The sequence below is a fragment of the Streptomyces sp. NPDC041191 genome (assembly GCF_055591945.1).
Genome location: NZ_JBVIZC010000003.1, coordinates 1 through 57,671, shown reverse-complemented (window position 1 = coordinate 57,671; position 57,671 = coordinate 1). Strand labels below are relative to the sequence as shown.

Sequence of the window (57,671 nt, the reverse complement as noted above, 5' to 3'; positions counted from 1 at the left end):
GACGGGACCGACGAGTTCGTCCAGACCGTGCAGACGGGTGAGGAGGTTGGCCTTGCTCCGCAGGGTCTCGGCCTCCAGGAGCCGGTGCGGAAGGGGCGAGCCCAGGTGGGTGGCGGAGGTGAGGAAACTGCGGAAGGCGGCGAGCAGGACGCGTTCGTCGGCGAGGTGCTGGGAACCGAACGCACCGATCAGGCCGAGGACGTTGTTGATCCCGAGGTAGTAGGCGAAGCGCTCGTCGGTGACCTGGTCGGAGACGAAGGTGTCACTCTCGGCCCCGATGCCGGGAAGGCGGCTCTCCAGTTCACTCCGGTGGGACTCGCGGAAGTAGTAACCCTGGTTGTCGCGGTAGCGGCCGCCGATCGGCCAGCCCTCCGGGTCCAGGAGCACCAGGGTGTTCTGCTGGTGGGCCTCCAGGGCGACGCCGGCATGTCCGTCGAGCCAGAGGACGGGGCGGACGACCTGGTCGAGGTAGCGGAGGAACCACTCGGTGGCCACGGCGGTGGCGGGACGGCCGGTACGGGCGGCGAGCCGGCCGATGAGGTCGGCGAGCCGGGAGCGCACGGCGGTGGCCCCGGGCCAGGGGCGGGGGGCGGTGAGGGAGGCGATGCAGACGGCGTCGTCGCCGGGCCCGAAGGGGTTGTGGCGGATCATGACGTCCAGGCCGGTGACGGGGGCGCCGTCCGGGGTGTCGACGGCCAGCCAGGCGGGGTCGCGGACGATGTCGAAGCCCGGGTGGGCGGCCTGCCATTCGTCGGCGAGGCCGGTGCGGAGCAGCCGGTGGACTTCGACGCCGCGGTGGAGTTCCTTGCGGAGGTTCTCGCGGCGGGAGTTGGTGATGCGCAGGCCGAGGGAGAGTTTGAGCATGGCCCGGGCGCCGGGGCGGTGCACGGTACGGATGGAGGAGGTGGGGTGCCAGGGGTTGCCGTGGGGACCGAGGTCGTGGAGGAGGCCGGCGGCGAGGAGGGCGTGGACGTCGGGGCGGTGCCGGAGGTCGCGGGCCTGCCAGGGATGCAGGGGCAGGGGCACGGTCCCGGCGGGGAGGACGAGCCCCTCGGCGAGGTCCAGGGCGAGCCGTTCGGCGGTGACGGGCCGACCCTGTTCCGTCCAGGCCGAGTCTGCCGCCAGAACGGAGGGGTCGACGGCGAACCAGTGGAGGGAGAAGGCGCCCCGCAGCTCGGGAGAGTAGAGACGGCTCTCGGCCTCGGTGAGGCCTTCGCGGCTCTTGGGGGTGGGGTGGAGCGGGTGGCCGAGCAGGAGGGACTGCTCGGCGGCGAGGAAGAAATCGGCCTCCGGGTGTGGTTGAGGCCGTCGGCGGCGTTCGGTGAGGAAGTCGGCGGTGCGACGGGCGGAGTCGGCGACCCGGCCGACGAGGTCGGTGCCCGCGGGGCGGCCGGTCTCCCGGGCGATGAGGGCGGCGACGGTGACGGCGTCGACGGACGGTGTCGAGGCGGGGAGCCCTTCGAGGGAGGGGGCGCCGAAGCGGTGCCAGCCGGTGGGCGACCAGTAACGGACCGGGACGAGGAGGGCGGTGCCGCTGGCGTCGAGGGGAATGCGCAGAGTGGTGGACTCGGGAGCGGGGAGGTTCTTCTCCCGGACCCAGCAGCGGAGGAGGTTCTCGACCGTGGCCGTGTCGGCGGCGCGTTGCGGGTCGGGATCGTCCAGGGGGTCGGCGGTGTCGGGCCGGGGCGGCTGAGGGGCGCGGGTGCCGGCGCGCCGGCACGGGACGTCGGGCTCCGCGAGGAGGCCGCGTCCGGCTCCGGGTGTCGCGGTCCCGGACGCGGGCGCTCTGGACGCAAGGGTCTCGGACGTGAGTGATGCGGACGTGAGTGATGCGGAGCCGGACGTTTCGGAGGGGCGGGTTCCGGGGTGGAGCGTCTCGGAAACGAGCGTCTCGGGCCCGTGCCCGCCGGAGCCGAACGCCTCCTGGGCGGCCCTCCCCCGGCCGGTCCTTCCGGCGGTGCGGGACGCGGAGCCGGGGAGCTCGAGCGTGAGGGGGGAATCAGCGGCGGAGTACTCGGTGACGAGAGCGGCCTCGGTGGCGGGTGCCGGGGAGGCGGGGGTGGCGTTCACGGGCTTCCTTGGGGGGTGGGGCCGGTCGGTCCGGGATCAGTCGGACGGCTCGGGGGCGATCGTGGGAGCCGGAGCCCCGTGGGGGACGGGCGGGCGGGGGGTGTGGGCCCGTTCGGCCGCGGCGAGGGCGTCGGCGAAGCGGTCCAGGACGGCGGTGGCCTGCTCGTCGGTGAGGGTGAGCGGCGGCAGGAGCCGGACCACCGCGGAGTGCCGGCCGCCGAGTTCGACGATGAGTCCGCGGGCCAGACACTCCTGCTGGACGGCGCGGGCCAGGGCGGGGGCGGCGGGCGGTACGGGGTCGCCCGGTTCCGCCGCCTCGGGGTCGACGAGTTCGATCCCGATCATCAGGCCCCGGCCCCGGACGTCACCGACGCACGGGTGGAAGGCGGCGAGGCCCCGGAGTTGTCCGAGGATGCGGTCGCCGAGGACACCGGCCCGTTGGGCGAGCCCGTTCTCGCGGACGTACGCGAGGGTGGCCGTACCGGCGGCCATGGCGAGTTGGTTGCCGCGGAAGGTGCCCGCGTGGGCACCGGGTTCCCAGGCGTCGAGCGCGGAGCGGTAGACGATGACGGCCAGCGGGAGGGAGCCGCCGATGGCTTTGGAGAGGACCATCACGTCGGGCACGACGCCACTGTGCTCGACGGCCCAGAAGGCGCCGGTGCGACCGACCCCGGTCTGGACCTCGTCGACGACGAGCGGGATGGAGCGGTCGGTGGTGACGCGGCGCATCCGGCGCATCCAGTCGTCGGGGGCCGGGATGACCCCGCCCTCGCCCTGGACGGCCTCGACGATCATTCCGGCGGGAGCGGTGACGCCGCTCTTGGGGTCGTCCAGGAGGCTCTCGGTCCAGCGTGCGGAGAGTTCCGCGCCGTACGCTCCGCCGACGCCGAAGGGGCAGCGGTAGTCCTGTGGATAGGGGAGGCGGGTGACACGGACGTCGTTCGCTCCGCCGGAGGCGGCGAGGGCTCCCGCGGTCATGCCGTGGTAGGCGCCGGTGAAGGCGAGGAGCCCGCTGCGGCCGGTGGCGGTGCGGACGAGTGTGAGGGCGGCCTCGACGGCGTCCGTACCGGCCGGCCCGCAGAACTGGATGCGGGCGTCGTCGGCGAGTTCGCCGGGGAGGGTGGCGAACAGTTCGGAGGTGAAGGCGTCCTTGATGGGGGTGGCGAGGTCGAGGACGTGGAGCGGGGCGCCCGAGTCGAGGACCTTCTTGACGGCTTCGAGGACCACGGGGTGGTTGTGGCCGAGCGCGAGCGTCCCGGCGCCGGAGAGGCAGTCCAGGTAGCGGCGGCCGTCGGCACCCTCGATGGTCAGTCCCCGGGCCCGGACGGGCACGATCGGGAGGGACCGGGCATAGGTGCGGGCGGCGGATTCACGCAGGGCCTGGCGGCGCAGGATGCCCTCGTATCCGGTCCCCCGTACCGTCCGGCCCGCGGGGGACGCCTGTTCCCCCTCGCACCCCGGGTCCGCTCTGCCCGTTCCGTCCGCCGGGGTCGGCGGGGTGCCCGGCCCCGGGCCGGCGCCCCGGGCCGGAGCGCCGGCGGCGGGGTGCGGCCCGTCGGCGGTCCGGCCGGCCGGTCCGGTCTGCGCACGCGCGGCCGGTGGGACGGCTGGAGCTGGTTCGGTCACGGCCACGGCTCGGTGTCCTCCCGCGGTAACAGTTGCGTTGCACATCGGGACGTCGCGGAACGGCCGCGAGGGCCGGCCCGAGCGCCTCCGTCGTGTCCCCCGTACGTACCAACGACGGGAACTGCCGGGGATCACGGGCCGGGGGCGAGATCTTGGCGTGTCCCGGATCACGGCACGACAACGGCCGAACGGTTCCCGGAACCGCCGGCGGGGCGCGTACCGTCCCCTCCGGCACCGGCATAGTGGGGGCCGCCGGCCGTGGCCCGCGAGGACTCGGCCGCTGTTCGCCCACGAACAAGCCGTACAAGTTGACGTAGTCCCAGGGGGATCACGAGATGCGATCGATTCGTCCGCTGCTGACGGCGGTCTCCGCCGTCGCGGTGCTGACGCTCACCGTTACGTCCTGCGGGCCGAGCGAGGAGAACGCGGGAGACAAGCCCAGCGCGCCCGCGAGCCCGAGTCCGGACGCCAGGATCAAGATTCCGGAGGACCTGAAGGACCGCCTGAAGGCGCACGGGATCGACCTCGACAAGTGGCGCGACGGCGAGTGGAAGAACTGGGACCGCGACAAGTGGCTGCGTGAGGCCAAGGACTTCGTCAACCCGATCATCGAGGACCTCTGGAACCCGGACCGGATGCGGGAGGCCGAGCGCCCCGACCGGCCGGTCGAGGAGGAGGACATCTCCGGCGACAAGGGCGTCACCGACCCGGCGCCGGACCCGGTGCGGGCGAAGGCCGTGGGCGCCAAGTACCACGACAGGGTCCCGGAGTCCGGCAAGGTCTTCTTCGACGGCCCCGAGGGTTCCATGGTCTGCTCGGCCACCGTCGTGCGGGACCCGGCGCACCCGGGCAGGTCGAACATGGTCTGGACGGCCGGTCACTGCGTGCACAAGGGGAAGAAGGGCGGCTGGTACCGCAACATCGCCTTCGTGCCCTCGTACAACGACTCCGCGCTGGCGACCTCCGAGCTGGAGAAGGCGTCGCGGGAGAAGATCGCCCCGTACGGCGTGTGGTGGGCGGAGTGGGTCAAGACCTCCGACCAGTGGATCGCCGAGGGCGCGAACACGGGCGGCGCGGGCGCTCCCTACGACTTCGCGGTCATCCAGGTGACCCCGGAGAAGGGTTCGTCGGGCAAGTCCCTGGAGGAGACGGTCGGATCGGCGCTTCCGGTGGAGTTCAACGCCCCCGCCGTGCCGAAGGTCGCGAGCCTGACGGCGACCGGTTACCCGGCGGCGCCGCCGTTCGACGGCCAGAAGATGTTCCAGTGCCAGGACAAGCCGGGTCGGCTGTCCCTGAAGGCGAACCAGCCGACGATGTACCGGATCGGCTGCACGATGACCGGCGGTTCGTCCGGCGGCGGGTGGGTGGCCAAGGGCCGCGACGGCAAGCCCGCACTGGTGTCGAACACCTCGATCGGCCCCTCGTCGGCGGGCTGGCTCGCGGGACCGCGGCTGGGTCCGGAGGCCAAGGCCGTCTTCGACTCGGTCAGCAAGAAGTACGCCGGCCGTTAGGGCGTACCGGGGAGGCGGGGCCCGGTGGGTCCCGCCTCCCTCCGTGCCGGAGCCGTGCCGGCCCGGTCCCGGACACGGGAACACGCCCCGGCCGCCCCGCGCACCGGCGAGAACGGGCGGGGACCGACGGGAGCACGCTTGTCAGGAGCACGTCCTTGAGGGACGTGCCCCTGCGGAAACACTTTTCAGGGGGAGACCACCACATGCGTTCCGTACGACTCATACCGGCCGTCCTCGGTCTGGCCTCGGCGCTCGCGCTGACCGCCACCGCCTGCGGTCCCACCGAGACCCCGGCCGCCGGTGAACCGGCCGGGACGACCGCCTCCACGCCCGCCACCGACGGCGGTTACGGCGGCCCCGCTCTTCCCGGGGACCTCGCGGGCAAGCTCAAGGAGCACGGCGTCGACCTGGAGAAGTGGAAGAACGGCGAGTGGAGGAACTGGGACCGGGGGACCTGGCTCCGTGAGGCCGAGGACTTCGTCAATCCGGTGATCGAGGGCCTCTGGGACCCCGCGCGCATGCAGTCGGCGAAGAGCCCGGACCAGGCGATCACCGCGCAGGCCGGCACCGGCGGCACCGATCCGGTGCCCCGGCCCGTCGGGGCGCAGCGCGAGAAGACGCCGTACCACCGCAACGCGGCCCCGGTCGGCAAGATCTTCTTCGACGCGCCGCAGGGCCACATGGTCTGCTCCGGGACCATCGTGAAGGACCCCCGGCACCCCGGGAGGTCCAACCTCGTCTGGACGGCCGGTCACTGCGTCCACGCGGGCGGGAAGGGCGGCTGGTACCGCAACATCACCTTCGTTCCGGCCTTCAACGACCTGGGGAAGCCGCCCGCCGCGCTCCGGAACGCGAAGCCGCACGAGGTGTACCCGTACGGCCAGTACTGGGCCGACTGGGCCGTGACCTCCGGCGAGTGGATCAGGTCCGGCGGCACCAACCGGGCATGGCCGTACGACTACGCCGTGCTGCACGTGAAGCCGCAGCGGGGCACCAAGTCCCTGGAGGAGACCGTCGGCGCCGCCCTGCCGGTCGACTTCTCCGCCCCGGCGCCCGCACGGGCCGGGACGGTCGGGGCCTGGGGCTACCCCCAGGCCGCCCCGTACAACGGCGTGATCATGCACAAGTGCCTGGACCGGGCGACCCGGCTGACCACGGCGCCCGCCACCCCGGTGATGTACCGGATCGGCTGCACGATGACGGCGGGATCGTCCGGCGGCGGCTGGTTCCGGGTGCTGCCGAACGGGAAGACGGCACTCGTGTCGAACACCTCGATCGGCCCGGCCGGCGGCAACGGATGGCTCGCCGGACCGCAGCTGGGCCAGGGGGCCAGGGCGGCCCACGAGGCGGTCAGCAAGAAGTTCGCCCGCTGACGCCGTCCCGCGGAACGGCCGGAGGCGCCGGTCCCCTCCCTCGCGGGAGGAGGCCGGCGCCTCCGTATCGGGCCGTCAGTGCGCGGCGGGGACGAACGGCGCGAGCAGCGCCGCCAGCTCCTCGTGCACCCGGGCCCTGACCAGGGTGCCCTCGGGGGTGTGCTCCTCGGACTCCAGCTCGCCCTCGGCGTGCACCCGCGAGACCAGACCGCCCTGCGTGTACGGCACGAGGGCCTCGATCTCGACCTGCGGCCGCGGCAGCTCGGCGTCGATGAGCGCGAGCAGCTCCGCGATGCCACGGCCCGAACGGGCCGAGACCGCGATGGAGTGCTTCTCCGTCCGCAGCAGGCGCTGGAGGACCAGCGGGTCCGCCGCGTCGGCCTTGTTGATGACGACGATCTCCCGCACGTTCACCGCGCCGACGTCCCGGAAGACCTCGCGGACGGCGGCCAGCTGTTCCTCCGGGGCGGGGTGCGAGCCGTCCACCACGTGCAGGATGAGGTCGGAGTCGCCGACCTCCTCCATGGTGGAGCGGAACGCCTCGACCAGGTGGTGCGGGAGGTGCCGCACGAAGCCGACGGTGTCGGCCAGGGTGTAGACCCGGCCGGTGGGCGTCTCGGCCCGGCGGACGGTCGGGTCGAGGGTGGCGAACAGGGCATTCTCCACGAGGACGCCCGCGCCGGTGAGCCGGTTGAGCAGGGAGGACTTGCCGGCGTTGGTGTAGCCCGCGATGGCGACCGACGGCACGTTGTGGCGGCGCCGTTCCTGCCGCTTGACGTCGCGGCCGGTCTTCATCTCGGCGATCTCCCGGCGCATCTTCGCCATCTTCTCGCGGATGCGGCGCCGGTCGGTCTCGATCTTGGTCTCACCGGGACCGCGGGTGGCCATGCCGCCACCGCCGCCGCCGCCCATCTGCCGGGAGAGCGACTGGCCCCATCCGCGCAGGCGCGGCAGCATGTACTGCATCTGCGCGAGCGCGACCTGGGCCTTGCCCTCCCGGGACTTGGCGTGCTGGGCGAAGATGTCGAGGATGAGTGCGGTCCGGTCGACCACCTTCACCTTGACGACGTCTTCGAGGGCGATGAGCTGGCCGGGGCTGAGCTCGCCGTCGCAGACGACGGTGTCGGCGCCGGTCTCGACCACGATGTCCCGCAGCTCGCGCGCCTTGCCGGAGCCGATGAAGGTCGCCGGGTCCGGCTTGTCGCGGCGCTGGATCACACCGTCGAGCACGAGGGCGCCCGCCGTCTCGGCGAGGGCCGCGAGTTCCGCGAGGGAGTTCTCGGCGTCCCGCACGGTCCCCGAGGTCCAGACGCCGACCAGCACGACGCGCTCCAGGCGCAGCTGGCGGTACTCGACCTCGGTGACGTCCTCGAGTTCGGTGGAGAGGCCCGCGACACGGCGCAGGGCCGCGCGCTCGGAGCGGTCGAACTGGTCGCCGTCCCGCTCTCCGTCGATCTCGTGGCTCCAGGCGACGTCCTCTTCCATCAGGGCATCGGCCCGAAGGCTCTCGGTACGGCTCGTCTCCGCGAAGCGCTGCTCGTCCTGGGAAGGGGATGAAGAGGAGGTCATTGGATCCTTACGTCGATCGATGAGAGGAAAGAGGTGTCCACCGGTGACAACGTCCGCGGGCACCGGAAGATTCCCGGCCCGGCCGCGCCGCCGACCCGACGATGGTGACACGGCCCGCCACGGCCCGTCATCCGGGTTTCGCGGTGCCCGCCGTCCCCGGTCCCCGGGCCCCCGGCGGACGCCGGCCCCTGCCCCCGGGCCCGCCCGTCCGGGGCTCCGCCGGGCCCGTCACCCGCGTTTCGGCGTGCTCCCCTGCGTCCTGACCGGGTCGCTGCGCCAGTCCGGGTGTCCGGGCATGGGCGGGGTCTTCGTTCCGTACAGCCAGCCCCGGAGGAAGCCGGTGAGGTCGCGCCCGGCGGTCCGGCCGGCCAGGGCGACGAAATCGGCGGTGGCGGCGTTCCCGTCCCGGTGCCGGGCGACCCAGAGGCGTTCCAGGCGCCGGAACGCCTCGGTGCCGATCTCCTGGCGGAGGGCGTAGAGGACCAGGGCGCTGCCGTCGTAGACGACCGGCCGGAAGAGGCTGATCTTGTGGCCCGGCGAGGGGGGCTCGGGGGCGGCGGGCGGGCCGCCGGCCGCGCGCCACCCGTCGGAGGCGGCGTAGGCGGCCTTCATGCGCCGTTCCAGGGACGGACCGGCGTGCTCCTCGGCGTACAGCGCCTCGTACCAGCTGGCGTGTCCCTCGTTGAGCCACAGGTCGGACCAGGTGCGGGGCGAGACGCTGTCGCCGAACCACTGGTGGGCCAGCTCGTGGACCATGACGGAGTCGACGTACCACTCCGGGTAGGCGGGCTCGGTGAAGAGGGAGCGTTCGAAGAGCGAGAGGGTCTGGGTCTCCAGCTCGAACCCCGTGGCGGCGTCCGCGACGAGCACGCCGTACGTCTCGAAGGGGTACCGGCCGACCTGCCGCTCCATCCACTCCAGGTGGCCCGGGGTCCTGCGGAGCCAGGGCTCCAGGCGCTCCCGGTCGGCGGCGGGCACCACGTCCCTCAGGGGCAGGCCGTGCGGGCCCTCGCGGCGCACGACGGCGGAGCGACCGACGGAGATCTGGGCCAGCTCGGTGGCCATGGGGTGGCGGGTGCGGTAGGTCCAGGTGGTGGTGGAGCCGTGGCGGACGCGTCCGGCGGGCAGGCCGTTGGCGACGGCGGTGAAGCCGCTGGGGGCGGTGATCCGGAAGGTGAAGTACGCCTTGTCCGCCGGGTGGTCGTTGGACGGGAAGACCCGGTGGGCGGCGTCGGCCTGGTTGGCCATGGCGAGGCCGTCGCCGGTGCGGACCCAGCCCCCGGTGGCGGCGGGCCCCGTGGGGTCGCTGGTGTGGGTGACGGTGATGCGGACCGGCTCGCCCGCGCCGACCGGCTCGGCGGGGGTGACGACCAGGTCCTCACCGCGGCTCGTGTACGCGGCGGGCCGTCCGTCGACGGTGACGGCGGAGACCTCGCCCCGGGCGAAGTCGAGGTTGATCCGTTCCAGGTCGTCGGTGGCGAGCGCGTCGATCCGGGTCACGGCGGAGAGGGGCTTCGTGTTCACCCCGGGGTACGCCACGTCGATGGCGTACGCCAGGACGTCGTAGCCCGGGTTGCCGAGGTGCGGGAAGAGCGGGTCTCCGATGCCGAGCGGCGCGGGGGCGGGCGGTGCGGCGGCGACGAGCGCGGCCGCCGCGGCGACCGCGGCGGCGGAACGGAGCCGCCGCGCACGGGACAGGGGGGATCGGACGAGCGGCATGGGCCAGGGCCTTTCCGGAGGACTGGACCTACGGCTACCAGGGGTTTCCCCGATCGCGGGGGCGGCGCGCACGCCCGCCACCCGAAGGGCGTCACGGCCACGGCCACGGGCGGTGTCGCCCTCGCACCCGGTCGTACCGGTGTCCCGCCGCCCGCGCGCCACGGAATGCCCGCGTCCGGCCGCGGCGGTGGGCCACCTCTTCCCCGTCCCGGGGCGCCCGTGTCCGGTCACGCCCGGCGCGGTCTCGATGACGCCCGGTGGCGGGCGCGGCGCACGTCGTACACCCCGGGCACGTCCCGCATGGCCCGCATGAGGGCGGGGAGCTCCGCCACGTCGGGGAGGTGGAGGGTGTACGTGTGGCGGACCCGCTGTTCGCTGGGCGGTTCGACGGTCGCGGAGACGACGGCGGCGCCGGCGGTGGCGATGGCGTCGGTGAGATCGGCGAGGAGGCCGGGCCGCCCGAAGGACTCGGCGACGAGGGTGACCCTGCCCTGGGCGGTGTCGCCCCAGCGGACGGTGACGGGCGCGCGGCCCACCCGGCGCATGGCGGCGGCGGACGCGCAGCCGGAGCGGTGGACGGTGACCGATCCGCCGTGCACCCGGAAGCCGGTGATCTCGTCGGGCGGCACGGGGGTGCAGCACCCGGCGGGCCGGACGGCCGCGGGCCGCTCCCCGTCCAGGTCGGCGTGGAGTTCGGTGCCCGTGCGGCGGTCGGCGGCCGGGCCCGCCGGGGGCCGGGGGTCGGCGGGCGCGGCGGCGGGCGCGGTGCTCTCGGGGTGGGCCCGCAGCCAGCCGGTGATGGCGATCCGGGCGGCGGGGGTCCGGGCGTGGTCCAGCCATTCGGGGGACGGGCCGGACACGGCGTCCCGGGCGAGCAGGAGCTGGACGGTGTCGCCGTCGCCGAGGACGGTGCTCATCGGCGCGAGGCGTCCGTTGACGCGGGCGCCGAGGCAGCCGTGGGCGGCCTCGCCGTGCTGGGCGTAGGCGGCGTCGACACAGCTGGCGCCGGCGGGGAGGCTGAGCGGACCGGGAGCGGCGCCGTCCGTGGGGAAGACGGTGATCTCCTCGTCCTCGGCGAGGTCGGCGCGGAGGGAGGACCAGAAGGTGTCGGGGTCCGGGGCGGCCTGCTGCCAGTCGAGGAGGCGGGAGAGCCAGCCGGGCCGGGTGGGGTCGACGCGCTCGCCGTCCTCGGCCGGGGACGCGGCGGCGTCCGGGTGCGCGGCGCCGTCCGGCGGTCCGGCCGCCTCCTGGCCCCCGTGGGGGTTGCCGAGGGCGACGACCCCGGCCTCCGCGACCCTGTGCATCCGGTGGGTCCGGATGAGGACCTCGGCCACGGCCCCGTCGGGAGCGGCGATCGCGGTGTGCAGGGACTGGTACAGGTTGAACTTGGGCGCCGCGATGAAGTCCTTGAACTCGGAGACCACCGGGGTGAAGCACGTGTGCAGTTCGCCGAGGACCGCGTAGCAGTCGGCGTCCTCCGCGACGAGCACGAGGAGCCGTCCGAAGTCGCAGCCGCGCAGCTCGCCCCGTTTGAGGCGGACGCGGTGGACGGAGACGAAGTGCCGGGGGCGGACGAGGACTTCGGCGCCGATGCCCGCCTCGCGCAGGACCGTTTCGGCCTGCTCCGCGACGGCGCCGAGTTCGCCGGCGGCGTGCGGGGCGCCGGCGACGAGGGCGCGCGTGGTCTCGTACTCCTCGGGGTGGAGGATGGCGAAGACGAGGTCCTCCAGTTCGGTCTTGAGGGCCTGGACGCCGAGCCGTTCCGCGAGCGGGATGAGGACGTCCCGGGTCACCCGGGCGATCCGGGCCTGTTTCTCGGGGCGCATCACGCCGAGGGTGCGCATGTTGTGGAGGCGGTCCGCGAGCTTGATCGACATGACCCGGACGTCGTTGCCGGTGGCGACGAGCATCTTGCGGAAGGTCTCGGGTTCGGCGGCGGCGCCGTAGTCGATCTTCTCCACCTTGGTGACGCCGTCGACGAGGTAGGCGACCTCCTCGCCGAACTCCCGGCGCACCTGATCGAGCGTCACCTCGGTGTCCTCGACGGTGTCGTGGAGGAGGGAGGCGGTCAGGGTGGTGGTCTCCGCGCCGAGTTCGGCGAGGATGAGGGTGACCGCGAGCGGATGGGTGATGTACGGCTCGCCGCTCTTGCGGAACTGACCGCGGTGCGAGGACTCGGCGAGGACGTACGCCCGGCGCAGCACGCCCAGGTCGGCCTCGGGGTGGTGGGCGCGGTGGGCCTCCGCGACGTGACCGATGGCGTCGGGCAGCCGGTCGCGGGGGGACGGTCCGGCGGTGGCGCCGAGGAGGGCGGCGCGGCCGAGCCGGCGCAGATCGATACGGGCGCGCCCGCGTCTGCGGACGGTCACGTCGGTGGCGGCGTCCTCGGCCGCGCTCACGGGGTTGGTGGCCTCTGGGCTCATGGGGCACCTCCGGCGACATCGACCGGCGGTGGGCGGGCCAGGCGTGCCCGGGGCCGGTGCTTGATGCTACCGACCCCACCACGCGGCGCAGTCACGCTCTCGCTCAGCGTGAAACGGATCACCCATTCGAGCGATAAATCAGCCGTTGACAGTTTCGATTCCGGGGATGTCTCGTTTCCCGGCCCCGTTCCCTCGCGGGGTCCGGCCGCCCCGGGGCCCCTCAGGCGCCCGCGGCGAGCCAGGCCGGGTCGACGGTGCCCTCGGCGACGATGACGGCCGGGCCGGTCATGTCGATCCGCCCGTCGGGGTGCTCGGTGATGATCAGGGTCCCCCCGAGGACGTCGACGGTGTACGTGACGGGGGCGCCGCTCCCGGCGGGATCGACGCCGTCCCGGCGGGCGGCGGCGACGGCGACGGCGCACGCGCCCGTGCCGCAGGAGCGGGTCTCGGCGGCGCCGCGCTCGTGGACCCGCATGGCGACGTGGCGGGGGCCCCGGTCGGCGACGAACTCGATGTTCACCCCGTCCGGGTAGACCGAGGCGGGCGCGTAGGACGGCTCGGTGAACAGGCTCCCGGCGTGGTCGAGGTCCTCGACGAAGGCGACCGCGTGCGGGTTGCCCATGTTCACGTTGCGGGCGGGCCAACTGCGCCCGTCGACGGTGACGGTGACGCCGGCCCCGGGGAGGACCGCGCGCCCCATGGCCACGGTGACGGAGCCGTCCTCGCCGAGGCGGACGTGCTTGGTGCCCCCCCGGGTGGCGACGGCCACCTCGCCCGTGGTGACGTGTCCGGCGTGCTCCAGGTAGCGGGCGAAGACCCGGACCCCGTTCCCGCACATCTCGGCGACCGAGCCGTCGGCGTTGCGGTAGTCCATGAACCACTCGGCCTCGTCGGCCAGGTGCCGGGCCTCGGGGTGGGCGGCGCTGCGCACGACGTGCAGCAGCCCGTCGCCCCCGATACCGGCCCGCCGGTCGCACAGCCGGGCGACGACCGCGGGGGGCAGGTCGAGGGCGTTCTCCGCGTCGGGGACGATCACGAAGTCGTTCTCGGTGCCGTGGCCCTTGAGGAAACGGAAGGGGGAGGTCTGCGCGCTGGTCACGGGATCAACTGTACGGGGCGGGTCAGCGGAGGCGGGCCACGCGCCAGACCGCGAGGGCGACCAGGACCGCGATGGTCGCCGCGTACAGGGCGAGGACGCGCCAGTCCGGGCGCTCGCCGGAGCCGCGCGCCGGAAGGCCGGGCCAGGTGTGGCCGACCTTGCGGGCCGCCATCACCCCCCAGCCCGCCGCACAGGAACTGATGAGCAGTCCGAGCATGGCGAGGACGGCGCCGCCGTCGCCGGAACCGAAGGCGAGCGGGAACGCGAACATCAGCGAGCCGACGGCGGCCAGACCGACGATCGGCGCCAGTTGCCAGATCCGCAGGCGCCGCTGGGGACGCAGTTCGACCTCGACCTCGTCGGCGTCCACCTCGACGGCGGTGCCGACCGCGTCGTCGGGGCCGTCCGGGGTCAGTCCGGGGACCACCGCCGGGACACCGCCGGCCGGCCGCCCGGGCACCTCGCCCGACGGATCCTCCGTCGGGTCGCCCAGGGCCGCTCCGTGCTGTTCTCTGTCGCGAGGGCCGGCCTCCATCGCCACGCGCCCTCCCCACTCGGACTCGACTCGGTCGATCGATGCTCGATGATGGCACGCTCCCGCCCGCCGGAATGACGGGCAGGGCGTCCCGATGCCATCACGTGATCAGGCTGTAACCGCTCGTTCGACCAACGCGAGCGCCTGTCCCGGGAGTTCCCCCCGGTGGTCGGCGGCCCCGCTGAGCCAGTGCACGCGCGGGTCGCGGCGGAACCACGAGTCCTGGCGGCGGGCGAAACGCTTGGTGGCGCGCACGGTCTCGGCGCGCGCCTCGTCCTCGGTGCACTCCCCCGCGAGCGCGGCGAGGATCTGCTGGTAGCCGAGCGCGCGGGCCGCGGTGCGCCCCTCGCGCAGGCCCCGCGCCTCCAGGGCGCGCACCTCGTCCACCAGACCGGCCTCCCACATCCGGTCCACGCGCGTGGCGATCCGCTCGTCCAGTTCGGGGCGGGCGACGTCGACGCCGATCTGGACGGTGTCGTAGACGGAGTCGGGTCCGGGGAGGTTGGCGGTGAAGGGCTTGCCGGTGATCTCGATCACCTCCAGGGCCCGGACGATGCGGCGCCCGTTGCCGGGCAGGATCGCGCGGGCCGCGTCGGGGTCGGCCGCCGCGAGCCGGGCGTGCAGGGCGCCGGGACCGTGCGCGTCGAGCTCTGCCTCCAGACGGGCCCGGACGGCGGGGTCGGTGCCGGGGAACTCCAGCGCGTCGACGGCTCCCCGCACGTACAGTCCGGAGCCGCCCACGAGGACGGGGGTGCGGCCGACGGCGAGCAGCCGGTCGATCTCGGCGCGGGCGAGACGCTGGTACTCGGCGACGCTGGCGGTCTCCGTGACGTCCCAGACGTCGAGGAGGTGGTGCGGGACGCCGCCGCGCTCCTCGGGTGTCAGTTTGGCGGTCCCGATGTCCATCCCCCGGTACAGCTGCATCGAGTCGGCGTTGACGACCTCGCCGCCGAGCTGCTGGGCCAGGAACACACCCAGATCGGACTTTCCGGCCGCCGTGGGGCCGACGACGGCGATGACCCGCGGGGCGGGAGCTGCGCTTCTCACCGCCACAGTCTCGCAAACCTCCCGGCCCCTCCCCGAACGAGCCGTGCGACGGACCCCGTCCGGCTCCGCCGTCCGGTGCGGGGTCACGACCGTCGGTCACCGTCCGGACCCCCTCCGCCGAGTAGGCTGAGGAGTGGATATGGGCGTTTTGGCAATTTTCCTTCCCGGGAAGCGGAACGAACGGACGCGATCGGGAGTTCTCCGGGCAGGAGCGGGAACGCGGACGGTACGGCGGCCGCCGGCACGGCCTCGGCGCCGGCCGGAGCGGACCGCGGGTCGGCGAGGACGCGTGCGGTCGGTGCCCCGGGACACCGGGGACAGGACACGAGGACGGGCCCGCGAGGGCTCGTGGAGGGAAGGTGCCCCATGGGTCTCATGGACTCGCTGAAGGCGAAGCTCGGCCCGGCCAAGGAGAAGGTGGCCGACCTGGCGCAGCAGCACGGAGACAAGATCGACCAGGGCCTGGACAAGGCCGCGAAGGCGGTCGACGAGCGGACCAAGGGCAAGTACAGCGACAAGATCCGGTCCGGCACGGGCAAGGCGAAGGAAGCCATCGACCGGATGGGCCACAAGGACGGGGGCGCGCCCGGTGGCGGCACCCCCGGGACCGCGAGCACACCCGGCGGCGCCACGCCCGGGACCCGGGGCACGCCGGGCGGTAGCGCCACGCCCGGCACCGGTGGCGGCTTCCCGGGAAGCGGCGGTACGCCGCCGCCGGCGGCCTGACGGCTCCGGAGACACCCGGCGGGCCGTTCCCCGTCGTCGCGGACGGCCGCGGAGCGAAGCGCTCCGCGGCCGTCCGCCGTCGTACCGGCGATCGTCCGCCCCTGTAGGTTCCTGCCGGTTCCTGTCGGCCCCTAGGACCAGACGGCGACGACGTACTCCACCCCGTAAGGGGCGTCCTCGTGGAGGATCCGGCCGCCGAGACCGGCTCCCTCGGCGGCGCCGGCGAGGACCTGCCAGGGCGCCCGGCCCGCCGCTTTCAGCTCGCGGGCGAGCCGGGCGTCGAGGGCGAGCAGCGCGGGTCCGTCGGCGCCGCCCAGCGCCCGGACGGCCTCCGCGTCGAAGTCCGCGGCCCGCTCGTCCAGGTAGCCGGGGGCCTTCACGGTCCGGCAGGCGCTGCCGTCGCCCATCACGAGGAGGGCGACGCGCTCGGCGGAGGCGGCGAGGGCGCGCCCGGCCCCGGCGCAGAGGTCGGCGTCGGCCGACGCGGCCACGCCCAGGCCGTCCACGGGCACGCCGGCCCAGTCGGCCCGGCCGAGGAGCCAGGCCCCGACGGCGAGGGAGGCGGGCAGGGGCCGGTCGGCGTCGACAGCCAGGGGGGTGTCGCCGAGCCGTACGGAGAGCTCGACGCCGAAGCCCGCGAAGGAGCCCGTGGTGCCGGACGGGAAGACGCCCTCCGTGCCCTCGGCGGCGGGACCGACCACGTACAGCCGGTCCGGACGCGCGGCGGCGAGCGCCCCCACGGCGTCCGCGCAGGCCGCTCGCGCGGCGTCCAGTTCGGGAGCGGCGCCGGTCGCGACCTCGGGCACGAGAAGCGGCGGACAGGGACAGACGGCTGCGGCGACAAGCATGATCCGCACCTTACTGCTCCCGGTCCGCGCCGTCCGGGGACGGCCGGGTTCACGGAGGGACGGCGCCTCGCGACGGCCGCCGGGGCGGTTCGCCGGGGTCAGTGGGTCCCGCAGGCCGGAACCCCGGCCGCCGGGAGGGGCGCCGGGACGCCGATCTTCGGGAGGCCGAGGAGGACGCCCTTCGGCTTCTCGGCGGTGCGCTTCTCCCAGGCGTCGCCCGCGCGGGTGCGGCGCACCGACACGGCCGGCCCCTCGGCCAGGAGGTGGTGCGGGGCGGCGTAGGTGATCCCGACGGTCACGACGTCACCGGGGCGCACGTCCTCGTCCGGCTTGGTGAAGTGGACGAGCCGGTTGTCGGGGGCGCGGCCCGAGAGGCGGTCGGTGGCGCCGTCCTTGCGGCCCTCGCCCTCGGCGACCATGACCTCCAGGACGCGGCCGACCTGCTTCTTGTTCTCCTCCCAGGAGATCTCCTCCTGGAGCGCGACGAGCCGCATGTAGCGCTCCTGCACGACCTCCTTGGGGATCTGCCCCTCCATCTCGGCCGCCGGGGTCCCGGGGCGCTTGGAGTACTGGAAGGTGAAGGCGTTCGCGAAGCGGGCCTCGCGGACGGTGTGCATCGTCTGCTCGAAGTCCTCCTCGGTCTCGCCGGGGAAGCCCACGATGATGTCGGTGGAGATGGCCGCGTGCGGGATCGCCGCCCGGACCTTCTCCAGGATGCCGAGGAAGCGCTCCTGCCGGTAGGACCGGCGCATCGCCCGGAGGATCGCGTCCGAGCCGGACTGCAGCGGCATGTGCAGCTGCGGCATGACGTTCGGGGTCTCGGCCATCGCGGCGATCACGTCGTCGGTGAAGTCGCGGGGGTGCGGGGAGGTGAAGCGGACCCGCTCCAGGCCCTCGATCCCCCCGCAGGCGCGCAGCAGCTTGGAGAACGCCTCGCGGTCGCCCAGGTCGGAGCCGTACGCGTTGACGTTCTGGCCGAGCAGGGTGATCTCGGAGACGCCCTCGGCGACCAGCGCCTCGATCTCGGCGAGGATGTCGCCGGGCCGGCGGTCCTCCTCCTTGCCGCGCAGGGCCGGGACGATGCAGAAGGTGCAGGTGTTGTTGCAGCCGACGGAGATCGAGACCCAGGCGGCGTACGCGGACTCGCGGCGGGTCGGCAGCGTGGAGGGGAACGCCTCCAGGGACTCGGCGATCTCGATCTGCGCCTCCTCCTGGACGCGGGCGCGCTCCAGGAGGACCGGCAGTTTGCCGATGTTGTGCGTGCCGAAGACCACGTCGACCCACGGGGCCTTCTTGACGATGGTGTCGCGGTCCTTCTGGGCGAGGCAGCCGCCGACGGCGATCTGCATGCCCGGACGGGCGGTCTTCATGGGGGCGAGCCGGCCGAGGTTGCCGTACAGCTTGTTGTCGGCGTTCTCACGGACCGCGCACGTGTTGAAGACGACGACGTCGGCGTCGCCGTCGGCGCCCTTGGGCGCCCGTACGTAACCCGCCTCCTCCAGCAGACCGGAGAGCCGCTCGGAGTCGTGGACGTTCATCTGGCACCCGTAGGTGCGGATCTCGTAGGTCTTGGTGCCGTCAACGCTCACTGCGGTGCTCCGGTCGCTGCTGCTCGTCATGCGTCCAGGGTAGGCGGTCCGGAAGGGGTCCCCTTCCGGGTTCCGTGCCCGGTGCACCGGGGGCCGGGCGGTCACCGGGTCCGGAGCACCGGGAGGGGCCGGGCGGTCACCGGGTCCGGGACGCCGGGGCGCCGAACGGAACCGTCGGGATCCGTCGCGGGCCCGGCCGGACCTCCGCCGTCCCTGGCCAGGGACGGCGGCCGGCTGGCAGGATCGCTTCCATGTTCGCCTCGCTCTCCCGCGCAGCCCGCCGCCGTGCCCTGGCGGCCTCGGGCGCGCTGCTCGCGGTGTGCGGGGTCCTCGTGTGGTGGCTGGTTCCTTTCGGCTCCCCCGCCCCGAGGGGCTCGGTCACCTTCAGCACGGGCGTCCCCACCGGCGTCTACCAGCGGTACGGGGAACTCCTCAAGCACTCCCTGGCCAAGGACCTGCCCGAGGTCTCGGTCACCCTCGAGGACAGCGAGGGCTCCCAGCAGAACCTGGCCCGGGTGGCCACGGGCGAGGCGGACTTCACCGTCGCCACGGCCGACGCGGTGGCCCAGTACCAGCGGGAGCGCAGGCCCGGGTTCGAACGGCTGCGGGGCTGCGCCCGGCTGTACGACGACTACGTGCAGCTCGTGGTGCGCAAGGGGGCGCCGTGGCAGGGGGTGCGGGACCTGAAGGGCCTCCGGGTGGGGGTGGGCCAGGACGGGTCCGGTGTACGGCTGATAGCCGACCGGGTCCTCGCGGCGGCGGGGCTCGCGCCCTCCCGGGACGTGAAGGCGGTCCCGGCCGGCATCGACACGATGCCCGGACTCCTGGAGCGCGGCGAACTGGACGCCTTCTTCTGGTCGGGCGGGCTGCCCACGCAGGCGGTGCAGACGCTGTCCGAACGCTTCCCCGTCCGGCTGCTCCCGCTGGACGCGGACCTGATCGACCGGCTGCACGACGTCGGCGCCTCGACCCGCCACTACCGCTCGGCGGTGATACCGGCCGAGGCGTACGCCAAGGCGCAGGACGGCCGGCCGACGGAGACGCTGGCCGTCGCGAACCTCCTGGTCACCACGGAGGAGGCCGACCCGGGCCTGGTGGAGGGCTTCACCCGTACGGTGATCGGGAGCAGGGACGGGATCGGCCGCCAGGTCCATCCGGCCCAGCTGGTGGACCTGCGCACCGCCGTCTACACGGAACCCCTGAAACTTCACGACGGCGCCCGCCGCTACTACCGCTCGGTGAAACCCTGACCCGGGTGCGCCGGTCCGGCGGGACGACGGCCCTGTGAAGGCCCTCGGTCCGGGGACGCGGGCCCGGCGGGACGGCGGCCCCGTGAAGGCCCCGGTCCGGGGGCGCGGGCCCGGCGGTGCCCCTACGCCCTCTCCGCCGGTGCGTTCCGGGGGACGGTGACCGTCACCCGGAGCCCGTGCGGCTCGTTCGGAGAGAAGGCCACCCCGCCCCCGCCGGCCGTCAGCAGGACGCGCGCGATGGAGAGGCCCAGGCCGGAGCCCTTGACGTTCTGGTGCCGGCCCGAGCGCCAGAAGCGGTCGCCGACACGGCCCAGTTCCTCCTCCGTGAGGCCGGGGCCGTGGTCGGCCACGACGACGGTGACGTTCTCCCCGTCCGGCGCCGCGCCGACCGTGACCCGCTCCCCGGCCGGAGTGAACTTCAGCGCGTTGTCGATCACCGCGTCGAGGGCGCTGGAGAGGGCCACCGGGTCCGCCCAGGCCGTGACCGCGCCGCACTCCCCCGCCAGGACGACGCCCTTGTCCTCGGCGACCGGCCGCCAGGACGCGACCCGCTCGGCGGTGAGCGCGCCGACGTCGGTGAGCCGCGGTTCGGCCGCCGCGTGCTCGGCCAGCGCCAGGTCGAGGAGGTCGTCGAGGACCCGGGCGAGGCGCTTGCCCTCGGTCCGTACGGAGGCGATCTCCTCGTTGCCCTCGGGCAGCTCCAGGGCGAGCAGCTCGATGCGCAGGAGCAGGGCCGCGAGCGGATTGCGCAGCTGGTGGGAGGCGTCGGCGACGAAGGCCCGCTGCTGTTCGAGCGCCTCCTCCACGTTGTCGGCCATCTCGTTGAACGAGCGTGCCAGGCGCCGCAGTTCGGGCGGGCCCCCGGCGGCGGCGACCCGGGAGTTCATCCGCCCGGTGGCGATGTCGTGGGTGACGGCGTCGAGGATCCGGACCGGCCGCAGCACCCAGCCGGTGAGCCGGAAGGCCGCGCCGACGGCGAGCAGCATCGCGGCGGCCTCGCCCGCGAAGATCAGCAGCCAGCCGTGCAGGATGCGGGAGCGGAGCTGCCGGGTGGGCGAGTCGGTGACGACGACGGCGACGACGTCGCCGTCCCGGACGACCGGGGAGGCGACGATGAGCCGCGCACCGTCCTGCCAGGGCCAGACCTGGGGAGGATCGTGGCTGCGGCGGCCGAGCAGCGCCTCGTTGAAGGCGCGCCTGCCCTCCCCGTCGTACGGAACGACCCAGTCCCCGGGGGCGGCGGCCATGGCACGGTTGCCCCGGTAGAAGACCCCGGCCCGGATGTCGTACACGTCGTGGTAGCTGGCGAGTTCACCGCCGAGCGTGACGCGCCGCTCGTCCACGCCGGGGCCGCTCTCGCTGACGAACTGGGCGAGGGCGGCGAAGCGCGCGGCGTCGTCGAGCCGGTCGACGACGACCCGCTGCTGTTCGGAGGCGGCGAGGGCGGCGGCGAGCGGGAAGCCGAGGGCGAGCAGGACGCCCGCCATCAGGACGATGAGCAGAGGAAGGAGTCGGGTGCGCACGGAGGGACCGCCGGAGGGTTACGCGGAGGGGGCGACCAGGCGGTAGCCGACGCCCCGCACGGTCTCGATCAGGGCGGGCATCCGCAGCTTGGAGCGCAGGGAGGCGACGTGCACCTCCAGGGTGCGGCCGGTCCCCTCCCAACTGGTGTGCCAGACCTCGCTGATGATCTGCTCCCGGCGGAAGACGACCCCGGGCCGCTGGGCGAGGAGGGCGAGCAGGTCGAACTCCTTGCGGGTGAGCTGGACGCCCTCGCCGCCGACGCTGACCCTGCGGGTGGGCAGCTCGACGGTGACGGAGCCGAGCCGCAGCAAAGTGCCGTCGGTGGTTCCCGCGCCGCCGGACGCCTCCTCGGGCCCGGTGCTGCGCCGGCTGACGGCGTGGATGCGGGCGAGGAGCTCGCCGGGGTCGTAGGGCTTGACGACGTAGTCGTCGGCGCCGAGGTTGAGCCCGTGGATGCGGGAGCGCACGTCCCCGCGCGCGGTCACCATGATCACCGGGGTGGTGGTGAGCTTCCGGATGCGGCCGCAGACCTGGTAGCCGTCCTGGTCGGGCAGACCGAGGTCGAGCAGGATCACGCCGTAGGAGGGGCGCTCCCCCCGCGCGGTGGGCAGGACGGCCTGGAGCGCCTCCTCGCCGTTGCGCGCGTGGGTGACGCTGAAGCCGTGCCGGGCGAGGATCGCGGAGAGGGCGGCGGCGACGTGGTCGTCGTCCTCCACGAGCAGCAGTCGCATGCGTACCTCCTCCGTCCTCTCCGGGTTCCGCGGCCTCTACGGGTTCTGCGGGTTCTGCGGCTTCTTCTTCGTTTCCTGCGCGCCCCCGGACGTTCGCGCCGGGTGACGGCTCTCTGTGTATCAGGTGGTACCGGGGCATGAACACCGTTCATCGGCGCCGTGGCCGAGTCTCCCTCCGTGACGGAGGCGCCCGCGCGGCGCGTCCGGGGCGGCCGGCGGCACTGTCTTCACACGCCGTGCCCGCTCGCGGCCGGATCGTTATCCTCAATTTCCGCTCAGATGTGATGACGCTCGTCACACCCGGTCTCTAGTGTCCTCCCCAACCGAGGAGGACGGAGCAAGAGGCCGATGAGCGGAGAGTCAGTGTCCAAGGGTCCGGAGAACGCCCCGCGTGCCGCGGACGACCTGGTCGTACTGTCCGACGTGAACAAGCACTTCGGCGCACTGCATGTCCTCCAGGACATCGATCTGACGATCACCCGCGGCGAGGTCGTGGTCGTCATCGGGCCCTCGGGGTCCGGCAAGTCGACGCTGTGCCGCACGATCAACCGGCTGGAGAGCATCGACTCCGGCACCATCACCATCGACGGCAAGCCGCTGCCGCAGGAGGGCAAGGAGCTCGCCCGGCTGCGGTCCGACGTCGGCATGGTCTTCCAGTCGTTCAACCTGTTCTCGCACAAGACCGTGCTCGAGAACGTGATGCTGGGGCAGATCAAGGTCCGCGGTACGGAGAAGACGGCCGCCGCGGCCAAGGCCCGCGCCCTGCTCGACCGGGTGGGCGTCGGCACCCAGGCGGACAAGTACCCCGCCCAGCTCTCCGGCGGTCAGCAGCAGCGCGTGGCGATCGCCCGCGCGCTGGCGATGGACCCGAAGGTCATGCTCTTCGACGAGCCGACCTCGGCGCTGGACCCGGAGATGATCAACGAGGTCCTGGAGGTCATGCAGCAGCTGGCCCAGGAGGGCATGACGATGGTGGTCGTGACGCACGAGATGGGCTTCGCGCGCTCCGCCGCCAACCGGGTCGTCTTCATGGCGGACGGGAAGATCGTCGAGCAGGCGTCGCCCGAGGAGTTCTTCAGCAACCCGCGCAGCGATCGCGCCAAGGACTTCCTCTCCAAGATCCTTCACCACTGAGCGAGTTCGGGCCTATTCTTCCCCACTCACGCCTAGCCAAGGGACTTTCCTCGATGAAGCTTCGCAACACCTCCGCCGCCGCCGCGGCCGTCGTCCTGCTCGCGCTGACCGCGACGGCCTGTGGTGGCGGGTCCGACTCCGGGAGCAACGGCGACAAGATCACCGTTGGCATCAAGTTCGACCAGCCGGGCCTGGGCCTGAAGACCCCGGACGGCAAGTACGCCGGTTTCGACGTCGACGTGGCCCGGTACGTGGCCAAGGAGCTCGGCTACGCCGAGGACAAGATCAACTTCAAGCAGGCGCCGAGCGCCGAGCGCGAGAACCTGATCAAGAACGGCGACGTGAAGTTCATCGTCGCCAGCTACTCGATCAACGAGAAGCGCAAGAAGGAAGTCGACTTCGCCGGCCCGTACTTCCTGGCCCACCAGGACCTGCTCGTGCGCGCCGACGACACCTCGATCACCAAGGTCGAGGACCTCAACTCCAAGAAGCTCTGCTCGGTCACCGGCTCGACCTCCGCGCAGAACGTCCGCGACAAGCTGGCCCCCAAGGCCGACCTGCGCCAGCTGGGCGGCTACTCCGAGTGCCTGACCGGCCTGGAGAACAAGCGTGTCGACGCCCTCACCACCGACGACTCCATCCTGGCGGGCTACGCCTCCCAGAAGGAGAACCAGGGCAAGTTCAAGCTCGCCGGCCTGCGGATGAGCGACGAGAAGTACGGCATCGGCCTCAAGAAGGGCGACGCCGAGCTGCGCGGCAAGATCAACAAGGCGCTGGAGAAGATGGTCTCCGACGGCACCTGGGAGAAGCTCGTCAAGGAGCACTTCGGCCCCTCCGGCTACAAGTCCGAGCCCGCGCCGAAGGTCGAGAGCTGACCCACCCCGCCCCCATCGTGACGGCCTCCCCCATGCGGGACGGCCGTCGCGCGGGCACCGGCCGCCGCCCCCGCGGCGGCCTCCACACCGACCGACCACCAGGGGAGAGCGCGGGGCATCGTGTTCGACTTTCTTGATTCCGGGCAGTACGACCTGCTCGGCGCCTTCTGGGTGACGGCGCAACTCACCTTCTACTCGGCGATAGGTTCCCTGATCTGGGGCACCGCCCTGGTCGCCATGCGGGTCAGCCCGGTCCCGCTCATGCGGGCCTTCGGCACCGCGTACGTCAACTTCGTCCGGAACACCCCGCTGACCGTGGTCATCGTGGCCTGTTCGCTGGGACTCGACCAGACCCTCGGCATTACGCTCGGCGCCGACGACTCCGAGACGATCGGCTTCCGGCTCGCGATCCTCGGGCTGGTCGCCTACACGGGCACCTTCGTCTGCGAGGCGCTGCGCTCCGGCATCAACACCGTCCCGCCCGGCCAGGCCGAGGCCGCCCGTGCGCTGGGCCTGAGCTTCTTCCAGGTCCTCACCCTGGTGGTGCTCCCGCAGGCCTTCCGCACCGTGGTGACCCCGCTCGCCAACGTCCTCATCGCCCTCACCAAGAACACCACCGTGGCGGCGGCCATCAGCGCCGCGGAGGCGGCGTTCCTGATGAAGGAGATGATCGAGAACGAGGCCGACGCGCTCTTCGCGGTCTTCGCCGTGTTCGCGTTCGGTTTCATCGTCCTCACCCTCCCCACCGGCCTGGTCCTGGGCTGGGCGGCCAAGCGACTGGCGGTGAAGCGATGACTTCCGTCCTGTACGACACCCCCGGCCCGCGCGCCAAGCGGCGCAACGTCCTCTACACGGTCGGCTTCGTCGCCGTCCTCGCCCTGCTGGCCTGGTGGGTGCTCTCCGCCCTGGCCGAGAAGGGCCAGCTGTCGGCCGACAAGTGGAGCCCGTTCGTCACCGACTCCCGGGTCTGGACGACGTACCTGCTGCCGGGTCTGGTCGAGACCCTCAAGGCCGCCGCGCTCTCCATCCTGATCGCGCTGCCGCTCGGCGCGCTCCTCGGCATCGGCCGGCTCTCGGACCACCGCTGGGTGCGGACGCCCGTGGGTGTGGTCGTGGAGTTCTTCCGCGCCATCCCGGTCCTGCTCCTGATGATGTTCGCGAGCGCCGTGTACGCGCAGTTCACGCCCGTGAGCTCCGACTTCCGTCCGCTGTACGCGGTCGTCACCGGCCTGGTGCTCTACAACTCCTCGGTCATCGCCGAGGTCGTCCGGGCCGGTGTCCTCTCGCTGCCCCGGGGCCAGGGCGACGCGGCCGTGGCCCTCGGCATGCGCAAGGGCCAGACCATGGTGTACGTCCTGCTGCCGCAGGCCGTGACCGTCATGCTGCCGGCCCTGGTCAGCCAGCTCGTCGTGATCGTCAAGGACACCGCGCTCGGCGGCGCCCTGCTCGGTTTCCCGGAACTGCTCAGCCAGAACCGGCAGATCACCGCCAACTACGGCGCCAACACGATCGCCACCTTCGCGGTCATCGCGCTGATCTTCATCGGCCTCAACTTCGCCCTCACCACCTTCGCGAGCCGGCTCGAACAGCGGCTGCGACAGGGGCGGAAGACGTCCGGCGTGGCCAAGAGCGCCGTCGTGAAGACCGGCGAGACCCCGGCGGAGGCCACGAGCGGCGCCTGATCCCGGAGGGGACCGGCGGATTCCGCGGGGATCCACCGGTTCCACGGCGGAGTCGTGGGACGGCAGGGGCGGGCCGGAGCGGTACGACGTCGAGTCGGCCGCGCCGGACCCGCCCCTCCGCGCGTGGCGCCCCTCCCCTCCGGTGAGGGCTCACCACGCTCCCTCCCCCGGCGCAAGCACCCCGACGCCTGACGCGGACACCCGTCGCTTGACGCGGGCACTCTCAGTGGGTTGCATACGTTCTGTGATCAAGCACCGGGTTCGTGCCACACTCAGGTGTGCTGCCCTCATGACCGTCCGGCCTTCAGGAGCCGCGCCGTGGACCCGGTGATCATCGTGGGCGCGGGGCCGGTCGGTCTCGCGCTCTCCCTCGCGCTCGCCGCCCAGGGCGTGCCCAGCGTCGTCCTCGACGAGGGCTCCGGCAAGGAGGAACCCCGCCCGGCGCGGAGCGTCGTCCTCCGCGCCGACATGGCCGCCATGGTCGAACGCCTCGGCTGCACGACCCTCCGTGACGAGGGCGTCCGCTGGATCGGCTGGCGCGGCATGCGCCGCCGCCAGGTGGTGCGCCGGCTGGACCTCGACCTGGGGCTCGGCGGTACGGAGGAGTGGTCCGAGGACCCCGCCGCGCCCGCCGCCCCGGCCGCCCCGCTGCACATCCCCCAGCACGCCCTGGCGCGGGGACTGCGCGCCGCCGTCGCCGGACAGGAACTGGTCCGGCTCGTCACCGGGGCCCGGCTCGACTCCGTCGAGCAGGACCGGGACGGGGTCGTCGCCCACACCCGGGGCCCGGCGGGCACCTGGTGGCGCGGCAGTCACCTCGTCGGCTGCGACGGCGCCCGCTCGACCGTGCGCAAGCTGCTCGGCATCCGTTTCCCGGGCCGCACGGCGGTGGAACGGCACGCCGTCGCCGCCCTGCGCACCGAACTCCCCTGGCCCGGCGAGGCCCTGTTGCACCGTCAGCCCGCGTGGCGCGGCGCCGCCGAGGAGATCGGCGCGCGTCCGCTGCCCGACGGGGTGTGGCGGATCGACTGGCTGCTGCCGCCCCGCGGCGACCTGGTCACCCCGGACGCGCTGATCGCCCGCGTCCGCGAGACCCTGGCCGGCTGGTGCGACGGGGTGACGCCGCCGTACGAACTCATCGACACCGGGGTGTACACGCTGCACCACCGGCTCGCCCGCCGCTGGCGGGTCGACCGGGTGCTCCTCGCCGGGGATGCGGCGCACCTGCTCGGCGCGGTCGGCACCCAGGGGCTCGACGAGGGGTTCCGGGACGTGGACAACCTCGCCTGGAAACTCGCCCTGACCTGGCACCACGGCGGCTCGGACCGGCTGCTCGACAGCTACCAGAGCGAACGGCGGGCGGCCGTCGCCACCCGGCTGCGGGCGGCGGACCAGTCCCTGCCGGTGCTGCGCGGCGGCGGGGGGTTGCGGACCTATCTCCCGGGAGCCGCGCGCGGTCACGACGCCCTGCTGACCGACGGCCACGTGGGGCGCGGGCCGCTCGGCGCGCCCCCCGCGTACCCGCACTCCCCCCTCGCGCCCCCGTACACCGAGGGCTGGGCCCCGGTCGGCACCCCGCCGGGCGCCCCGGTCGAGGACGTCCACGTGACCGCCCCCGACGGCACGACCGTACGGCTCCGGGACCGTCTCGGACGGGGCCTTCTCCTGGTCGTCCTGGTCGCCCCCGGCACCGGCGTGTGGGACCGGCGCCACTGGCGGACCGCCGGGGTGATGCCCCGTCTCGAAGAGGCCGTCCGCGCCCTCCCGGTGAAGGCCGAGGTCCTGGTGACGGAGGCGTACCCGGGCGCCCCCGCCCACGCCGTCCTGCTGGTGCGGCCCGACGGGCACCTCGTGGCCTCCTTCTCCGGGGTCCGCCCCGAGGGGCTGTACGCGGCGGCGGACGCGGTGCGCGGCGGCTCGGTCGCCGACGGGGAGAGCGCCGGTGGAGGAAGTGACGCCGGGGAGGGTGACGGCGGAGGAAACGGCGGCGGAGAGGGTTCCGGCGTGTCCCCCGAAGCGGTCGTGGGGAGCGACCGCACGGCGGACACGCATTGATTCCGACGGGGCCGCGTGGTGTACTCCGGAACGTGACCGACACCGATGCGCGCCTGTGGCGGAGGGTCCATGTGGACCTCCTCCGCTATGCGGGCTGCGTGTGTCGCCCGTCCCGCTGATCTCGCTCCTCTTCCCCGCGCGCCCCGCCGCCCGTCCGTGTCCCGTCGCCCTCCGCGCACCGACACGGGTCCGCGTGCGCCGTGTGCCGCCGCGCGCCCTTCGCGAACTCCAGGACGGTCACCCGTGTACCAGCACGTCGCCTTCCCCCCGCCCGTACGCGGCGTCCCCGCCGCCACCTCCCCTTCTTCCCCTGCCTCCCCTTCTTCCCGTGCCTCCGCGCCGACAGCACCGACAGCACCGACAGCACCGACAGCACCGACAGCGGACGAACTCCTGGAGTTCGTCCGGCGCACGGCCGTCGACCAGGAGCTGGTCTCCGCCCTGCCGCTCGACCCCGAGGGCCGCACCTGGGTACGGCTCGACGGCCCCGGCGGCAGCGAGGCATGGCTCATCGGCTGGCCCCCCGGCACCGGTACCGGCTGGCACGACCACGCCGAGTCGCGGGGCGCCTTCGCCACCGCGCGCGGCACGCTGACCGAGAACGCGCTCGCGGTCCGGTTGCCGGCGAGCGGCTGGAAGACCCTGGAACTGACCGGCGGGGTCGACCGCTCCCGCCGGCTCGGGGCGGGCGTGGGGCGGGCCTTCGGTCGCCACCACGTGCACGAGGTGTTCAACGAGTCACAGGACACCCATGCGGTGTCGGTGCACGTCTACCATCCCCCGCTCCCGCTGATCCGGCGTTTCAGCCGGACGGGCGCGGTGCTCCGTCTGGAGCAGGTCGAGCGTCCGGAGGACTGGCGGTGAGCGGCGAGCACGTGGGCATCGACGTCCTTCTGGAACGGGTCAGGTCGGGCCTCGACCGGATCGGCCCCCGGGCCGCGTACGAGGCGTACGGGGCGGGTGACGCCCTCCTGGTGGACACGCGCTACGCGGCCCTGCGGGAACGGGACGGACTGGTCCCGGGCGCGCTGGTCGTGGAGCGCAACGAGCTGGAGTGGCGGCTCGACCCGCTGGGCAGTCACCGTGCGGCGGAGGCCGACAGCCACGACCTGCGGGTGGTCGTCTTCTGCAATGAGGGCTACGCCTCCTCCCTCGCGGTCGAGTCCCTGCGCCGCCTGGGTCTCCACCGGGCGACCGATCTCATCGGCGGCTTCCAGGCATGGAAGGCCGCGGGCCTCCCGGTCCTGCTCCCGCCCTCCCGCCGCTGACGGCAACGGAACGGGAACGGAAACCGCAACGGGAAGGAAAGCGGACCGAGCGCGGCGGCGGGGACGGGGGACGGCGAGAACGCCGCCGGACCTCACGAGATCCGGCCGCCGGTCGACGGCCGCCGCGCCATGCCACCGCATCCGGACCGTCGTGTCCTGACCGCTGCGTCCCGGGCCGTCGAACCTGCCGTCGGTTCCTGTCCCCGGGCCCTGCCGTCGACCCACGCTGCCGTACTGTCCCGGGCAGACCCTCGCCCCGGACAGTACGGCGGAGAGGGCGGCAGGGCAGCAGACGGCAGGCAGCAGGCGGCGGAACGCTCCCCCGGCCGGGGCCTCCCGCCCCTCTCCCGTCTCAGGTCGACATCAAAAGGGCTCGTCCAGCCCGTCCGTGTCCTCGCCCTCCGCTTCCAGGGCCTGGCGGACGACGCGCAGGGCCATGCCTTCGGGATACCCCTTGCGGGCGAGCATGCCGGCGAGCCGCCGCAGCCGCCGGTCGCGGTCCAGACCGCGGGTGGCACGCAGCTTGCGGGCCACGAGTTCGCGCGCCGTGACCTCCTCCTGCTCGGAGTCGAGCCGGTCCACCGCTTCCTGGACGAGGGCGGGCTCGACGCCCTTGGTGCGCAGCTCCCGGGCGAGGGCCCGCCGGGCGAGGCCCCGGCCGTGGTGACGGGACTCCACCCAGGCGCCCGCGAAGGCCGCGTCGTCGATGAGGCCGACGTCCTCGAAGCGCGAGAGCACTTCCTCCGCCACCTCGTCGGGGATCTCCCGCTTGCGCAACGCGTCGGCCAGTTGCTTGCGCGTGCGGGGGGTCCCGGTGAGCAGGCGCAGGCAGATCGCGCGCGCCCGCTCAGCCGGTTCCTGGGGTGACGGCTCCTTCTCGGCCCTCGACGAGTCGGGGCCGTCACCCGGCCATTCGGTGCGACCGGTCACCGGTTCAGCTCTTGACCGCGGTGGCCTTGGTCGCCTTCACGGTCTTCGCGGCGGCTGCCGGGACGCTCTTGGCGGCGTCGTCCGCACCGGCCGCGTCCGTGCCCGCAGCGTCCGCGCCCGGCTCGGCCGGCAGGGTCTCGGGCCGGACACCGACGCCCAGCTTCTCCTTGATCTTCTTCTCGATCTCGTTGGCGAGGTCGGGGTTGTCCTTCAGGAAGTTGCGGGCGTTCTCCTTGCCCTGGCCGAGCTGGTCGCCCTCGTAGGTGTACCAGGCACCCGCCTTGCGGACGAAGCCGTGCTCCACGCCCATGTCGATCAGGCCGCCCTCGCGGCTGATGCCCTGGCCGTAGAGGATGTCGAACTCCGCCTGCTTGAAGGGCGGCGCGACCTTGTTCTTGACGACCTTGACGCGGGTGCGGTTGCCGACCGCGTCCGTGCCGTCCTTGAGGGTCTCGATGCGGCGGATGTCGAGGCGCACCGAGGCGTAGAACTTCAGGGCGCGGCCACCGGTCGTGGTCTCCGGCGAGCCGAACATCACGCCGATCTTCTCGCGGAGCTGGTTGATGAAGATCGCGGTGGTCTTGGACTGGTTGAGCGCGCTGGTGATCTTGCGGAGGGCCTGGCTCATCAGTCGGGCCTGGAGGCCGACGTGCGAGTCGCCCATCTCGCCCTCGATCTCCGCGCGCGGGACGAGCGCGGCGACGGAGTCGATGACGATCAGGTCGAGGGCGCCGGAGCGGACCAGCATGTCGACGATCTCGAGGGCCTGCTCACCGTTGTCCGGCTGGGACAGGATGAGGTTGTCGATGTCGACGCCGAGCTTCTTGGCGTACTCGGGGTCGAGGGCGTGCTCGGCGTCCACGAAGGCGACCTGGCCGCCGGCCTTCTGCGCGTTCGCGACGGCGTGCAGGGTCAGGGTCGTCTTGCCGGAGGACTCCGGTCCGTAGATCTCCACGACACGGCCGCGCGGCAGCCCGCCGACGCCGAGGGCGACGTCCAGGGCGGTCGATCCGGTGGAGATCACCTCGATCGGCTCCTGGGTGCGGTCGCCCATGCGCATGACCGCGCCCTTGCCGAATTGGCGTTCAATCTGTGCGAGCGCGGCGTCGAGCGCCTTCTCGCGGTCGGTTCCTGCCATGGGTTCCACCCGGTTTGCTTGAGTCGATCGCTTCATGTGAAAGACGCTAACCCCTGCCACTGACAATGGGCCTCGCGCTCCCGCCCGGCCTGTGGACAACTCCGCTGCAACCCCGCGATTCCAAGGCCCGGGCCCCCATAGGAATGTATGTTCGATTTTAGTGTCAAGCGTGCCACGCGGGGCCGGAGGGAACGCGGTCCGACCGCCCGGGCCCGCTCCGGAAGGGCCGGGGAGGGCCGGTTCCCGTGCGGTCACCGGCCCGGCGGCACGGACGCGTACACGGCATGGGCACGGAGGCACCGCCGCCGGGTCAGGAGTCCTCCGGAGCGGACTCCTTCTTGTGCTGGAGGGCCTTCTGCAGCCGGGCGACCACCGCCTCGCCGTACCTGCGGTGGCCATGGACGCGCGGGTCGTCCATCACGTCGTACCGCTTCACGTAGGCACCCAGGAACGCCTGCAGGGTGGCGACGGCCGGGATGGCGATCAGCGCGCCGACGGCGCCGAGCAGCGCCGTCCCCGCGATGACCGAGCCGAAGGCCACCGCCGGGTGGATGTCCACGGTCTTCGAGGTGAGCTTCGGCTGGAGGACGTAGTTCTCGAACTGCTGGTAGACCACGACGAAACCGAGCACCCACACCGCGTACCAGGGGTTGACGGTGAAGGCGATCAGCATCGGCAGGGCACCGGCCAGGTAGGTGCCGATGGTCGGGATGAACTGCGAGACCAGGCCGACCCACACGGCGAGCGCCGGGGCGTACGGCACGTCCAGGATCTCGAAGAGCACGAAGTGCGCGATGCCCGAGACGAGGGCCATCAGACCGCGCGAGTAGAGGTAGCCGCCGGTCTTGTCGACCGCGATCTCCCACGCCCTCAGCACCTCGGCCTGCCGGGCGGGCGGCAGGACGGAGCAGAGCGCGCGCCGCAGCCGGGGGCCGTCGGCCGCGAAATAGAACGAGAACAGGAAGATCGTGAGGAGCCGGAACAGACCGCCGAGGACGGTGGCGGAGACGTCGAGGACCCCGGACGCGCTGTTCTGCACGTACTTCTGCAGCCAGCCGGAGCGGAGCAGGCTGTCCTGGACCTCGACCCGCGACAGGTCCGTGTGGAAGCTGTCGTTGATCCACTTGATCAGCGAATCGAGGTACTTGGGGAAGTTCTCGACGATGTCGATGATCTGTCCGGCGAGCATCGACCCCAGGAGGAAGACGAAGCCGACGCCGAAGACCAGGACGGCGAGGAAGACGAGGAAGGTGGCGAGGCCCCGGCGCATTCCTCGTGCGGCCATGCGCCCGACCGCCGGCTCGATGGCGAGGGCGAGGAAGAAGGCCAGGAGGATGTTGACGAGGAGGCCGATGAGCTGGTGGAAGGCCCAGTCGCCCAGCCGGAAGCAGGCGTAGAGGGCGAGGGCCAGGACCAGCGCGCGGGGCAGCCAGCGGGGCATCCGCTCGGAGCCCGCCGGGGGCGCCGTGGCGGCGGGGCCCGGGGACGCGGTCCCCGGGGCGGGGGAGGTGCCCGCGGCGACGCCCCTCCCGGTCCCGGGGGCCGGGACCGGGGGAACCGCCGCGTCGCTCATGCCGGACGGCCGGGGCCCACCGGGCTCGGCGGGCGTGTCGGGAGGGGTGATGTCGTCGCTGTCGTCAGTCGGGGCCACCCCGCCAGTCTCGCGCACCGCGCCGGCGTTCCGCCCGGGGCCCCGCGCATCCCCGCCGGGTGCCCCGCCGTACGGCTCCCGTCACACCGGGGGCCGCTTCGTCGCCCTCCCCCGTTCACCTCCGGCCCTTCCGCCGCGCGCCTCCGGGCGCGATCCGGCTCCCGCACACCGGGGGCGGCCCCTCAGCGTTTGTCGGCGGGCACGTCGACGGCCGCGCAGACGGCGCGCCACACGTCCTTCGCCTCCCAGCCGGCCTCCAGCGCCTCCCGTACGGTCCGGCCCCCGAGCTCCGACATCACGTGGTCGCGCGCGAAGGACTCGGCGTACGACGCGCCGAAGTGATCGGCCATCCGTTCCCAGAAAATCGTCAACCGCATGACCCCAGTATCCCGCTCCCAAGAGTGCAGACCGCCTCATGGGCCCTCTCACCACGGCTTTCCGCCCTACGGTCGGAGCATGGCGGAAACCACCCCTCCCTCCCCGTCCTCGACCCCTCTGGCCCGCGCCGAGCGTTTCGTCTGGCTGACGGCCCGGATCCTCGAACAGCGCCGGTTCGCCTACCACTTCCGGCGCGGTGGCGCGGACCAGGTCGAAACGGCCCTCACCGCGTACCTCAACGAGGACGGCGGCTACGGTCACGCGCTCGAACCGGACCTGCGCGGACCCGTCAGCCAGCCGCTGCACACCGCGCACGCCCTGCGGGTCCTGGACTCCGTCGGACGCTGCGGCGGACCCCGGATCGAGCGGATCTGCCGCTACCTCACGGCGGTGTCCACGCACGACGGGGCGCTCCCGGCGATCCACCCGTCCCAGCACGGCCACCCCTCGGCGCCCTTCCTCCCGGTCGTCGACTCCCCGCCGAGCGCGCTGCTCTCGACCGGCCCGGTGGTCGGGCTGCTGCACCGCAACCAGGTGTGGCACGCGTGGCTGTTCCGGGCCACCGAGTTCTGCTGGTCCGCCGTGGAGAACCTGGAGGAGTCCCACCCGTACGAGGTCCGGGCGGCCGTCGCCTTCCTCGACGGGGCCCCTGACCGCCCGCGCGCGGAGGCGGCCGCCGACCGGCTCGGCCGGCTCGTCCGGGAGCGGGGGCTCGCCGTCCTCGACCCGGACCGGCCCGAGGACTACCCGGCGGCGGAGGGGCACGCGCCCGGGGAGCACCACTTCCCGCACGACTACGCGCGCGTGCCGGACTCGCTGGCCGCGCGCTGGTTCACGCAGGAGGAGACGGCCCGGTCCCTGGACCGGCTCGCGGCCGACCAGGAGGAGGACGGCGGCTGGCCGGTCCGCCGGCGCGCCTGGGCGCCCGGTCCGGCCCTGGAGTGGCGCCCGATCGCCACCGTGGAGGCGCTGCGCACCCTCCGCGCGCACGGCCGTCCCCTCGGTTGAGGGCCGCGCGCCGGAACGGCGTCCCGGCGTCGAGCGGGGGGGCGGCCCGGGAGCCCCCGGCCGGGGGCCGCCGCTCCGGGAAGCCCCGGTCGTTCCCGCCGGCGCCCGTCCGGGCGGTTCCCGCGGGCTCGGCCCGCAGGTCGTTTTCCACAGGCTGTTTTCCACAGGTCCGGGCGACTGTCGGTGGCCGGGTGCAGGATGGGGGGCATGGTCAGGTCCGCGCTCGACTCGTTCTCCCCCGCCACCCGTGGTTGGTTCACCGGGGCCTTCGACGCGCCCACGGCGGCGCAGGAGGGCGCCTGGAACGCCATCGGGGCGGGCTCCGACGTCCTCGTCGTCGCCCCGACCGGCTCGGGCAAGACGCTGGCGGCCTTCCTCGCCTCCCTGGACCGGCTGGCGTCCTCCCCGCCGCCCGCCGAGGCGGTCAAGCGCTGCCGGGTGCTCTACGTGTCCCCGCTGAAGGCGCTCGCCGTGGACGTCGAGCGGAACCTGCGCTCCCCGCTGACCGGCATCCGCCAGGAGTCGGTGCGGCTCGGGCTGCCCGAACCGGACATCCGGGTCGGCATCCGCTCCGGCGACACCCCCGCCGCCGAACGCCGGACGCTGGCGACCCGGCCGCCGGACATCCTGATCACCACCCCCGAGTCCCTGTTCCTGATGCTGACCTCCGCCGCGCGCGAGGCCCTGACGGGCGTGGAGACGGTCATCCTGGACGAGGTCCACGCGGTCGCGGGCACGAAGCGGGGCGCGCACCTGGCGCTCTCCCTGGAACGGCTCGACGAGCTGCTGCCCCGCCCGGCGCGCCGGATCGGCCTCTCGGCCACGGTCCGACCGGTCGAGGAGGTGGCCCGCTACCTCTCCCCCGGGAGGGCCGTGGAGATCGTGCAGCCGCCTTCGGGCAAGGAGTTCGACCTCTCCGTCGTCGTCCCCGTCGAGGACATGGGCGAGCTGGGCGGCTCCCCGGCCTCCGAGGGCAAGGAGGGCGGCGACAAGCCGTCGATCTGGCCGCACGTCGAGGAACGGATCGCCGATCTCGTCCAGGCCCACCGCTCCACCATCGTCTTCGCCAACTCACGCCGCCTCGCCGAGCGCCTGTGCAACCGGCTCAACGAGATCGCGTACGAACGGGCGACCGGCGAGCCCCTGCCCGAGGGAGCCCCTCCGGCCGAGGTCATGGCCCAGTCGGGAGCGGCGCAGGGCGCTCCGCCGCTGCTCGCCCGGGCCCACCACGGCTCGGTCTCGAAGGAGCAGCGCGCCCAGGTGGAGGAGGACCTGAAGGCGGGCCGGCTGCCCGCCGTCGTGGCCACCTCCAGCCTGGAGCTGGGCATCGACATGGGCGCGGTCGACCTGGTCGTGCAGGTCGAGTCACCGCCCTCGGTGGCCTCCGGGCTCCAGCGGGTGGGCCGCGCCGGCCACCAGGTCGGCGCGGTCTCCACCGGGGTGGTCTTCCCCAAGTACCGGGGCGACCTGGTGCAGGCGGCCGTGGTCACCGAGCGGATGCGCGCGGGGGCGATCGAGTCCCTGCGGATTCCCGCCAACCCGCTGGACGTGCTCGCGCAGCAACTGGTCGCCACGGTCGCCCTCGACACCTGGCAGGCGGACGACCTGCTCGCGCTGGTGCGCCGGGCGGCGCCGTTCGCCTCGCTGCCCGAGTCGGCGTTCACGGGCGTCCTCGACATGCTGGCGGGCCGGTATCCGTCGGACGCCTTCGCCGAGCTGCGCCCGCGCGTGGTCTGGGACCGGGTGGCCGGGACGGTCACGGGTCGGCCGGGTGCGCAGCGGCTCGCCGTCACCTCGGGCGGCACGATCCCCGACCGGGGCCTGTTCGGCGTGTTCCTGGCGGGCTCGGACCCCAAGAAGGGCGGGGGCCGGGTCGGGGAACTGGACGAGGAGATGGTGTACGAGTCACGGGTGGGCGACGTGTTCACGCTCGGCACCACCTCGTGGCGGATCGAGGACATCACCCGGGACCGGGTGCTCGTCACCCCCGCGCCCGGCGCGCCGGGCCGGCTGCCGTTCTGGAAGGGCGACCAGCTGGGCAGGCCGCTCGAACTGGGCCGGGCGGTGGGCGCGTTCCTCCGCGAGATCGGCGCCCTCGGGGACGAGGAGGCACGGCTGCGGCTGCTCGCCGCCGGTCTCGACGCGTGGGCCGCCGAAAACGTCCTGGCGTACCTCCGGGAGCAGCGCGACGCCTGCGGCCACGTGCCGGACGACCGGACCGTCCTGGTCGAGCGCTTCCGGGACGAGCTGGGTGACTGGCGGGTCGTCATCCACTCCCCCTTCGGGGCGCAGGTGCACGCCCCGTGGGCGCTGGCGCTCGGCGCCCGGCTCTCCGAGCGGTACGGCATGGACGCGCAGGTGATGCACGCGGACGACGGCATCGTGCTGCGGCTGCCGGACGCCGATCTGATGGGTCTGGACATGGGCCTGGACCTCCTCGACCACGAACCGGTCGATCCGGGCCGGTACGCGGACGCCGCGTACGACGCCGACAAGGCGCCCGTCGGCGCGGCCGACACCCTCTTCGACAAGGGCGAGATCGAACAGATCGTCACTGACCAGGTGGGCGGCTCCGCCCTTTTCGCCTCCCGCTTCCGCGAATGCGCCGCCCGCGCCCTGTTGTTGCCGAAGCGCAACCCGGGCAAGCGCACCCCGCTCTGGCAGCAGCGCCAGCGCGCGTCCCAGCTCCTCCAGGTGGCGGGCGAGTTCGGCTCGTTCCCGATCGTCCTGGAGGCCGTCCGCGAATGCCTCCAGGACGTCTTCGACCTCCCCGGCCTGACGGAACTGATGGGCGACATCGAGGCCCGCCGGGTCCGTCTGGTCGAGGTCACCACCTCCGAGCCGTCCCCCTTCGCCCGCTCGCTGCTCTTCGGATACGTGGCGCAGTTCCTGTACGAGGGCGACTCGCCGCTGGCGGAGCGGCGGGCCGCCGCGCTCTCCCTGGACTCCCGGCTGCTCGCGGAACTGCTGGGCCGGGCGGAGCTGCGCGAACTGCTCGACGCGGACGTCCTGACGGAGCTGGAGCGGGAGCTGCAGTGGCTGACGGAGGACCGCCGGATCAAGGACGCGGAGGGCGTCGCGGACCTGTTGCGGATGCTGGGGCCGCTCACCGGCGCCGAACTCGCCGAGCGCGGTGCCGAGGCGGACTGGGCACCGGCCCTGGAGGCCGCCCGGCGCGCGATCCGGGTGCGGATCGGGGGCCGGGAGCACTGGGCGGCGATCGAGGACGCGGGCCGGCTCAGGGACGCCCTGGGCACCGCCCTGCCGGTCGGCGTGCCCGAGGCGTTCACCGAACCGGTCAAGGACCCGCTGGGAGACCTCCTCGGCCGGTACGCGCGCACGCACGGTCCGTTCACCTCCTCCCGGGCGGGCGACCGCTTCGGCCTGGGCACGGCCGTCACCGACGGCGCCCTCCAGCGGCTCGCCGCGTCGGGCCGGGTCGTCCAGGGCGAGTTCCACCCCTCCGGCATCGGCCAGGAGTGGTGCGACGCCACCGTTCTGCGCCGGCTGCGACGGCGTTCCCTGGCGGCCCTGCGTCACGAGCTGGAGCCGGTGCCCCCGGCCGCCCTCGCCACCTTCCTGCCCCAGTGGCAGCACCTGGGGGGCAACAGCCTGCGCGGCATCGACGGCCTGGCCCGTGCGGTCGAGCAGCTCCAGGGCGCGCCCGTCCCGGCCTCCGCCCTGGAGAAGCTGGTCCTGCCGTCCCGCGTCCGGGACTACTCCCCGGCGATGCTGGACGAACTGACGACCACCGGCGAGGTGGTGTGGGCCGGCGCCGGATCGCTGCCCGGCAAGGACGGCTGGGTCTCGCTCTACCTCGCGGACGCCGCGCCGCTGCTCCTTCCCCCGCCGCACCCGCTGGAGCTGTCCGCGCTGCACGAATCGGTGCTCACCGTCCTCTCCGGTGGCTACGGGCTGTTCTTCCGCCAGGTCGCCGACCAGGTCCGGGCGACCACCCATCCGGAGGTGACCGACCCGCAGCTCGCCGACGCCCTCTGGGACCTGGCCTGGTCGGGCCGGCTCACCAACGACACCCTCGCCCCGCTGCGCGCGCTGCTCGGATCGGGCCGCACCGCCGGCTCGACCGCGCACCGGGCACGCCGCACCGTCCCCCGCGGCCGGTACGGCGCCCCGACCGCCTCCGCCCGGCCCGTGTCCCGCACGGGACCGCCCACGGTCTCCGGCCGGTGGTCCCTGCTTCCGCCGGCCGAACCGGAGCCGACCCACCGGGCACACGCCCTGGCCCGCACCCTCCTGGACCGGCACGGGGTGGTCACCCGGGGCGCGGTGGCCGCCGAGGGGGTGGAGGGCGGTTTCTCGGCCACGTACCGGATCCTGTCCGCCTTCGAGGACAGCGGGCAGGCCCGCCGCGGCTACGTCGTGGAGGGACTCGGCGCGGCCCAGTTCGCGATGGACGGGGCGGTGGACCGGCTGCGGGCGGCGGCGACCGCGCGCGACCGGGGCGTCGAGGCGGCGGCCGGTCCGCGCGCCCTGGTCCTCGCGGCCGCGGACCCGGCGAACGCGTACGGCGCCGCGCTGTCCTGGCCGGAGCCGCCCTCCGGTGCCGGGCACAAGCCGGGACGCAAGGCGGGCGCGCTGGTGGTCCTGGTCGACGGCGAACTGACGCTCTACATGGAGCGGGGCGGCAAGACCCTGCTGTGCTGGCCGGACGACCCGGACGACCCCGCCCTGACGGCGGCGGCCGAGGCCCTGGCCGCGTCCGCCCGCGCCGGCTCCCTCGGCACGGTCACGGTGGAACGGCTCAACGGCGCTCCGGCCCTGACCTCTCCCCTGGCCCGCCCCCTGGAGGCGGCGGGCTTCCTGGCGACTCCCAGAGGTCTCCGCCTGCGCGCGTGAACCGCCCGGAGGGACGCTCGCGGGCCCCTCCCCGCCCCGTCGTCCACCACCGGGCATCATGGACCCGTGCCCGAAGGAGACACCGTCTGGCAGACGGCCCACCGCCTGCACACCGCGCTCGCCGGGCGGGTGCTGACCCGCTCGGACCTCCGGGTGCCCCGGTTCGCCACCGCCGACCTCACCGGCCGCACGCTCCTCGACTTCACCCCGCGCGGCAAGCACCTGCTCGCCCGCATCGAGGGCGGTCTCACCCTCCACTCCCATCTGCGCATGGACGGCGCCTGGCGGATCCACGCCGCCGGGGAGCGCCCGCGCGGCGGCCCCGACCACCAGATCCGGGCCGTCCTCGGCAACGCGGAATCCACCGCGTACGGCTACCGGCTCCCGGTCCTGGAACTGATCCGTACCGCCGAGGAGTCCCGTGTCGTGGGCCATCTCGGCCCGGATCTGCTCGGCCCCGACTGGGACCCGGAGGAGGCGGTGCGACGGCTGACGGCCGATCCGGCGAGGACGCTCGGGGAGGCCCTGCTCGACCAGCGCAACCTGGCCGGCATCGGCAACATCTACAAGTCGGAGCTGGCCTTCCTCGCCGCGGTCAGCCCCTGGCTCCCCGTGGGGGAGCTGGACCCCGACACCCCCGCGCGCCTGGTCGCGACCGCCCACCGCCTGCTCGACACGAACAAGGACCACCCGGACCGGCGCGTCACCACCACGCGTCGCCCCGGCGTCCCGCTCCACGTCTACGGTCGCGCGGGCCACCCGTGCCTGCGCTGCGGTACTCCGGTCCGCAAGGCGGAACTCGGCGACCGGATCACCTACTGGTGTCCGGGATGCCAAAAGGGCCCGCACCGGGAAACCGGTGCGCGCCCCTCACCCTGACGCGGGCCCCCCGGGCTCGATGGCGTGCCTCGCGGCTCCGTGCTCATCTCTCATGTGCGTCGTACCCGTCTCACGGATGCACCGCACCGGCCTCACGCGTTCCCGTACCGACCGCACACACCCTCGTACCGACCGCACGCGTCCCGTCCCGGCCTCACGTTCGGACCCGCGCTCATGCCGCGTCGGATCCCGCGCCCCTGCGACGGCTCCGCGTCATCCTGCCGATGCGCCGGGCGATCGTGCTGGGCCGTCCCGACGAGGCGGTCACGTGGACGGGCAGCAGGCTCAGACCCCAGCCGCCCGCGGCCACCACGCCCTCCACCGGCCCGGCGGCTTCCGGGACGAGCAGCACACGCAGCACCGCCCACCACCAGAGTCCCCCGGCCACCAGCCCGACCGCGACCAGCGCGAGTGCCGCCGGTGGAAACCCTCGCCGTACCATGGCCGCCTCCCGCGGTCGACGCTAGACCGGCAGGATCACCCTGTGGGAGGGCGCACCGGGGTGAGCCCCGGCGCGCACCGCACCTATCGCCACGCCCGGCGGTACCGGGACCGGGGACACGACACCCGGCGGGCCGATGCCCGGAACCGAGGACACCGCTTCCGGCACCCCCCGGACCGAAGCCGTCGTGGCCGTCGTCTTCACGACCGGCACCTCCACGGCCGACCCGTTCCTAGACGCTCTCCGCCTGGAACATCCATGCGTGCTTCTCGAGCTCGCCCGTCAGCGCGATCAGGATGTCCTGGGTGACCGGGTCCGGGTCGCCGGTCGCGTCGATCCGCTCCCGCATCCGGCCGGTGACGGCGCCGAGGGCGTCGACGAGGATCTTCACCGCGTCCACGTCCTTGATCCAGCCCTCCGGCACCGTCCCGATCGCGCTCGACGAGGCCACGGTCGCCGCGCGCCCGTCCGGGTTGACCCCCAGGGCGGAGGCGCGCTCGGCGACGGTGTCGGAGTGCGTCCGGGCGGTGGTGACCACCTCGTCGAGCTGAAGGTGGATGGAACGGAAGCGCGGTCCCACGACGTTCCAGTGCACCTGCTTGGCGACCAGGGAGAGGTCGACCAGGTCGGCCAGCGCCCCCTGGAGTGCGTTGCCGACCGTCTTGAGGTCGGCTTCGGACAGCGTGCTCTTCACGACAGACATGCGGAATCTCCAACCAGTCGAACGTTGTTCCACCATGGCACGGGTCTCCGGAAACCGGCATCTCAAACAAATCAAGGCAAAGCCCAAAGGGAAAAGCCCCGGTCAACACCCTGTGAGGGTGTTGACCGGGGCTTTTCCCCGTTTCGGGTCAGGCGGCGACGACGTCGACCGCCTTCGCGGGTGCCTTGAGGGTCACCCGCTCGGTGGGCACACCGGCCACCGACACCGAGTTGAGCATCGGACGAACGGGTGCCGGCACCTGTTCGCTCGCGGCTGCCGACTCGGCCAGTTCGGCCAGTGACAGCTCGTCGCTCACTTCACGCATGAGCTCGGACATCCGTACGTCCAACGCGTCGCAGATCGCGGAGAGCAGTTCGGAGGAAGCCTCCTTCTGCCCCCGCTCCACCTCGGAGAGATAGCCGAGCGAAACTCGGGCGGACGAGGAGACTTCGCGCAGAGTACGGCCCTGGCGCTGGCGCTGCCGACGCAGCACGTCACCCAGCAGGCGACGGAGCAGAATCATCGGTGGCTCCCTCCTCGGACCGCGTAGCCGCATCCTTCACGCCCCACCGTACCGCCTCGCGACGCGGCCGTGCGGGGAGCGATGTCGTGTTCACTCAGGGCTGCAAACATCAAGTCCCCCCGTTCTGTTCCGTATCCTGTGCCCGCACATTTCCCAGGAGTTCCCCGTGGAGCAGTTCCAGCGCGCTCCGCACGCTCTCCCTACGGATTTCCCCCCGGTCGCCGTTCAACCTCAACGACACCACTTTCCCCGGTTTCCCCGGTTTCCCCGGCCCGGTCTTCGTCGCGGCCGGGCCCGCGACCGCCACGTAAACGGTTCCCACGGCCTGCCCGTCCTGCGGATCGGGACCCGCGACCCCGGTCGTCGAGACGCCCCAGTCGGCGCCGAGCCGGTCCCGTACGCCCACCGCCATCTGCACCGCGACCTCCGGGTCCACCGCTCCGCGCTCGGCGAGCAGGTGCCCGTCCACGCCGAGCAGCTCGTGCTTGAGGGGCGTGGCGTAGGCGGTCACGGACCCCCGGAAGGAAGCCGAGGCCCCGGGGACGCCGGTCAGCTCGGCGGCCACCAGGCCGCCCGTGAGGGACTCCGCGACGGCCACGGTCTGACCGCGTCCGGCGAGCAGCGCGAGCACGCGGGCGGCCTCGGTCACCGGGCCGCCGCCTCCGCCCGCGCAGCCGCCCGCTCGGCGGCCATGCCCCTCCGCCGCAGTGCGAGGGCCTGCCGTACGTAGTCCAGGCCCGTGACGACCGTCAGCACGACGGCCAGCGCCATCACCCAGAAGCGGAGGGTGGCCAGCGGCCCGACGAGCATCAGCACGTACATGCCCACGGCCGTGCCCTGGGCGAGCGTCTTCATCTTGCCGCCGCGGCTGGCCGGGATGACCCCGTGGCGGATGACCCAGAACCGCATCAGGGTGATCCCCAGCTCCCGGGCCAGGATGACCCCCGTCACCCACCAGGGCAGGTCCCCCAGCCAGGACAGGGAGGCCAGTCCGGCCGCCATGATCGCCTTGTCCGCGATGGGGTCGGCGATCTTCCCGAAGTCGGTGACCAGGTTGTACGCGCGGGCGAGGTGCCCGTCGAAGACGTCCGTGATCATGGCCACCGCGAACGCCGCCCAGGCCCAGGCCCGCCAGGCGGGGTCGTGCCCGCCGCCCTGGAGCAGCAGCAGCACGAAGGCCGGCACGAGCACGAGCCGGATCATGGTGAGGATGTTCGCGATGTTCCACAGACTGGCCTGGTTGACGGCCGCCGTGCCCAGCTTGCCGCGGGGCGCCGGCCTGCCGGTCCCGCCCGTCGCGGATGCCGGGACTCCGGTCATCTGCCCGCCTCCTCGGAAAGACACTCGGCCACCAGATCGACGCCTTCCGTGCCGACGACCTTCGCCCTGACCATACGGCCCGGAGCCAGGTCGGGCTCCGTCCCGTCGGCCGTGACGAGGAGCGTCTGCCCGTCGGTCTCGGGAGCCTGGTGGGCGGCGCGGCCGATCCAGCCGTCCTCCTCGTCCAGGGACTCCACGAGTACTTCCAGGGTCTCTCCGATCCGCTCCTCCGCACGCTGGGCGGTGAGTTCCTCGGCGAGCCGGGAGAGGTGGGCGAGTCTCTCGTCGACGACCTCCTGGTCGAGCTTGTGCTCGTAGGTGGCGGCCTCGGTGCCGTCCTCGTCGGAGTAGCCGAAGACGCCGACGGCGTCGAGGCGGGCGTGGGTGACGAAGCGTTCCAGCTCGGCGAAGTCCGCCTCGGTCTCGCCGGGGAAGCCGACGATGAAGTTGGAGCGCGCTCCGGCCGTCGGGGCCTTGGCGCGGATGGTCTCCAGGAGCTCCAGGAAGCGGTCGGTGTCGCCGAAGCGGCGCATGGACCGCAGCACGTCCGGAGCGCTGTGCTGGAAGGACAGGTCGAAGTAGGGAGCGACCTTCTCGGTGGACGTGAGGACGTCGATCAGACCGGGGCGCATCTCGGCGGGCTGGAGGTAGCTGACGCGGACGCGCTCGATGCCGTCCACCGCCGCCAGCTCGGGCAGCAGGCCCTCCAGGAGGCGGATGTCGCCGAGGTCCTTGCCGTAGGAGGTGTTGTTCTCGGAGACCAGCATGATCTCCTTCACGCCCTGCTCGGCGAGCCAGCGCGTCTCGTTCAGCACGTCCGAGGGGCGGCGCGAGACGAAGGAGCCGCGGAAGGAGGGGATCGCGCAGAAGGTGCAGCGGCGGTCGCAGCCGGAGGCCAGCTTCACCGACGCGACGGGGCTGGTGTCCAGCCGCCGGCGGAGCGGCGCGCGCGGGCCGGAGGCGGGGGCGATCCCCTCGGGCAGGTCGGCCGGGGCCTCGGCGGCGTCGCCGTGTCCCGGCAGGGCCACGGCCGCGGCGGCCTCCTGACGCTCCACGGGCGAGAGCGGCAGCAGCTTGCGCCGGTCACGGGGGGTGTGGGCCTCGACACTGCCACCGCTGAGGATGGTCTGGAGGCGGTTGGAGATGTCGGCGTAGTCGTCGAAGCCGAGGACTCCGTCGGCCTCCGGGAGGGCGTCGGCGAGTTCCTTGCCGTAGCGCTCGGCCATGCAGCCGACGGCGACGACGGCCTGGGTCCTGCCGTGGTCCTTCAGGTCGTTGGCTTCGAGCAGGGCGTCGACGGAGTCCTTCTTGGCGGCCTCGACGAATCCGCAGGTGTTGACGACGGCGACGTCCGCTTCCTCGGCGTTCTCGACGAGCTGCCAGCCGTCCGCTGCCAAGCGGCCTGCGAGCTCCTCCGAGTCCACCTCGTTACGGGCGCAGCCAAGAGTGACAAGGGCGACGGTACGGCGTTCGGGCATGGGCTCAAGACTACTTCGTCCCGGCCGTTCCCCCGTCGCGCAGGGTTCGTCCGCGCGACGGAGGTCACATCACGGCGCCGGGGCGGCTCAGCCGGCCTGGGGGTCGCCCTTGGTGTACGTGAGCCGCTCGACCTGGCCGGATTCGAACGTGTCCGCGACCTTCTTGCCGTTCACGTACAGCTCGATGGCCCCGGCGTTGCCGAGGACCAGGTCGACGCGCTCGTCGTCCTGGAAGGTCTTGGACTCGCCCTTGAGGAGCAGGCCGTCGAAGAGCAGCTTGCCGTCGTGGGCCTTGGCCGAGATCCAGCTCTTGTCGTCGACGGCGGTGAGCTTGACCGTCACCTTGTCCCGCGGAACGGCGGCGATCGCGCTCTCGGTGGCCTTGGGCGCGACGGGCTTGATCGGCTTCGGCTTGGCGGCCGAGGTCGCCTTCTCCGGGGCGGGCACCGGGCCGCCGTCGGCCGCGGTGGTCCCCTTCGGGGCGTCGTTCCCGTTGAACATCGTGAAGCCGACGAACCCGACGACGGCGACGATGGCCGCGACCATCGCGGCGGTCCAGTTGGGCCTGCGCGGCTCGGGGCGGATGCGCTCCGCCTCGAAGAGCGGGGCGGCGGGGGTGGGGGCGGGCCGGCCGCCGTGCTCGGCGTCGAACCGCTCGACCAGCGGAGCCGGGTCGAGGCCGACGGCGCGCGCGAGGGCGCGAACGTGGCCGCGGGCGTAGACGTCCCCGCCACAGCGCGAGAAGTCGTCCTGCTCGATCGCGTGCACGATCGGGGTCCGGACGCGGGTGGAGGCACTGACCTCCTCGGCGGTGAGACCGGCGGCGATACGGGCCTGCTGGAGAGCGCGACCGATCGAGTCCCGGTCGTCTGCCGGGAAGATCCGGTCGTCTTCGGGGGAGTTGCCGATGGACACGAGAGCGCCTTTCGAGCGTGTAGCCACCTGCTGGACGTTCAGTCTATGGGTGGTACGAAAGGGTGGGGCAACCGGACGGGTGTGTTTGTACGCCATGAGGCTGGGACGTCCTTCTGTCCCTCCGTCCAACTTGACGTACGCCCGGAGGAAACGGTTGCTCACCCATTCTTACGAGTGAGTCTCAGCAAGATCTCGAACGGGTACCCCGCCTTCCGGCGTCCACACCCGGCCCCCCTCGCCACCGCTACTCGCCGGGCGCCGGCTCCCCCCGGATCACGGCGAGCACCCCGTCCAGTTCGTCGGGCTTCACCAGGACGTCCCGCGCCTTCGAACCCTCGCTCGGTCCGACGATGTTCCGCGACTCCATCAGGTCCATCAGCCGGCCGGCCTTCGCGAAGCCCACGCGCAGCTTCCGCTGGAGCATCGAGGTGGAACCGAACTGCGTCGAGACGACCAGCTCGGCGGCCTGGCACAGCAGGTCGAGGTCGTCGCCGATCTCCTCGTCGATCTCCTTCTTCTGCTGAGTGCCCACGGTGACGTCGTCCCGGAAGACGGGCGTCATCTGGTCCTTGCAGTGCCGCACGACGGCCGCGACCTCGTCCTCGGTGACGAAGGCGCCCTGCATGCGGACGGGCTTGTTGGCGCCCATCGGCAGGAAGAGCCCGTCGCCCTTGCCGATCAGCTTCTCGGCGCCGGGCTGGTCGAGGATGACCCGGCTGTCGGCGAGCGAAGAGGTGGCGAAGGCGAGCCGCGAGGGCACGTTCGCCTTGATGAGACCGGTGACGACGTCCACGGACGGCCGCTGGGTGGCGAGCACCAGGTGGATGCCGGCGGCGCGGGCCAGCTGGGTGATGCGGACGATCGCGTCCTCGACGTCCCGGGGCGCGACCATCATCAGGTCCGCGAGCTCGTCGACGATCACCAGGAGGTACGGATAGGGGCTGAGCTCGCGCTCGCTCCCCTCCGGCGGCTTGACCTTCCCGGCCCGGATGGCCTCGTTGAAGTCGTCGATGTGCCGGAAGCCGAAGGCGGCCAGGTCGTCGTAGCGCAGGTCCATCTCGCGCACCACCCACTGCAGCGCCTCGGCGGCCTTCTTGGGGTTGGTGATGATCGGGGTGATCAGGTGCGGGATGCCCTCGTAGGCGGTGAGTTCGACCCGCTTGGGGTCGACGAGCACCATCCGGACGTCGTCGGGGGTCGCCCTTATCATCACCGAGGTGATGAGGCAGTTGATGCACGAGGACTTTCCGGAGCCGGTGGCACCGGCGACCAGGATGTGCGGCATCTTCGCCAGGTTGGCCATCACATAGCCGCCCTCGACGTCCTTGCCGAGCGCGACCAGCATCGGGTGGTCGTCGCCGGCCGCGTCCGCGAGCCGCAGCACGTCCCCGAGGTTGACCATCTCGCGGTCGCTGTTCGGGATCTCGATGCCGACCGCCGACTTGCCGGGGATCGGCGAGATGATCCGCACGTCCGGGGAGGCCACGGCGTACGCGATGTTCTTGGCCAGGGCCGTGATCTTCTCGACCTTCACGGCGGGGCCGAGTTCGACCTCGTACCGGGTGACCGTCGGCCCCCGGGTGAAGCCGGTGACGGCGGCGTCCACCTTGAACTCGCCGAAGACGTTGGTGAGCGCGGCCACGACGACGTCGTTGGCGGCGCTGCGCGTCTTGCCGGGCCCTCCTCGTTCCAGGAGGTCCATCGACGGCAGGGAGTACGTGATGTCGCCGGAGAGCTGGAGCTGTTCGGCCCGCGACGGCAGGTCGGTCGGCTCGGGCGCGGGCTTCGTCAGGTCGGGTACGGCGCCGGAACGCGACTCCCCTCCCCGCGCCGGCGGTACGGGCGCGGGCGTCCTGCCCGGGGCCCCGGCCGCGTCCCGCTCGACGGTGACGTCCTTGGTCAGGTCGGCGACGACGGGGGACGGGGGCATGCCGTTCAGCACCGCGCCGTCGAGCGCGGCGGCCGCGGCGGCGGCGACGTCCACCGGGTCCATGCCGGGATCGAACGCGGAGCGGCGCGCCGGACGGCCGCGCCGGGCTCCCTGCTCCGCCCCGGCCGGGTCCGTCCCGTACGGCTCCGCCGGGGCGGGGGCGCGGCGCCGGACCGGGCGCGCGGGCCGCGGCTCCGCCCCCCGCCACTCGTCCCCGTACCCCTCCTCGGGCCCGTACTCCTCGTCCTCCGCCGGGTCGTAGGCCGGTTCGACGACGCCGAGCCTGACGCCGAGGGCGCGCAGCCGCCGCGGGATCGCGTTGACCGGAGTGGCGGTGACGACGAGCAGGCCGAAGACGGTGAGCAGCACCAGCATCGGTACGGCCAGGACCTCGCCCATCATGAAGACGAGGGGCTGGGACGCCGCCCAGCCGATGAGGCCGCCCGCGTCCTGGAGGGCGTCGGCGCCGTCGCCGCGCCCCGGCGAGTCGCACGCGATGTGCACCTGGCCGAGGATGCCGACGGTGAGGGCGGAGAGGCCGATGACGATCCGGCCGTTGGCCTCGGGACGTTCCGGATAGAGGATCAGGCGTACGCCCATCCCGGCGAGCAGCGGCGGCACCAGCAGGTCGAGCCGGCCGAAGGCCCCGGTGACCAGCATCTCGACGAGGTCGCCGACCGGACCGCTCAGATGGGACCACGTCCCGGCGGCGACGATCAGCGCCAGGCCGAGGAGGAGGAGCGCGAGGCCGTCCTTGCGGTGGGCGGGGTCGAGCCCCTTGGCGCCGCGCCCTATCCCCCGGAACACCGCGCCGACCGCGTGGGCGAGACCGAGCCAGGCGCCGCGCACGAGCCGGTAGACGCCCCCGGTCGGGGACGGGGCCGGCCGGGGCGGGGCCTTCTTCGCCGCGGTCTTCCGCGCGGGCGCGCGCTTGGCGGGCGCGGCCTTCCTGGCCGGCGCCTTCTTCGCGGGCGGCTTGGCGGGGGACTTCGCGGGCGCCGCTTTCTTCGCGGCGCCCGCCGTACGGCCGGCGCGCGGCTTTGCGGTGCCCGCCGTGCCCTGGGAACCCTTGCCGGACGTACGTGAAGCCATGGGGCCGAGGTTACCCGTGCGGGAACCGGCTGTCCCCACTCACCCGTTCGTGTCGTCCGCGCCGGGGCGCGAAGCTGACGCGGGCTCACCGGCGGGCACCCCGGCCGCGACGGACCGGGGAGCCCGGTGACGTCGCGTCAGCTCGGGGAGGGCAGGGAGGACGTGGCGCCGGTACCGGGCTCCAGGGCGTCCAGGGCCCGGCGCAGTCCGGTCAGCTTGCGCTCCAGGTGCGCGGCGGTGGCGACGGCTGCCGCGTCGGCCGAGTCGTCGTCGAGCTGTTTCGACAGCGCCTCGGCCTGTTCCTCGACGGCCGCGAGACGGGCGGACAGTTCGGCGAGCAGACCGGCGGACTCCTTGCCGTGGCCGCTCTCGCCGCCCTCCAACTGCAGTCGCAGCAGGGCGGCCTGCTCGCGCAGCTTGCAGTTCTTCATGTACAGCTCGACGAAGACGGAGACCTTGGCCCGCAGCACCCACGGGTCGAAGGGCTTCGAGATGTAGTCGACCGCCCCTGCCGCGTACCCCCGGAAGGTGTGGTGGGGGCCGTGGTTGATGGCGGTGAGGAAGATGATCGGGATGTCCCGGGTCCGCTCCCGCCGCTTGATGTGGGCGGCGGTCTCGAAGCCGTCCATGCCCGGCATCTGGACGTCCAGCAGGATGACCGCGAAGTCGTCCGTCAACAGCGCCTTGAGCGCTTCCTCCCCGGACGATGCCCGCACCAGCGTCTGATCGAGCGCGGAGAGAATGGCCTCCAGCGCCAGCAGATTCTCCGGCCGGTCATCGACCAGGAGGATCTTGGCCTTCTGCACCATGCCCCGTCCTCCTCGTCCCGGAAACAGCTCTCCCCGGTCCCCCCGACCGGGGGAAGCACCGGGCGCCGCCCCGGAAGACGACTCCCTAGCGCCGTCAGTCCTTGTGCCGGTCATCGTAGCCGCACCCCGCCCGTCGCCACACCCTGTCACCGCGATGTCACCGTGCACGCAGGAAAAACGCGGTGGAAGCCCAGAAGGTTCCCCGTGACCGGGCCCTTCACACGCCCGTGGCGAGAGTACGTCGCCCGGGGCCGGGGGCCCGCACGGTGCTTCCGCGCGGGCCCCCGGTCCGGAGTCACGTCCGCCGCATCCACTGCTCCATGACGGACAGCAGGTGGTCGGGGTCGACCGGCTTGGTCACGTAGTCCGAGGCGCCCGACTCGATCGCCTTCTCCCGGTCGCCCTTCATCGCCTTCGCCGTCAGCGCGATGATCGGGAGCCCGGCGAACTGCGGCATCCGCCGGATCGCGGTGGTCGTCGCGTATCCGTCCATCTCCGGCATCATGATGTCCATCAGCACGACCGCCGCGTCGTCGTGCTGCTCCAGGACCTCGATGCCCTCCCGTCCGTTCTCCGCGTACAGCACCGCGAGCCCGTGCTGCTCCAGGACGCTGGTGAGGGCGAAGACGTTGCGGATGTCGTCGTCCACGATGAGGACCTTCTCGCCGGAGAAGGAGAAGGTGCGGCGCGGCTCCTCCGCCACCTCCTGCTCCGGACGCTCGGCCTCGGGCTGTCCGGACCGCCCCGGGGCCGCGTCCCGCCCCCCGGTCGCCTCGGCGGCGGCCTTCCTGCGGTGCCGGAACAGCGCCCCGGCCCCCGACCGCGCCTCCTTCCGCACGGGCGGCGGGAAGTGCGGGAACGGCTGGACGGCCCCGTCCGCCCCCTCCCCGGCGTCCTGCTGCGGGGCGTCGCCCTCCTGCGCCCCCTGCCCGGCCCCCTGCGCGGGCGGTTCGGTCGGGTTCAGCGGCAGGTAGAGGGTGAACGTCGATCCCCGGCCGGGCTCGCTCGCGGCGAAGATCTCACCGCCGAGCAGCCGCGCGATCTCCCGGCTGATCGAGAGCCCCAGCCCCGTACCGCCGTACTTCCTGCTGGTCGTGCCGTCGGCCTGCTTGAACGCCTCGAAGATGACCCGCATCTTGCTCGCCGCGATCCCGATCCCGGTGTCGGTGACCGAGAACGCGATCAGGTCGGCCTCCGGGTCGCGCAGCGAACCGGCCTCCAGGAGCTGCTCGCGGATCGACTGCGGCACGTCCGAACCGGCCGGCCGGATCACCAGCTCCACCGCGCCCGTGTCGGTGAACTTCACCGCGTTCGAAAGGAGGTTGCGCAGCACCTGGAGCAGGCGCTGCTCGTCGGTGTGGAGCGTGGCCGGCAGCTCGGGCGAGACCCGCACCGAGAAGTCGAGACCCTTCTCCGCCGTCAGCGGCCGGAAGGTCGCCTCCACGTAGTCGACGAGCTGGACGAGCGCGATCCGGGTCGGCGAGACGTCCATCTTGCCCGCCTCGACCTTCGACAGGTCGAGGATGTCGTTGATCAGCTGGAGCAGGTCGGAACCGGCGCCGTGGATGGTCTCCGCGAACTCGACCTGCTTCGGCGTCAGGTTCGACTCGGCGTTGTCCGCGAGCAGTTTGGCCAGGATCAGCAGCGAGTTGAGCGGGGTGCGCAGCTCGTGCGACATGTTCGCCAGGAACTCAGACTTGTACCGCATGGAGACGGCGAGCTGTTCGGCCCGCTCCTCCAGGACCTGCCGGGCCTCCTCGATCTCGGTGTTCTTCACCTCGATGTCGCGGTTCTGCCGGGCGAGCAGTTCCGCCTTCTCCTCCAGCTCCAGGTTCGACCCCTGGAGCTCCTTCTGCCGGTGCTCCAGCTCGGCCGAGCGCTCCTTGAGCTGCTCGGTGAGCTCCTGCGACTGCCGGAGCAGCACCTCCGTCTTGGTGTTGACGCTGATGGTGTTGACGGTGGTGGCGATCAGCTCGGCGAGCTGGTTGAGGAAGTCGCGCTGGATCTGGGTGAACGGCTGGAACGAGGCCAGCTCGATCACCCCGAGGACCTTGCCCTCGAAGAGGACCGGCAGCACGATCACGTGCGCGGGCGCGGCCTCCCCGAGCCCGGAGGAGATCTTCAGGTACCCCGGCGGCACGTTGACCTGGATGGTCCGCTTCTCCTCGGCCGCCGTCCCGATGAGGGTCTCGCCGGGACGGAACGAGGTCGGCATGGACCCGGTGGAGTAGCCGTAGCTCCCGCGCATCCGCAGCTCGTACGAGCCGTCGCCCTCGCCGACCAGTTCGGCGTCGCCGTGGGCGGAGCCGGTCGGCATCGCCACGAAGAAGGCGCCGTGCTGGGCCGAGACCACCGGAGTCAGCTCGCTCATGATGAGCGACGCGACGTCGTCCAGGTCCCGCCGGCCCTGCATGAGGCCGGAGATGCGGGCCAGGTTGCCCTTGAGCCAGTCCTGCTCCTCGTTGGCGAGGGTCGTGTCGCGCAGGTTGGTGATCATCGTGTTGATGTTGTCCTGGAGCGCCTGGATCTCACCGGCCGCGTCCACACCGTCGATCTTGAGGTTCAGGTCGCCCCGGGTGACCGCCGTGGCGACGGCCGCGATGGCCCGCACCTGACGGGTCAGGTTCCCGGCCATCTCGTTCACCGACTCGGTCAGGTCGCGCCAGGTGCCGTCGACGTCCCGTACGCGCGCCTGGCCCCCCAGGATGCCCTCCACGCCCACCTCGCGGGCCACGCGCGTGACCTCCTCGGCGAAGTTCGAGAGCTGGTCGACCATCGTGTTGATGGTGTTCTTCAGCTCCTGGATCTCACCGCGCGCGTCGATGTCGATCTTCTTGGTGAGGTCGCCCTTGGCGATCGCGGTCGTGACGGCCGCGATCTGCCGCACCTGACCGGTCAGGTTGGACGCCATCGAGTTCACCGACTCGGTCAGGTCCTTCCACGTGCCGGAGACCCCCGGCACCCGGGCCTGACCGCCCAGCTCGCCCTCCGTGCCCACCTCACGGGCGACCCGGGTCACCTCGTCCGCGAAGGACGACAGGGTCGTCACCATCGTGTTGACGGTCTCGGCCAGCTCCGCGACCTCGCCGCGCGCCTCGACGGTCACCTTCTTGGTCAGGTCGCCGTTGGCCACGGCCGCCGAGACCCGGGAGATGTTCCGCACCTGGCTGGTCAGGTTGTTGGCCATCAGGTTGACGTTGTCGCTGAGGTCCTTCCAGGTGCCCGTGACGCCGCGCACGCGCGCCTGGCCGCCCAGGATGCCCTCCGTACCCACCTCGCGGGCCACGCGCGTGACCTCGTCCGCGAAGTTGGAGAGCTGGTCGACCATCGTGTTGACGGTCGTCACCAGCTCCAGGATCTCGCCCCGGGCGTCGACCGTGATCTTCTTCGACAGGTCGCCCATGGCCACCGCGGTCGTGACCTCGGCGATGTTCCGCACCTGGATGGTGAGGTTGTTCGCCATGAAGTTCACCGACTGGGTGAGGTCCTTCCAGGTGCCGGAGACCCCCTGCACCTCGGCCTGGCCGCCCAGGATGCCCTCGGTGCCCACCTCGCGGGCGACCCGGGTCACCTGCTCGGCGAAGTTCGAGAGCTGGTCCACCATCGTGTTGAGGGTGTTCTTCAGCTCCAGGATCTCGCCGCGCGCGTCCACGTCGATCTTCTGCGACAGGTCGCCGCGCGCGACCGCCGTGGCGACCTGCGCGATGTTGCGGACCTGGGTGGTGAGGTTCCCGGCCATGCCGTTCACCGAGTCGGTCAGGTCGCGCCAGACCCCGGCCACGCCGGGCACCTGCGCCTGCCCTCCCAGCCGCCCGTCGGTGCCCACCTCGCGGGCGACCCGGGTGACCTGGTCCGCGAAGGCGGAGAGCTGGTCGACCATCGTGTTGATGGTGTTCTTCAGCTCCAGGATCTCGCCGCGCGCGTCCACGTCGATCTTCTGCGACAGGTCGCCGCGCGCCACGGCCGTCGTCACCTGGGCGATCTGGCGCACCTGCGAGGTCAGGTTGCCGGCCATGAAGTTCACCGAGTCGGTGAGCTCCCGCCAGCGCCCGGAGACCCCGTCCACCCGTGCCTGGCCGCCGAGCCGGCCCTCGGTGCCCACGTCCCGGGCCATCCGGGTCACCTGGTCCGCGAAGGACGACAGCTGCGACACCATCGTGTTGACGGTGTTCTTCAGCTCCAGCATCTCGCCGGCCACGTCCACGGTGACCTTCTGCGACAGGTCGCCGTTGGCCACCGCCGTCGTCACCTGGGCGATGTCACGGACCTGACCGGTCAGGTTGCGGAAGGCGGTGTTCACCGAGTCGGTGAGGTCCTTCCAGGTGCCCGCCGCGCCCGGCACCTCGGCCTGGCCGCCCAGCAGGCCCTCGACGCCGACCTCCCGGGCCACCCGGGTCACCTCGGAGCCGAACGCGGAGAGCTGGTCCACCATCGTGTTGACGGTGTTCTTCAGCTCCAGCATCTCCCCGGCCACGTCCACGGTGACCTTCTGCGACAGGTCGCCGTTGGCCACCGCCGTCGTCACCTGGGCGATGTCACGGACCTGTGTGGTGATGTTCCGGAAGACCGTGTTGACGGAGTCCGTGAGGTCCTTCCAGGTGCCCGCCGCACCCGGCACCTGCGCCTGCCCGCCGAGCAGGCCCTGCGCGCCGACCTCGCCCGAGACGCGGGTCACCTCGTCGGCGAACGTCCGCAGCGTCTCGGTCATCTGGTTGATCGTGTCCGCGAGCTGGGCGATCTCGCCGCGCGCCGAGACCCGGACCTTCTGCGACAGGTCCCCGTTGGCGACGGCGGTCGTCACCTCGGCGATCCCCCTCACCTGGTTGGTGAGGTTGCCCGCCATCGTGTTGACGGAATCGGTGAGGTCCTTCCACACGCCGGCGACGCCGGCCACCTCGGCCTGGCCGCCCAGCTCGCCCTCGGTGCCCACCTCGCGCGCGACCCGGGTCACCTCGGAGGAGAACGACGACAGCTGGTCCACCATCCGGTTGACGGTGTTCTTCAGCTCCAGCATCTCCCCGGCGACGTTCGCGGTGACCTTCTGCGACAGGTCGCCGTCCGCGACCGCCGTCGTCACGAGCGCGATGTCCCGCACCTGGGCCGTCAGCTGGTTCGCCATGGTGTTGACGGAGTCCGTGAGGTCCTTCCACGAACCGGACACCCCGCGCACCTGCGCCTGCCCGCCCAGCTTGCCGTCGGTCCCCACCTCGACGGCGACCCTCGTCACCTCGGAGGCGAAGACGGACAGCTGGTCCACGAGGTTGTTGGCGGTCCGCGCCACCTTGAGGAACTCGCCCCGCAGCGGCCGCACCGTCCCGTCGGAACCCTCCGAACGCAGGTCCATCCGCTGTTCCAGGTCGCCCTCGGCCACCGCGGAGAGCACCCGCCCCACTTCGGACACCGGCCGGGCCAGGTCGTCGACGAGCGCGTTCGCGGCCTCGATCGCCGCCGCCCACGCCCCTTCGGTGGGCCCCGTCTCCAGGCGCTCGGACAGCTTGCCCTCGCGCCCCACCACCCGCCGGACCCGCGACAGTTCGCCGGTCACGTGCATCTGGCGGTCGGCGACCTCGTTGAACACGGCGGAGATCTCCGCCATGACCCCGTCCCCGGAGACCGTGAGCCTTCTGCGGAGGTTCCCGTCCCGCATCGCCGCAAGCGCGGCGAGCAGCCGCTCCAGCGCCGCCGCGTCCACCTGGACCGTCCCTCCCCGGGAACGCCCGCCTCTCGTACGCGTACCGCTGCCTCCGCCGCGACGCGCCGCCGTGCCAGACTCCACCGTGTCCCTCCCGAAAGGGGTCGACCGTACCGCTCCGGCTCTGCCGGTAGCCTGCTCAGTGTTTCACCGTGACCGAACCAGGCGATAACAGTTCGGCGGCTTCGACGGTGTCCTCGCCCCCCAGGGGTGGAATCCGCGTGACCGGCATCCGCTGGGACAGCGAAGGTAAGTAACCTGGCATCCGGCTGTCCAGCCGCTCCGGTCCGCCCGGCCGGGACGGTGTGGCGCGCGCACGACCGCCGGGAAGTGGGAGGGACAGACCGAGCATGGCAGAGCCGGGCGTCGAGACTCGTACGAGGAGAGCTGTGATCACCGCGCGGGCGACTGCCACCTTCGAGCCCGTCGGGCGGTCCGTCGCGTCCGCCCGCGCCTTCGTCCGGGACACCCTCCAGGGCTGGGGACACCCCGAACTGGTGGACGACGCCGTCGTCCTCACCAGCGAACTGGTCACCAACGCCGTCGTCCACGCCGGCACCGCCGCCGACGTGCTCTGCCTGCTCTCCGACGACAGCGTCCGCGTCGAGGTGTCCGACCGCTACCCGGAGCGCGAGATCCCCGTCCAGAGCGGTCGCACCCTGGCCGCCCCCGACCGCGAGAGCGGCCGCGGCCTGCTGCTCTGCGCCGCCCTCGCCCACCGCTGGGGCGTCGACTACTCCCCCACCCGCAAGCACGTCTGGTTCCACCTCGACCTCCCGCAGCGCCCCGTCGGCACCCGCTCCGCCGGTCCCGTGCTCCCCGACGCCCTCCTCCCGGTCGCCGACAGCCGCGTCCGCGTCGCCGTCGTCCAGATCGACCGGGACGGAACGGTCGACGCCTGGAACGAGGACGCCGAGGAACTCTTCGGGTACGCCTCCGGCCAGGTCACCGGCAAGCCCCTGGGCGATCTCGCCGCCTGGCCCCACACCCCCGGCATCGGCACCGGTCTCGCCGAGGCACTGCGCCTCTCCCGCTGGGAGGGCAGTTACGGCATCCGCTGCGCCGACGGCCGGATCGTCCCCGTCTACGCCTCGCACCTGCGCGTCCGCGACTCCCAGGGCGAACCCTCCACGGTCTGCCTCCTGGTGCGCGAGCACGAGCGGGCCGTCCTGCAGACTCCGCAGCGCCCGGCCGCCGAGCCGGGCGCCGAGAGCCGCGCCGCCGACCCCTTCGAGGTCTTCATCGGCTCCCCGGCCCCGGAGGACCTCGACGGTCTCCTCCAGCGCACGGTGGAGCGCGCCCGCGACATGCTCGACGGCGACGCCGCCTTCCTGCTGCTCGCCACCGACGACGAGACGGAGCTGGAGGTACGGGCCTCCACCGGCCTTCCGGCCGCCCGCCAGCGCTTCGCCCGCGTCCCCGTCGAGACCGGCGCCAGCCGTTACGGCTCCGCCCGGATGCCCGCCGTCCACGAGGACCTGGCCGCCGTTCCCGGCGCCGTGCCGCTCCTGGAGAACACCGGCATGCGCTCGGTGGTCACCGTCCCCCTCAAGGTCGAGGGTCGGCTCACCGGTTCCCTGGGCGTGGCGGCCGAGGCCGCGAACCGCTACTCGAACGAGGAGGCCCTCCGCCTCCAGTTCGCCGCCGACCGCATCGCCCTGGCCGTCGAGTCGGCCCGCCTCGGCGAGCTGGAGCGCCTGCGCCGCGGTTCCCTCAGCTTCCTCGTCGAGGCGTCCGACCTCCTGGCCGGCACCCTCGACCGCGACCAGACCCTGGCGCTGATGGCCCAGATGACGGTCCCCACCCTCGCGACCTGGTGCGCGGTCTACACGATCGCGGACCAGTCCTCCGACCCGTACCTCTCGTACGTGCTCCACGAGGACGAGGACCGCATCGACGGGCTCAAGGCGCTGCTCTCCTCGATCGCTCCGCCCGACCCGGTGCCGACCCCCGGCGCCCGGGTCTGGACCGCGCCGGGCGACGCCGCCCACCGGGCCGCGCTGGACGCCTCGACGCAGGCCCTCAACCATCTGTCGGGTCCTCTTCCGGCGGACGTGGACACCACCCTGGCCACCGCGCACACGGTCGCCGGCGAGACGGTCGTCCTGCCCCTGGTGGCCCGCAACCGGGTCATCGGCATGCTGACGCTCGGCCGGCCCTCCGAGGACCACTTCCGCCAGGAGATCCTGGAACTGGCCGAGGACCTGTCCCGCCGGGCCGCCCTCGCCCTGGACAACGCCCGCCTCTACTCGGAGCGCGTGGCGATCAGCCAGTCCCTCCAGCGCAGCCTCCTGCCGCCCGGCCTCCCCGAGATCCCGGGCGTCGAGGTCGACGTCATCTACCGCGCGGCCGGCGAGGGCAACGAGGTCGGGGGCGACTTCTACGACCTGTTCCCGATCGCCGACGGCGCGTACGGCTTCGCCATCGGCGACGTCTGCGGTACGGGTCCGGAGGCGGCCGCCGTCACGGGCCTGGCCCGTCACGCCCTGCGGCTCCTGGCCCGCGAGGGCCTGGGCGGCCCGGCCGTCCTGGAGCGTCTGAACGCGGCGATCCTGGACGAGGGCGCCCGCAGCCGCTTCCTCACCCTCCTCTACGGCGAGATGCGTCCCCAGGAGGACGGCTCCGCGATCCTCAAGGTCGTCTGCGCCGGCCATCCCCTCCCGCTGCGCCTCAGCCCGGACGGCACGGTCCGCCCCGCGGCCGAACCGCAGCCGCTCCTGGGCGTCATGGAGGACCTGGAACTGTACGAGGAGACGGTCACGCTCGATCCGGGCGACGTCCTCCTCTGCGTCACGGACGGTGTGACGGAGCGTCGTGAGGGCACCCGCATGCTGGGCGACGACGGCCTCGCCGACGTCCTCAAGACGTGTACGGGTCTGACGGCCGGCGCGGTCGGGGCCCGTGTCCTCCGCGCGGTCGAGCGCTTCGCCCAGGAACCGGCCTCCGACGACATGGCGATTCTCGCGATGCGCCTCCGCGAGCCGGACGACCGCTGACCTTCTGGGGCCTTCCCTTCCGGGGAAGGCCCCAGAGGTGTTCCGGTCTCCGGCTTCCGGAAACGCGAAAAGGCCCCCGCCACGAGGCGGGGGCCTTTTCGTCTGAGCCCTTTAACGGAATCGAACCGTTGACCTTCTCCTTACCATGGAGACGCTCTACCGACTGAGCTAAAAGGGCAGGTGTTCGGCGGTGTCCTACTCTCCCACAGGGTCCCCCCTGCAGTACCATCGGCGCTGAAAGGCTTAGCTTCCGGGTTCGGAATGTAACCGGGCGTT

General features: G+C 72.9%; 42 protein-coding genes, 1 tRNA gene and 1 rRNA gene (1 of these 44 running past the window's edge). 16 read left to right on the top strand and 28 right to left on the bottom strand.

Features of this window, described 5'->3' with window-relative positions; genetic code table 11:
* Together ACZ6AQ_RS06255 and ACZ6AQ_RS06250 are read right to left on the bottom strand one after the other, a co-directional pair.
* Window positions 1-2,070, bottom strand: partial view of an IucA/IucC family protein gene (locus ACZ6AQ_RS06255; RefSeq protein ID WP_468757907.1) — the 5' portion only. The gene continues 48 nt to the left of window position 1, outside the view; the window shows 2,070 of its 2,118 coding nt (coding positions 1-2,070); it begins with the start codon at window positions 2,068-2,070; its stop codon lies off the left edge, out of view.
* 36 nt (window positions 2,071-2,106) lie between these two features.
* Window positions 2,107-3,465: a diaminobutyrate--2-oxoglutarate transaminase family protein gene (locus tag ACZ6AQ_RS06250; protein ID WP_468758549.1), complete on the bottom strand. Its 1,359-nt coding sequence runs from the start codon at window positions 3,463-3,465 to the stop codon at window positions 2,107-2,109.
* Window positions 3,466-4,031: 566 nt separating this feature from the next.
* Here ACZ6AQ_RS06250 and ACZ6AQ_RS06245 point away from each other — a divergent pair.
* Window positions 4,032-5,207, top strand: coding sequence for a trypsin-like serine peptidase (locus ACZ6AQ_RS06245; protein WP_468757905.1), 1,176 nt, complete (start codon window positions 4,032-4,034; stop codon window positions 5,205-5,207).
* Between the two features lie 203 nt (window positions 5,208-5,410).
* Window positions 5,411-6,580: a trypsin-like serine peptidase gene (locus tag ACZ6AQ_RS06240; protein ID WP_468757904.1), complete on the top strand. Its 1,170-nt coding sequence runs from the start codon at window positions 5,411-5,413 to the stop codon at window positions 6,578-6,580.
* A gap of 75 nt (window positions 6,581-6,655) precedes the next feature.
* Here ACZ6AQ_RS06240 and hflX read toward each other — a convergent pair whose 3' ends face one another.
* The 6 genes from hflX to miaA form a co-directional block, all read right to left on the bottom strand.
* Entirely contained in the window at window positions 6,656-8,149 is a 1,494-nt protein-coding gene (gene hflX, locus ACZ6AQ_RS06235) for a GTPase HflX (protein WP_468757902.1), read from the bottom strand.
* Window positions 8,150-8,377: 228 nt separating this feature from the next.
* On the bottom strand, window positions 8,378-9,868 hold the full coding sequence (locus tag ACZ6AQ_RS06230) for a M1 family metallopeptidase (RefSeq protein ID WP_468757901.1): 1,491 nt from the start codon (window positions 9,866-9,868) through the stop codon (window positions 8,378-8,380).
* Window positions 9,869-10,095: 227 nt separating this feature from the next.
* Complete coding sequence (locus ACZ6AQ_RS06225; protein ID WP_468757900.1) at window positions 10,096-12,291, bottom strand: RelA/SpoT family protein; 2,196 nt, start codon at window positions 12,289-12,291, stop codon at window positions 10,096-10,098.
* Window positions 12,292-12,511: 220 nt separating this feature from the next.
* Window positions 12,512-13,390, bottom strand: a complete 879-nt coding sequence (dapF, locus tag ACZ6AQ_RS06220) for a diaminopimelate epimerase (RefSeq protein ID WP_468757898.1) — start codon at window positions 13,388-13,390, stop codon at window positions 12,512-12,514.
* Between the two features lie 22 nt (window positions 13,391-13,412).
* On the bottom strand, window positions 13,413-13,925 hold the full coding sequence (locus tag ACZ6AQ_RS06215) for a hypothetical protein (protein ID WP_468758547.1): 513 nt from the start codon (window positions 13,923-13,925) through the stop codon (window positions 13,413-13,415).
* A gap of 108 nt (window positions 13,926-14,033) precedes the next feature.
* A complete protein-coding gene (gene miaA / locus ACZ6AQ_RS06210; protein ID WP_468757896.1) occupies window positions 14,034-14,972 on the bottom strand; it encodes a tRNA (adenosine(37)-N6)-dimethylallyltransferase MiaA in 939 nt (312 codons plus the stop codon).
* Between the two features lie 366 nt (window positions 14,973-15,338).
* On the opposite strand from miaA, the gene ACZ6AQ_RS06205 reads away from it, so the two are divergent.
* Window positions 15,339-15,698 (top strand): antitoxin, encoded by a 360-nt coding sequence (locus ACZ6AQ_RS06205; protein ID WP_468757895.1) that lies wholly within the window; start codon window positions 15,339-15,341, stop codon window positions 15,696-15,698.
* Between the two features lie 131 nt (window positions 15,699-15,829).
* Here ACZ6AQ_RS06205 and ACZ6AQ_RS06200 read toward each other — a convergent pair whose 3' ends face one another.
* Together ACZ6AQ_RS06200 and miaB are read right to left on the bottom strand one after the other, a co-directional pair.
* A complete protein-coding gene (locus tag ACZ6AQ_RS06200; RefSeq protein WP_468757894.1) occupies window positions 15,830-16,546 on the bottom strand; it encodes a class III extradiol ring-cleavage dioxygenase family protein in 717 nt (238 codons plus the stop codon).
* A gap of 98 nt (window positions 16,547-16,644) precedes the next feature.
* Complete coding sequence (gene miaB / locus ACZ6AQ_RS06195) at window positions 16,645-18,165, bottom strand: tRNA (N6-isopentenyl adenosine(37)-C2)-methylthiotransferase MiaB (RefSeq protein ID WP_468757893.1); 1,521 nt, start codon at window positions 18,163-18,165, stop codon at window positions 16,645-16,647.
* Window positions 18,166-18,386: 221 nt separating this feature from the next.
* Between miaB and ACZ6AQ_RS06190 the strand changes: the two genes are divergently transcribed.
* Complete coding sequence (locus ACZ6AQ_RS06190; protein ID WP_468757892.1) at window positions 18,387-19,385, top strand: TAXI family TRAP transporter solute-binding subunit; 999 nt, start codon at window positions 18,387-18,389, stop codon at window positions 19,383-19,385.
* 122 nt (window positions 19,386-19,507) lie between these two features.
* On the opposite strand, the gene ACZ6AQ_RS06185 is transcribed toward ACZ6AQ_RS06190, so the two are convergent.
* Window positions 19,508-20,908 (bottom strand): sensor histidine kinase, encoded by a 1,401-nt coding sequence (locus ACZ6AQ_RS06185; RefSeq protein WP_468757890.1) that lies wholly within the window; start codon window positions 20,906-20,908, stop codon window positions 19,508-19,510.
* An 18-nt stretch (window positions 20,909-20,926) separates the two neighbouring features.
* Window positions 20,927-21,640: a response regulator transcription factor gene (locus tag ACZ6AQ_RS06180; protein ID WP_468757888.1), complete on the bottom strand. Its 714-nt coding sequence runs from the start codon at window positions 21,638-21,640 to the stop codon at window positions 20,927-20,929.
* Window positions 21,641-21,988: 348 nt separating this feature from the next.
* Here ACZ6AQ_RS06180 and ACZ6AQ_RS06175 point away from each other — a divergent pair, with 348 nt between their 5' ends.
* The 8 genes from ACZ6AQ_RS06175 (at window position 21,989) to ACZ6AQ_RS06140 (ending at window position 28,654) form a co-directional block, all read left to right on the top strand.
* The gene (locus tag ACZ6AQ_RS06175) at window positions 21,989-22,774 is read left to right on the top strand and encodes an amino acid ABC transporter ATP-binding protein (RefSeq protein WP_388694310.1); all 786 of its coding nucleotides are present in this window, start codon (window positions 21,989-21,991) and stop codon (window positions 22,772-22,774) included.
* Between the two features lie 53 nt (window positions 22,775-22,827).
* A complete protein-coding gene (locus ACZ6AQ_RS06170; RefSeq protein ID WP_468757887.1) occupies window positions 22,828-23,649 on the top strand; it encodes a glutamate ABC transporter substrate-binding protein in 822 nt (273 codons plus the stop codon).
* Between the two features lie 120 nt (window positions 23,650-23,769).
* Window positions 23,770-24,444, top strand: coding sequence for an amino acid ABC transporter permease (locus ACZ6AQ_RS06165; RefSeq protein ID WP_468757885.1), 675 nt, complete (start codon window positions 23,770-23,772; stop codon window positions 24,442-24,444).
* Window positions 24,441-25,331: an amino acid ABC transporter permease gene (locus tag ACZ6AQ_RS06160; RefSeq protein ID WP_468757883.1), complete on the top strand. Its 891-nt coding sequence runs from the start codon at window positions 24,441-24,443 to the stop codon at window positions 25,329-25,331. Before ACZ6AQ_RS06165 ends, ACZ6AQ_RS06160 begins: the two co-directional genes overlap by 4 nt.
* 318 nt (window positions 25,332-25,649) lie before the next feature.
* Window positions 25,650-27,386, top strand: coding sequence for an FAD-dependent monooxygenase (locus tag ACZ6AQ_RS06155; protein ID WP_468757882.1), 1,737 nt, complete (start codon window positions 25,650-25,652; stop codon window positions 27,384-27,386).
* Between the two features lie 32 nt (window positions 27,387-27,418).
* Window positions 27,419-27,505, top strand: a complete 87-nt coding sequence (locus ACZ6AQ_RS06150) for a putative leader peptide (protein WP_388694379.1) — start codon at window positions 27,419-27,421, stop codon at window positions 27,503-27,505.
* A 124-nt stretch (window positions 27,506-27,629) separates the two neighbouring features.
* The gene (locus ACZ6AQ_RS06145; protein WP_468757881.1) at window positions 27,630-28,250 is read left to right on the top strand and encodes a cupin domain-containing protein; all 621 of its coding nucleotides are present in this window, start codon (window positions 27,630-27,632) and stop codon (window positions 28,248-28,250) included.
* Window positions 28,247-28,654 (top strand): rhodanese-like domain-containing protein, encoded by a 408-nt coding sequence (locus tag ACZ6AQ_RS06140; RefSeq protein WP_468757879.1) that lies wholly within the window; start codon window positions 28,247-28,249, stop codon window positions 28,652-28,654. The genes ACZ6AQ_RS06145 and ACZ6AQ_RS06140 overlap by 4 nt, the downstream gene beginning before the upstream one ends.
* Window positions 28,655-29,017: 363 nt before the next feature.
* On the opposite strand, the gene recX is transcribed toward ACZ6AQ_RS06140, so the two are convergent.
* The 4 genes from recX to ACZ6AQ_RS06120 form a co-directional block, all read right to left on the bottom strand.
* Window positions 29,018-29,584, bottom strand: a complete 567-nt coding sequence (gene recX / locus ACZ6AQ_RS06135; protein ID WP_388694324.1) for a recombination regulator RecX — start codon at window positions 29,582-29,584, stop codon at window positions 29,018-29,020.
* A gap of 4 nt (window positions 29,585-29,588) precedes the next feature.
* Window positions 29,589-30,722 (bottom strand): recombinase RecA, encoded by a 1,134-nt coding sequence (gene recA / locus ACZ6AQ_RS06130; protein WP_468757877.1) that lies wholly within the window; start codon window positions 30,720-30,722, stop codon window positions 29,589-29,591.
* Between the two features lie 310 nt (window positions 30,723-31,032).
* Window positions 31,033-32,163 (bottom strand): AI-2E family transporter, encoded by a 1,131-nt coding sequence (locus tag ACZ6AQ_RS06125; protein ID WP_468758546.1) that lies wholly within the window; start codon window positions 32,161-32,163, stop codon window positions 31,033-31,035.
* Window positions 32,164-32,555: 392 nt separating this feature from the next.
* Window positions 32,556-32,750: a DUF3046 domain-containing protein gene (locus tag ACZ6AQ_RS06120; protein ID WP_468757876.1), complete on the bottom strand. Its 195-nt coding sequence runs from the start codon at window positions 32,748-32,750 to the stop codon at window positions 32,556-32,558.
* A 79-nt stretch (window positions 32,751-32,829) separates the two neighbouring features.
* On the opposite strand from ACZ6AQ_RS06120, the gene ACZ6AQ_RS06115 reads away from it, so the two are divergent.
* From ACZ6AQ_RS06115 to ACZ6AQ_RS06105, 3 genes are all read left to right on the top strand, one after another.
* A complete protein-coding gene (locus ACZ6AQ_RS06115) occupies window positions 32,830-33,759 on the top strand; it encodes a hypothetical protein (RefSeq protein ID WP_468757874.1) in 930 nt (309 codons plus the stop codon).
* A gap of 207 nt (window positions 33,760-33,966) precedes the next feature.
* Entirely contained in the window at window positions 33,967-38,616 is a 4,650-nt protein-coding gene (locus tag ACZ6AQ_RS06110) for an Lhr family ATP-dependent helicase (RefSeq protein WP_468757872.1), read from the top strand.
* 66 nt (window positions 38,617-38,682) lie between these two features.
* Window positions 38,683-39,495: an Fpg/Nei family DNA glycosylase gene (locus tag ACZ6AQ_RS06105; RefSeq protein WP_468757871.1), complete on the top strand. Its 813-nt coding sequence runs from the start codon at window positions 38,683-38,685 to the stop codon at window positions 39,493-39,495.
* 172 nt (window positions 39,496-39,667) lie between these two features.
* Here the strand turns inward: ACZ6AQ_RS06105 and ACZ6AQ_RS06100 are convergent, their stop codons facing one another.
* From ACZ6AQ_RS06100 to ACZ6AQ_RS06055, 10 genes are all read right to left on the bottom strand, one after another.
* On the bottom strand, window positions 39,668-39,937 hold the full coding sequence (locus ACZ6AQ_RS06100) for a hypothetical protein (protein WP_468757870.1): 270 nt from the start codon (window positions 39,935-39,937) through the stop codon (window positions 39,668-39,670).
* 232 nt (window positions 39,938-40,169) lie between these two features.
* Window positions 40,170-40,640: a Dps family protein gene (locus ACZ6AQ_RS06095; RefSeq protein ID WP_388694336.1), complete on the bottom strand. Its 471-nt coding sequence runs from the start codon at window positions 40,638-40,640 to the stop codon at window positions 40,170-40,172.
* A 148-nt stretch (window positions 40,641-40,788) separates the two neighbouring features.
* Entirely contained in the window at window positions 40,789-41,163 is a 375-nt protein-coding gene (locus tag ACZ6AQ_RS06090; RefSeq protein ID WP_388694338.1) for a helix-turn-helix domain-containing protein, read from the bottom strand.
* A gap of 109 nt (window positions 41,164-41,272) precedes the next feature.
* Window positions 41,273-41,812 (bottom strand): CinA family protein, encoded by a 540-nt coding sequence (locus tag ACZ6AQ_RS06085; RefSeq protein ID WP_468757868.1) that lies wholly within the window; start codon window positions 41,810-41,812, stop codon window positions 41,273-41,275.
* On the bottom strand, window positions 41,809-42,483 hold the full coding sequence (gene pgsA, locus ACZ6AQ_RS06080; RefSeq protein WP_468757867.1) for a CDP-diacylglycerol--glycerol-3-phosphate 3-phosphatidyltransferase: 675 nt from the start codon (window positions 42,481-42,483) through the stop codon (window positions 41,809-41,811). The genes ACZ6AQ_RS06085 and pgsA overlap by 4 nt, the downstream gene beginning before the upstream one ends.
* Window positions 42,480-43,961: a 30S ribosomal protein S12 methylthiotransferase RimO gene (gene rimO, locus ACZ6AQ_RS06075; RefSeq protein WP_468757865.1), complete on the bottom strand. Its 1,482-nt coding sequence runs from the start codon at window positions 43,959-43,961 to the stop codon at window positions 42,480-42,482. The genes pgsA and rimO overlap by 4 nt, the downstream gene beginning before the upstream one ends.
* Before the next feature lie 87 nt (window positions 43,962-44,048).
* On the bottom strand, window positions 44,049-44,876 hold the full coding sequence (locus tag ACZ6AQ_RS06070) for a helix-turn-helix domain-containing protein (protein WP_468757863.1): 828 nt from the start codon (window positions 44,874-44,876) through the stop codon (window positions 44,049-44,051).
* A 244-nt stretch (window positions 44,877-45,120) separates the two neighbouring features.
* Entirely contained in the window at window positions 45,121-47,898 is a 2,778-nt protein-coding gene (locus ACZ6AQ_RS06065; RefSeq protein ID WP_468757861.1) for a DNA translocase FtsK, read from the bottom strand.
* Between the two features lie 137 nt (window positions 47,899-48,035).
* Window positions 48,036-48,707 carry a response regulator gene (locus ACZ6AQ_RS06060; RefSeq protein ID WP_388694352.1) on the bottom strand — a complete coding sequence of 224 codons (672 nt, stop codon included), beginning with the start codon at window positions 48,705-48,707 and terminating at the stop codon, window positions 48,036-48,038.
* Between the two features lie 295 nt (window positions 48,708-49,002).
* Entirely contained in the window at window positions 49,003-54,483 is a 5,481-nt protein-coding gene (locus ACZ6AQ_RS06055) for a HAMP domain-containing protein (protein WP_468757859.1), read from the bottom strand.
* Window positions 54,484-54,749: 266 nt separating this feature from the next.
* Between ACZ6AQ_RS06055 and ACZ6AQ_RS06050 the strand changes: the two genes are divergently transcribed.
* Entirely contained in the window at window positions 54,750-57,395 is a 2,646-nt protein-coding gene (locus tag ACZ6AQ_RS06050) for a SpoIIE family protein phosphatase (protein WP_468757858.1), read from the top strand.
* 105 nt (window positions 57,396-57,500) lie between these two features.
* On the opposite strand, the gene ACZ6AQ_RS06045 is transcribed toward ACZ6AQ_RS06050, so the two are convergent.
* Together ACZ6AQ_RS06045 and rrf are read right to left on the bottom strand one after the other, a co-directional pair.
* Window positions 57,501-57,573: transfer RNA gene (locus tag ACZ6AQ_RS06045), tRNA-Thr, on the bottom strand.
* 4 nt (window positions 57,574-57,577) lie between these two features.
* A 5S ribosomal RNA gene (gene rrf / locus ACZ6AQ_RS06040) occupies window positions 57,578-57,671 on the bottom strand; the annotation flags it as partial.

Bases quoted from the DNA above. Each gene is read 5' to 3' on its own strand.
- ACZ6AQ_RS06245 (WP_468757905.1), top strand. From the start codon at position 4,032: ATGCGATCGATTCGTCCGCTGCTGACGGCGGTCTCCGCCGTCGCGGTG.
- ACZ6AQ_RS06240 (WP_468757904.1), top strand. From the start codon at position 5,411: ATGCGTTCCGTACGACTCATACCGGCCGTCCTCGGTCTGGCCTCGGCG.
- hflX (WP_468757902.1), bottom strand. From the start codon at position 8,149: ATGACCTCCTCTTCATCCCCTTCCCAGGACGAGCAGCGCTTCGCGGAG.
- ACZ6AQ_RS06230 (WP_468757901.1), bottom strand. From the start codon at position 9,868: ATGCCGCTCGTCCGATCCCCCCTGTCCCGTGCGCGGCGGCTCCGTTCC.
- ACZ6AQ_RS06225 (WP_468757900.1), bottom strand. From the start codon at position 12,291: ATGAGCCCAGAGGCCACCAACCCCGTGAGCGCGGCCGAGGACGCCGCC.
- ACZ6AQ_RS06215 (WP_468758547.1), bottom strand. From the start codon at position 13,925: ATGGAGGCCGGCCCTCGCGACAGAGAACAGCACGGAGCGGCCCTGGGC.
- ACZ6AQ_RS06205 (WP_468757895.1), top strand. From the start codon at position 15,339: ATGGGTCTCATGGACTCGCTGAAGGCGAAGCTCGGCCCGGCCAAGGAG.
- ACZ6AQ_RS06200 (WP_468757894.1), bottom strand. From the start codon at position 16,546: ATGCTTGTCGCCGCAGCCGTCTGTCCCTGTCCGCCGCTTCTCGTGCCC.
- miaB (WP_468757893.1), bottom strand. From the start codon at position 18,165: ATGACGAGCAGCAGCGACCGGAGCACCGCAGTGAGCGTTGACGGCACC.
- ACZ6AQ_RS06190 (WP_468757892.1), top strand. From the start codon at position 18,387: ATGTTCGCCTCGCTCTCCCGCGCAGCCCGCCGCCGTGCCCTGGCGGCC.
- ACZ6AQ_RS06180 (WP_468757888.1), bottom strand. From the start codon at position 21,640: ATGCGACTGCTGCTCGTGGAGGACGACGACCACGTCGCCGCCGCCCTC.
- ACZ6AQ_RS06175 (WP_388694310.1), top strand. From the start codon at position 21,989: ATGAGCGGAGAGTCAGTGTCCAAGGGTCCGGAGAACGCCCCGCGTGCC.
- ACZ6AQ_RS06170 (WP_468757887.1), top strand. From the start codon at position 22,828: ATGAAGCTTCGCAACACCTCCGCCGCCGCCGCGGCCGTCGTCCTGCTC.
- ACZ6AQ_RS06160 (WP_468757883.1), top strand. From the start codon at position 24,441: ATGACTTCCGTCCTGTACGACACCCCCGGCCCGCGCGCCAAGCGGCGC.
- recA (WP_468757877.1), bottom strand. From the start codon at position 30,722: ATGGCAGGAACCGACCGCGAGAAGGCGCTCGACGCCGCGCTCGCACAG.
- ACZ6AQ_RS06125 (WP_468758546.1), bottom strand. From the start codon at position 32,163: ATGCCCCGCTGGCTGCCCCGCGCGCTGGTCCTGGCCCTCGCCCTCTAC.
- ACZ6AQ_RS06120 (WP_468757876.1), bottom strand. From the start codon at position 32,750: ATGCGGTTGACGATTTTCTGGGAACGGATGGCCGATCACTTCGGCGCG.
- ACZ6AQ_RS06115 (WP_468757874.1), top strand. From the start codon at position 32,830: ATGGCGGAAACCACCCCTCCCTCCCCGTCCTCGACCCCTCTGGCCCGC.
- ACZ6AQ_RS06110 (WP_468757872.1), top strand. From the start codon at position 33,967: ATGGTCAGGTCCGCGCTCGACTCGTTCTCCCCCGCCACCCGTGGTTGG.
- ACZ6AQ_RS06100 (WP_468757870.1), bottom strand. From the start codon at position 39,937: ATGGTACGGCGAGGGTTTCCACCGGCGGCACTCGCGCTGGTCGCGGTC.
- ACZ6AQ_RS06095 (WP_388694336.1), bottom strand. From the start codon at position 40,640: ATGTCTGTCGTGAAGAGCACGCTGTCCGAAGCCGACCTCAAGACGGTC.
- ACZ6AQ_RS06090 (WP_388694338.1), bottom strand. From the start codon at position 41,163: ATGATTCTGCTCCGTCGCCTGCTGGGTGACGTGCTGCGTCGGCAGCGC.
- pgsA (WP_468757867.1), bottom strand. From the start codon at position 42,483: ATGACCGGAGTCCCGGCATCCGCGACGGGCGGGACCGGCAGGCCGGCG.
- rimO (WP_468757865.1), bottom strand. From the start codon at position 43,961: ATGCCCGAACGCCGTACCGTCGCCCTTGTCACTCTTGGCTGCGCCCGT.
- ACZ6AQ_RS06065 (WP_468757861.1), bottom strand. From the start codon at position 47,898: ATGGCTTCACGTACGTCCGGCAAGGGTTCCCAGGGCACGGCGGGCACC.
- ACZ6AQ_RS06060 (WP_388694352.1), bottom strand. From the start codon at position 48,707: ATGGTGCAGAAGGCCAAGATCCTCCTGGTCGATGACCGGCCGGAGAAT.
- ACZ6AQ_RS06050 (WP_468757858.1), top strand. From the start codon at position 54,750: ATGGCAGAGCCGGGCGTCGAGACTCGTACGAGGAGAGCTGTGATCACC.